Origin of the sequence: Enterococcus sp. 2G9_DIV0600 (assembly GCF_002140615.1) — a bacterium.
Lineage (GTDB): Bacteria > Bacillota > Bacilli > Lactobacillales > Enterococcaceae > Enterococcus_D > Enterococcus_D innesii.
Genome location: NZ_NGLL01000001.1, coordinates 1892834 through 1950504, shown reverse-complemented (window position 1 = coordinate 1950504; position 57671 = coordinate 1892834). Strand labels below are relative to the sequence as shown.

The 57671-nt window shown below is 41.7% G+C and carries 57 protein-coding genes, 1 rRNA gene and 1 pseudogene (1 of these 59 cut by a window edge); 43 read left to right on the top strand and 16 right to left on the bottom strand.

The genetic code is table 11. The features are described 5' to 3' along the window. The 5 genes from A5870_RS09325 to A5870_RS09305 all read left to right on the top strand — a co-directional run. Window positions 1–148, top strand: the end of a protein-coding gene (locus tag A5870_RS09325) for a serine hydrolase domain-containing protein (RefSeq protein ID WP_086292502.1). Its footprint begins 836 nt before the window's first position; only the last 148 of its 984 coding nucleotides appear in the window; the start codon falls outside the window, past its left edge; it ends in the stop codon at window positions 146–148. A 283-nt stretch (window positions 149–431) separates the two neighbouring features. After that, complete coding sequence (locus A5870_RS09320; protein WP_170924087.1) at window positions 432–779, top strand: hypothetical protein; 348 nt, start codon at window positions 432–434, stop codon at window positions 777–779. A gap of 171 nt (window positions 780–950) precedes the next feature. Further along, window positions 951–1253, top strand: a complete 303-nt coding sequence (locus A5870_RS09315; RefSeq protein WP_086292498.1) for an antibiotic biosynthesis monooxygenase family protein — start codon at window positions 951–953, stop codon at window positions 1251–1253. A gap of 59 nt (window positions 1254–1312) precedes the next feature. Beyond that, a complete protein-coding gene (locus tag A5870_RS09310; protein ID WP_086292496.1) occupies window positions 1313–1777 on the top strand; it encodes a hypothetical protein in 465 nt (154 codons plus the stop codon). A 48-nt stretch (window positions 1778–1825) separates the two neighbouring features. After that, window positions 1826–2287, top strand: a complete 462-nt coding sequence (locus A5870_RS09305) for a DUF3788 family protein (protein WP_086292494.1) — start codon at window positions 1826–1828, stop codon at window positions 2285–2287. Window positions 2288–2583: 296 nt separating this feature from the next. Here A5870_RS09305 and A5870_RS09300 read toward each other — a convergent pair whose 3' ends face one another. Beyond that, window positions 2584–3474, bottom strand: coding sequence for a LysR family transcriptional regulator (locus A5870_RS09300; protein ID WP_086292492.1), 891 nt, complete (start codon window positions 3472–3474; stop codon window positions 2584–2586). A gap of 207 nt (window positions 3475–3681) precedes the next feature. Here A5870_RS09300 and A5870_RS09295 point away from each other — a divergent pair, with 207 nt between their 5' ends. The 3 genes from A5870_RS09295 to A5870_RS09285 all read left to right on the top strand — a co-directional run bounded on the left by A5870_RS09295 (window position 3682) and on the right by A5870_RS09285 (window position 6008). Then, window positions 3682–4779, top strand: coding sequence for an alpha/beta hydrolase (locus A5870_RS09295; protein WP_086292490.1), 1098 nt, complete (start codon window positions 3682–3684; stop codon window positions 4777–4779). A gap of 124 nt (window positions 4780–4903) precedes the next feature. Continuing rightward, window positions 4904–5416, top strand: a complete 513-nt coding sequence (locus A5870_RS09290; protein ID WP_086292488.1) for a cyclophilin-like fold protein — start codon at window positions 4904–4906, stop codon at window positions 5414–5416. A 22-nt stretch (window positions 5417–5438) separates the two neighbouring features. Further along, the gene (locus tag A5870_RS09285; RefSeq protein WP_086292486.1) at window positions 5439–6008 is read left to right on the top strand and encodes a sugar O-acetyltransferase; all 570 of its coding nucleotides are present in this window, start codon (window positions 5439–5441) and stop codon (window positions 6006–6008) included. Window positions 6009–6086: 78 nt separating this feature from the next. Here the strand turns inward: A5870_RS09285 and A5870_RS09280 are convergent, their stop codons facing one another. Both A5870_RS09280 and A5870_RS09275 read right to left on the bottom strand, forming a co-directional pair. Continuing rightward, entirely contained in the window at window positions 6087–7541 is a 1455-nt protein-coding gene (locus A5870_RS09280) for a flotillin family protein (protein ID WP_086292484.1), read from the bottom strand. Between the two features lie 25 nt (window positions 7542–7566). Next, window positions 7567–8112 carry an NfeD family protein gene (locus A5870_RS09275; protein WP_086292481.1) on the bottom strand — a complete coding sequence of 182 codons (546 nt, stop codon included), beginning with the start codon at window positions 8110–8112 and terminating at the stop codon, window positions 7567–7569. A 410-nt stretch (window positions 8113–8522) separates the two neighbouring features. On the opposite strand from A5870_RS09275, the gene A5870_RS17645 reads away from it, so the two are divergent. Continuing rightward, the gene (locus A5870_RS17645; protein WP_005236316.1) at window positions 8523–8651 is read left to right on the top strand and encodes a hypothetical protein; all 129 of its coding nucleotides are present in this window, start codon (window positions 8523–8525) and stop codon (window positions 8649–8651) included. 75 nt (window positions 8652–8726) lie between these two features. Here the strand turns inward: A5870_RS17645 and spxB are convergent, their stop codons facing one another. The 3 genes from spxB to A5870_RS09255 form a co-directional block, all read right to left on the bottom strand. After that, window positions 8727–10460, bottom strand: coding sequence for a pyruvate oxidase (gene spxB / locus A5870_RS09270; protein ID WP_086292477.1), 1734 nt, complete (start codon window positions 10458–10460; stop codon window positions 8727–8729). 127 nt (window positions 10461–10587) lie between these two features. Next, window positions 10588–11280: an N-acetylmannosamine-6-phosphate 2-epimerase gene (locus A5870_RS09265; RefSeq protein ID WP_086292476.1), complete on the bottom strand. Its 693-nt coding sequence runs from the start codon at window positions 11278–11280 to the stop codon at window positions 10588–10590. Between the two features lie 175 nt (window positions 11281–11455). Further along, on the bottom strand, window positions 11456–11941 hold the full coding sequence (locus tag A5870_RS09255; RefSeq protein WP_086292474.1) for a MerR family transcriptional regulator: 486 nt from the start codon (window positions 11939–11941) through the stop codon (window positions 11456–11458). Window positions 11942–12078: 137 nt separating this feature from the next. Between A5870_RS09255 and A5870_RS09250 the strand changes: the two genes are divergently transcribed. After that, window positions 12079–13557, top strand: coding sequence for an MDR family MFS transporter (locus A5870_RS09250; RefSeq protein ID WP_086292473.1), 1479 nt, complete (start codon window positions 12079–12081; stop codon window positions 13555–13557). Beyond that, window positions 13554–14261 (top strand): DUF4811 domain-containing protein, encoded by a 708-nt coding sequence (locus A5870_RS09245; protein ID WP_086292472.1) that lies wholly within the window; start codon window positions 13554–13556, stop codon window positions 14259–14261. Before A5870_RS09250 ends, A5870_RS09245 begins: the two co-directional genes overlap by 4 nt. A 135-nt stretch (window positions 14262–14396) precedes the next feature. Here the strand turns inward: A5870_RS09245 and A5870_RS09240 are convergent, their stop codons facing one another. The 3 genes from A5870_RS09240 to A5870_RS09230 are packed head-to-tail and all read right to left on the bottom strand — an operon-like array spanning window position 14397 to window position 17765. Beyond that, window positions 14397–15551, bottom strand: coding sequence for a pyridoxal phosphate-dependent aminotransferase (locus A5870_RS09240; protein WP_086292471.1), 1155 nt, complete (start codon window positions 15549–15551; stop codon window positions 14397–14399). A 17-nt stretch (window positions 15552–15568) separates the two neighbouring features. Next, window positions 15569–16291, bottom strand: coding sequence for an amino acid ABC transporter ATP-binding protein (locus A5870_RS09235; RefSeq protein ID WP_005230134.1), 723 nt, complete (start codon window positions 16289–16291; stop codon window positions 15569–15571). Continuing rightward, on the bottom strand, window positions 16284–17765 hold the full coding sequence (locus tag A5870_RS09230; RefSeq protein WP_086292470.1) for an ABC transporter substrate-binding protein/permease: 1482 nt from the start codon (window positions 17763–17765) through the stop codon (window positions 16284–16286). The genes A5870_RS09235 and A5870_RS09230 overlap by 8 nt, the downstream gene beginning before the upstream one ends. 415 nt (window positions 17766–18180) lie before the next feature. Here A5870_RS09230 and A5870_RS09220 point away from each other — a divergent pair, with 415 nt between their 5' ends. From A5870_RS09220 to A5870_RS09190, 6 genes are all read left to right on the top strand, one after another. Beyond that, window positions 18181–18843 (top strand): 2,3-bisphosphoglycerate-dependent phosphoglycerate mutase, encoded by a 663-nt coding sequence (locus A5870_RS09220; RefSeq protein WP_086292469.1) that lies wholly within the window; start codon window positions 18181–18183, stop codon window positions 18841–18843. Window positions 18844–18946: 103 nt separating this feature from the next. After that, a complete protein-coding gene (locus tag A5870_RS09215; RefSeq protein WP_081118964.1) occupies window positions 18947–19213 on the top strand; it encodes an ACT domain-containing protein in 267 nt (88 codons plus the stop codon). An 8-nt stretch (window positions 19214–19221) separates the two neighbouring features. Further along, complete coding sequence (locus tag A5870_RS09210) at window positions 19222–20571, top strand: PFL family protein (protein ID WP_086292468.1); 1350 nt, start codon at window positions 19222–19224, stop codon at window positions 20569–20571. A gap of 173 nt (window positions 20572–20744) precedes the next feature. Next, window positions 20745–22304 (top strand): TPM domain-containing protein, encoded by a 1560-nt coding sequence (locus tag A5870_RS09205; protein WP_086292467.1) that lies wholly within the window; start codon window positions 20745–20747, stop codon window positions 22302–22304. 217 nt (window positions 22305–22521) lie between these two features. After that, the gene (locus A5870_RS09195) at window positions 22522–23139 is read left to right on the top strand and encodes an HAD-IA family hydrolase (protein ID WP_086292466.1); all 618 of its coding nucleotides are present in this window, start codon (window positions 22522–22524) and stop codon (window positions 23137–23139) included. Between the two features lie 305 nt (window positions 23140–23444). Then, on the top strand, window positions 23445–24485 hold the full coding sequence (locus A5870_RS09190) for a CAP domain-containing protein (RefSeq protein ID WP_086292465.1): 1041 nt from the start codon (window positions 23445–23447) through the stop codon (window positions 24483–24485). A 117-nt stretch (window positions 24486–24602) separates the two neighbouring features. On the opposite strand, the gene A5870_RS17640 is transcribed toward A5870_RS09190, so the two are convergent. Together A5870_RS17640 and A5870_RS09185 are read right to left on the bottom strand one after the other, a co-directional pair. Continuing rightward, window positions 24603–24698: an AraC family transcriptional regulator gene (locus A5870_RS17640; RefSeq protein WP_252086093.1), complete on the bottom strand. Its 96-nt coding sequence runs from the start codon at window positions 24696–24698 to the stop codon at window positions 24603–24605. Continuing rightward, entirely contained in the window at window positions 24699–25628 is a 930-nt protein-coding gene (locus A5870_RS09185; protein WP_242595951.1) for a cupin domain-containing protein, read from the bottom strand. It lies immediately after the preceding gene. Between the two features lie 284 nt (window positions 25629–25912). Between A5870_RS09185 and A5870_RS09180 the strand changes: the two genes are divergently transcribed. The 7 genes and pseudogenes from A5870_RS09180 (at window position 25913) to holA (ending at window position 34284) form a co-directional block, all read left to right on the top strand. Next, a complete protein-coding gene (locus A5870_RS09180) occupies window positions 25913–27085 on the top strand; it encodes a PTS sugar transporter subunit IIC (protein ID WP_242595950.1) in 1173 nt (390 codons plus the stop codon). 19 nt (window positions 27086–27104) lie between these two features. Then, window positions 27105–29366, top strand: a pseudogene (locus tag A5870_RS09175) (family 78 glycoside hydrolase catalytic domain); the annotation flags it as partial. Window positions 29367–29390: 24 nt separating this feature from the next. Continuing rightward, on the top strand, window positions 29391–29702 hold the full coding sequence (locus tag A5870_RS17635) for an alpha-L-rhamnosidase C-terminal domain-containing protein (protein ID WP_369596789.1): 312 nt from the start codon (window positions 29391–29393) through the stop codon (window positions 29700–29702). An 83-nt stretch (window positions 29703–29785) separates the two neighbouring features. Further along, the gene (locus A5870_RS09170; RefSeq protein ID WP_086292464.1) at window positions 29786–30427 is read left to right on the top strand and encodes a ComEA family DNA-binding protein; all 642 of its coding nucleotides are present in this window, start codon (window positions 29786–29788) and stop codon (window positions 30425–30427) included. Window positions 30428–30520: 93 nt separating this feature from the next. After that, window positions 30521–31018 carry a ComE operon protein 2 gene (locus A5870_RS09165; protein ID WP_005230159.1) on the top strand — a complete coding sequence of 166 codons (498 nt, stop codon included), beginning with the start codon at window positions 30521–30523 and terminating at the stop codon, window positions 31016–31018. Next, a complete protein-coding gene (locus tag A5870_RS09160) occupies window positions 30990–33233 on the top strand; it encodes a DNA internalization-related competence protein ComEC/Rec2 (RefSeq protein WP_086292463.1) in 2244 nt (747 codons plus the stop codon). Before A5870_RS09165 ends, A5870_RS09160 begins: the two co-directional genes overlap by 29 nt. Window positions 33234–33264: 31 nt before the next feature. After that, window positions 33265–34284 carry a DNA polymerase III subunit delta gene (gene holA / locus A5870_RS09155; protein ID WP_286088808.1) on the top strand — a complete coding sequence of 340 codons (1020 nt, stop codon included), beginning with the start codon at window positions 33265–33267 and terminating at the stop codon, window positions 34282–34284. 52 nt (window positions 34285–34336) lie between these two features. Here holA and rpsT read toward each other — a convergent pair whose 3' ends face one another. Beyond that, window positions 34337–34591, bottom strand: coding sequence for a 30S ribosomal protein S20 (gene rpsT, locus A5870_RS09150; RefSeq protein WP_005230162.1), 255 nt, complete (start codon window positions 34589–34591; stop codon window positions 34337–34339). Between the two features lie 237 nt (window positions 34592–34828). Between rpsT and A5870_RS09140 the strand changes: the two genes are divergently transcribed. Together A5870_RS09140 and A5870_RS09135 are read left to right on the top strand one after the other, a co-directional pair. Further along, window positions 34829–35884 carry an inorganic phosphate transporter gene (locus tag A5870_RS09140; RefSeq protein ID WP_081118972.1) on the top strand — a complete coding sequence of 352 codons (1056 nt, stop codon included), beginning with the start codon at window positions 34829–34831 and terminating at the stop codon, window positions 35882–35884. Between the two features lie 12 nt (window positions 35885–35896). Next, the gene (locus A5870_RS09135) at window positions 35897–36520 is read left to right on the top strand and encodes a DUF47 domain-containing protein (RefSeq protein ID WP_077453729.1); all 624 of its coding nucleotides are present in this window, start codon (window positions 35897–35899) and stop codon (window positions 36518–36520) included. Window positions 36521–36595: 75 nt separating this feature from the next. On the opposite strand, the gene A5870_RS09130 is transcribed toward A5870_RS09135, so the two are convergent. The 3 genes from A5870_RS09130 to A5870_RS09120 all read right to left on the bottom strand — a co-directional run bounded on the left by A5870_RS09130 (window position 36596) and on the right by A5870_RS09120 (window position 38937). Next, the gene (locus A5870_RS09130) at window positions 36596–37429 is read right to left on the bottom strand and encodes an undecaprenyl-diphosphate phosphatase (RefSeq protein ID WP_086292461.1); all 834 of its coding nucleotides are present in this window, start codon (window positions 37427–37429) and stop codon (window positions 36596–36598) included. 149 nt (window positions 37430–37578) lie between these two features. Further along, window positions 37579–38283, bottom strand: coding sequence for a histidine phosphatase family protein (locus A5870_RS09125; RefSeq protein ID WP_077453728.1), 705 nt, complete (start codon window positions 38281–38283; stop codon window positions 37579–37581). 33 nt (window positions 38284–38316) lie between these two features. After that, entirely contained in the window at window positions 38317–38937 is a 621-nt protein-coding gene (locus A5870_RS09120; RefSeq protein ID WP_086292460.1) for an MBL fold metallo-hydrolase, read from the bottom strand. A gap of 98 nt (window positions 38938–39035) precedes the next feature. Here A5870_RS09120 and A5870_RS09115 point away from each other — a divergent pair, with 98 nt between their 5' ends. From A5870_RS09115 to A5870_RS09105, 3 genes are all read left to right on the top strand, one after another. After that, on the top strand, window positions 39036–39449 hold the full coding sequence (locus tag A5870_RS09115) for a GNAT family N-acetyltransferase (protein WP_086292459.1): 414 nt from the start codon (window positions 39036–39038) through the stop codon (window positions 39447–39449). A gap of 279 nt (window positions 39450–39728) precedes the next feature. Next, a complete protein-coding gene (locus A5870_RS09110) occupies window positions 39729–40265 on the top strand; it encodes a hypothetical protein (RefSeq protein ID WP_077453725.1) in 537 nt (178 codons plus the stop codon). A 255-nt stretch (window positions 40266–40520) separates the two neighbouring features. Continuing rightward, complete coding sequence (locus A5870_RS09105; RefSeq protein WP_086292458.1) at window positions 40521–43007, top strand: ATP-dependent DNA helicase; 2487 nt, start codon at window positions 40521–40523, stop codon at window positions 43005–43007. A gap of 91 nt (window positions 43008–43098) precedes the next feature. Here A5870_RS09105 and A5870_RS09100 read toward each other — a convergent pair whose 3' ends face one another. Continuing rightward, window positions 43099–43590, bottom strand: coding sequence for a YajQ family cyclic di-GMP-binding protein (locus A5870_RS09100; RefSeq protein ID WP_005230187.1), 492 nt, complete (start codon window positions 43588–43590; stop codon window positions 43099–43101). Window positions 43591–43743: 153 nt separating this feature from the next. On the opposite strand from A5870_RS09100, the gene A5870_RS09095 reads away from it, so the two are divergent. The 14 genes from A5870_RS09095 (at window position 43744) to A5870_RS09030 (ending at window position 57615) form a co-directional block, all read left to right on the top strand. Then, a complete protein-coding gene (locus A5870_RS09095; protein WP_005230189.1) occupies window positions 43744–44679 on the top strand; it encodes a YitT family protein in 936 nt (311 codons plus the stop codon). Between the two features lie 74 nt (window positions 44680–44753). Continuing rightward, on the top strand, window positions 44754–45083 hold the full coding sequence (locus A5870_RS09090) for a metal-sulfur cluster assembly factor (RefSeq protein ID WP_005231940.1): 330 nt from the start codon (window positions 44754–44756) through the stop codon (window positions 45081–45083). A gap of 757 nt (window positions 45084–45840) precedes the next feature. After that, window positions 45841–46158, top strand: coding sequence for a DUF2500 domain-containing protein (locus A5870_RS09085; protein WP_086292457.1), 318 nt, complete (start codon window positions 45841–45843; stop codon window positions 46156–46158). Between the two features lie 528 nt (window positions 46159–46686). Next, complete coding sequence (locus A5870_RS09080) at window positions 46687–47760, top strand: alcohol dehydrogenase catalytic domain-containing protein (protein WP_242595960.1); 1074 nt, start codon at window positions 46687–46689, stop codon at window positions 47758–47760. 24 nt (window positions 47761–47784) lie between these two features. Then, a complete protein-coding gene (locus tag A5870_RS09075) occupies window positions 47785–48087 on the top strand; it encodes a PTS sugar transporter subunit IIB (RefSeq protein WP_005236235.1) in 303 nt (100 codons plus the stop codon). A gap of 2 nt (window positions 48088–48089) precedes the next feature. Next, window positions 48090–49346, top strand: coding sequence for a PTS transporter subunit IIC (locus A5870_RS09070; RefSeq protein WP_086292455.1), 1257 nt, complete (start codon window positions 48090–48092; stop codon window positions 49344–49346). A 62-nt stretch (window positions 49347–49408) separates the two neighbouring features. Beyond that, window positions 49409–49849 (top strand): PTS sugar transporter subunit IIA, encoded by a 441-nt coding sequence (locus A5870_RS09065; RefSeq protein ID WP_008381342.1) that lies wholly within the window; start codon window positions 49409–49411, stop codon window positions 49847–49849. A gap of 164 nt (window positions 49850–50013) precedes the next feature. Continuing rightward, window positions 50014–51783, top strand: coding sequence for a PTS sugar transporter subunit IIA (locus A5870_RS09060; protein WP_242595949.1), 1770 nt, complete (start codon window positions 50014–50016; stop codon window positions 51781–51783). Next, window positions 51749–52408: a class II aldolase/adducin family protein gene (locus A5870_RS09055; RefSeq protein ID WP_086292453.1), complete on the top strand. Its 660-nt coding sequence runs from the start codon at window positions 51749–51751 to the stop codon at window positions 52406–52408. Before A5870_RS09060 ends, A5870_RS09055 begins: the two co-directional genes overlap by 35 nt. A 17-nt stretch (window positions 52409–52425) precedes the next feature. Further along, the gene (locus A5870_RS09050; RefSeq protein ID WP_086292452.1) at window positions 52426–53466 is read left to right on the top strand and encodes a galactitol-1-phosphate 5-dehydrogenase; all 1041 of its coding nucleotides are present in this window, start codon (window positions 52426–52428) and stop codon (window positions 53464–53466) included. Between the two features lie 206 nt (window positions 53467–53672). Continuing rightward, window positions 53673–54611: a dihydroorotate oxidase gene (locus A5870_RS09045; protein ID WP_086292451.1), complete on the top strand. Its 939-nt coding sequence runs from the start codon at window positions 53673–53675 to the stop codon at window positions 54609–54611. 56 nt (window positions 54612–54667) lie between these two features. Beyond that, window positions 54668–55189, top strand: coding sequence for a GNAT family N-acetyltransferase (locus tag A5870_RS09040; protein ID WP_077453722.1), 522 nt, complete (start codon window positions 54668–54670; stop codon window positions 55187–55189). A gap of 138 nt (window positions 55190–55327) precedes the next feature. After that, window positions 55328–55513 carry a hypothetical protein gene (locus A5870_RS09035; protein WP_086292450.1) on the top strand — a complete coding sequence of 62 codons (186 nt, stop codon included), beginning with the start codon at window positions 55328–55330 and terminating at the stop codon, window positions 55511–55513. Between the two features lie 542 nt (window positions 55514–56055). Continuing rightward, window positions 56056–57615: ribosomal RNA gene (locus tag A5870_RS09030) — 16S ribosomal RNA — on the top strand. The last annotated feature ends 56 nt before the right edge of the window (window positions 57616–57671 follow it).

The following is a 57671-nucleotide window of genomic DNA, read 5'->3' as shown; positions in this document are numbered from 1 at the left end:
CTATGCCGCCATCGGCAATAGTGGAAATGTCCTTTACATCGATCCCAAATCAGAGATTGTTATCGCCATTACGGCTTATTTTAAGCCAACTGTCTTTGATCGAATCGACTTTATCGAGACAGATCTTAAACCATTTCTATTTCAATAACGAGCAATAAGTAAAAGCAGTCCGCTGTCATAAGCCGACTGCTTTTTTGTAGGTAACAGCTTTAAGAATCCTTTCTTGATCGCGACAAGCAGAGACCTATTGAGAAAACTTGGCTACTCGTTTTATGAATTTATAATCTAGCAATTTGGTACCACATATAGGTGGCTAAATGAATAATAAACGGAAGATAAATAAGAAATGAACAAAATGACCAAACAATCACCGTCGTAAACTTGGTATACTATAATTGAGAAGAAAATCACAAGCGAAAGGAGCGGTAGGAGTGTTTTCAGAAATCAGTATCTATCAAGTGAAACCAAGTGAAGTCGATACCTTTGAAGCAATCATGCAAGAAGCAACAGAGGCAATGAAGGTCATGGAGGGGGCTATGTTCTTTCGATTAATGAAACGAACCCATTACATTAAAGAAATGAGCACCATCAAGGAAGGGCGCTTGCCCGATCCATTGACAAGAGTCATAAAATGTGTGAAATATGCCCACTATTGGGAGTTTGATACCGAAGAAAACTATGGCAAAGCTCAAAAAAGGTTGTATGAAAGTTATTGGAAAGCAATGGAGAAATGTTTGATCGTTCCCCACGACAAGCTATTGGGGGAAGTTGTTGGGTGATCGATTCAGTATCGAAGGCTCTCCAGTTGAACGGACTTTTTGTTGCAACTGTCTAGAGATTACAAGTGGAAATACAACAGGACGTTAAAAAGTCATTTGAAGGTTGAATCGACAACTATTCGTTTTTTAAGCGCTCTATTTCTTGAGGGGATCATAAAGGAGTGGAACACGATGGCACAGGTTGCTTTTCATAACTCATACAAATTAAAAAAGGGTGTTTCAACAGCGGAATTTGTTCGTGTTGTTGAACAATTAAACCGAGAATACATTTCCAAACAAAGAGGATACCTTTCTTTTGAATTATTCGTAGATGGAGAAACTTGGGCGGACATCACCAAGTTCGAAACGAAAGAAGATGCGGAAGCATTTGCCCGATGCGGCACGCCAAATGCCTTTGCACAAAAGTTTTATTCGTTCATCAATTTAAACAGTTGCCGCTCTCATCTATATACGATTGAAAAAACGTTCAAATAACTTAGCCACCATGGAAAGAACAGCGCAAAAAACAATTCATATGAAAAGAGGAACTTCTTATGACAAAGACAGCAGAATGGTATCAAGGAAAAGCCGGTCGGGCAGAACATTTGGTCTATTTAAATAAGGAAGCCAAAGAGCTTGAGAAACTGATTCAAGGTGACAAAACAATGATCATTCGGGGGGCAGCTGGAAGAAAATCACCATTAGGAGGAAGAGCCAAAATCAACGATCTTGTTTATTTTGTGAAGACCGGCGGCGATTTGACCATCACTCATCGGGGCATCATTGCCAACGTGATTGAATCTGAAAAGATGACGAAAGAAGAATCCATAGATTTTGTAAAACGCTATGAAAAAGAGTTGAATTTATCGAAAAAACAAGTCGATCGTTGGGCAGGGAAAAAGTATCTAGCGGTCTATGAAATCGCTGAATTAGAAGAAATAACACCATTTCAGTACAATCGTGAAAAAAATATGGATGATTGGATCATCACTGATGATATCAATAAGATTAAATTGTAACGTAGCGAAAACCTTAAAAAACGAAGCGCAAAGGAGTTGAGTAGAAGGATGGAAGGCAAAAAGCAATTGTTTCGAGACAAAAACGTGAAACCAACAGAGCAGCTGATTGCTGAAGCACTGGGTGAAGGATATACTATTTATGAACGTTTTGTCGAAACTATTAAAAACGAGGGCATCTCTCTTATGGATTGGCGCTATTACCAAGATGGAAAAGCGTGGTTATCCAAAGGCGAATACAAATGGACAACGACTCGTGGGACGAATAAAGTGAAACCGATTTTTTGGCTCTCGTTGTGGGAGGGTTTCTTCAAAGTTTCCTTTCACTTTAGCGAGAAAGTCCGAACACAGTTATTGTCTTTACCAATCAGTGAAGAGACAAAAGAAGCCATTTATAAGGCGCCGACCAATGGCACGAAAATGAAGTTTTTTTCTGTGATTTTTCATGTAGCTAGTGATAGTCCTTTGAATGATATTTACCAAATCGCTGAGTTTCGAAAGCATTCTATTTAGGCAATTTTCATTCGAGAAAATAAAATTCTTATATTTGTCGTTCTTAAAAACTAAGGAATTTTGTATATTTTTTACCCATAGCTATCGGAAAGTGCAATAACTTTTGGGGAATCCGTGATAAGCAACTGTGATTTAAAGGGCGTAGACTATTTTTTATCTATTTCTGCAGATGGAAAAAGACGTCCAAGTTCAAGAGAGAAAATGCCTTAACTGATTTTAACTAATAAATCATCTCATTTAATAAAGAAAAACTAGGTGTTTCATGTCAAAAGATGAAGCACCTAGTTTTTTATTTTTCAATAACTGTCCTCGGAAAACTGTTCCTTCATCCGCTCCAAGAAAAGTCCAGAAGCCTTTGAAAAAACTTGGGTGTTTTTCCAGATGACATCAAGGTTTGATTCCAATGTAGGACTCAATTTTCTAAAACATAAAGGACTGTCAGGGGCGAAGTTGACTAATTTATCCAGGGTCAAGCCGTAGCCGACACCTTCTTCTACCAGCTTTGATGCATTGTAAACAAGGTTATATGTGGCGACGACCGTCAATTTTTTCAGGTCTTTTTTCAACCATTTAGAAAGTTCACTGCTGACCAGACTTTGTCGAGAAGTAATTAGGGGAACGTCCCAGAGATCTTTTGGAGTAATGACTTCTTTGACAGCTAGCGGACTGTCTTTTCGCATCAACACGCCCCAAATATCTTTGGCAGGCAAGCGCAAGGAATCGTATTTTTTGACGTCGACGGGGCTGATTACGACGCCAAAATCCAACAATCCTTTATCCAATCGTTCTTTGACCTCATCGGCGTTGCCGCTATAAAAGTGAAATTTGATGTTAGGGTATTCAACTTGAATCTCCTTGATGATTTTTCCCAATAGCTGGATCACGTAGGTTTCTCCAGCACCGATCGATACATTGCCGGCGATCGTATCTCGAGGCGACAAGAATTCTGAGCGGGTCTTTTCTAATAATTCTACGATTTCTTCCGCCCGTTTACGAAACAACAGTCCGTCTTCTGTTAGTGTGATTTTGCGATTGCCTCGGGTGAACAACGTCACGCCCAATTCTTTTTCTAAGTCCATTAACTGTCGTGACAGGGATGGTTGCGAGAGATGTAGATGTTTTGCGGCAGCTGAAATCGTTTCTTTTTCTGCAACTGCTAGAAAGGTGGTTAAATTTTTTAATTCCATAGGTCTATACTCCTTTTTCTATGCTTTATATGAATAGTTAGGTATTTGATATTATCATTTTACATAGAAAGATGCTGCAAGTACAATAGGTTTATCCAAAAATAGCTCAATCAAGAAAAAGTGATAATCCACACCTTGATCAGTTGAGGAAAATTGGAGGATCGCCCTAAGGTACAGGATAGTTGACCGAGAAAGAAGGCGAATGAAATGAAAAAATGGCAAAAGAAGGCCCTTGTGTCTTTAGTTTTGCTGGTACCGCTGGTTTTAGGTGCTTGCAGCAGCAATAACGAGGAGGCAAACGAAGCAACACAAGGCAGTTCAGGAGGAGAAACGATGACAGAAAATGTATCATTTACAGATGAATGGGATAAAGTCTTCCCGGAAAGTGATACGGTGAATCATCGAAAAGTAACTTTCCAGAATCGCTACGGCATCACTTTAGTTGCTGATCTTTATGAACCAATTGATGCACAAGGACCACTTCCAGCAATTGCCGTTAGCGGACCTTTTGGAGCAGTCAAAGAGCAGGCATCTGGTCTATATGCTCAAATGATGGCAGAGCGTGGTTTTGTTACGATCGCTTTTGATCCGTCCTATACAGGTGAAAGCAGTGGCGAACCACGCTATGTGGCTTCCCAAGACATTAATACAGAAGACTTCCAAGCAGCAGTCGATTTTCTATCGGTCCAAGAGAATGTAGATGAAGAAAGAATTGGTTTGATTGGAATTTGTGGTTGGGGCGGGATGGCATTGAATGCCGCAGCCATCGATACCCGTGTGAAAGCGACGGTTTCGGCCACTATGTATGACATGTCGAGAGTCAATGCTCAAGGGTATTTTGATGAAATGGGAGCTGAAGGACGCCATGAATTGCGCCAGCCGCTGAACGCCCAGCGGACAGTCGATTTTGCCAATGACAGCTACGAACGAGCAGGTGGGGTTCCAGATACACTGCCAGAAGATGCGCCTGTCTTTATGCAGGATTACTTTGATTATTACAAAACAGAACGAGGCTATCATGAACGTTCGTTAAATTCCAATGACGGTTGGAACGTGACATCATCGCTGTCGTTCTTAAATATGCCACTCTTGTCGTATATCGATGAGATCCAAAGCGCCGTTTTATTGCTTCATGGAGAAGAAGCCCACTCACTTTACTTCAGTCAAGACGCCTTTGAGCAATTACAAGGCGATAACAAAGAGCTGACGGTCATTCCTAATGCTTCGCATGTTGATCTATATGACCAAACAGATGTGATTCCTTTTGACCAAATGACCGAATTCTTCCAAGAACATTTGAACTAAATAGTCACAACGGTCTTCACGACTGTTCGCTCGTCTTTCTTCTGCTGAGCAGTCGTGTTTTTTTGAAACTACGCATTCAGTTGCTCGTTTCTACATCGAATCATCAGCAGAAAGGAGCGAAGCCATGCTGATAAAACTCATCCCTGCTGTCTTGCTGCTCCTACTAAGTGCCTGTGGGTCAAGTGGAATAGAGGAAAGGCATGCGCTGTCTGCCAGCGAAACTTCCTCTGAGGCAAGTCAGGATCATGATCAACCGATTATTGAATCAGCAACAGCTGTCGTCATTACGGTTGGACAACAGGATTTTATAGCGAAGTTTTATGAAAATGAGGCGTCTGAACACCTAATGAATCAAATGCCCTTCACGTTGACAATGAGTGACTTGAACAACAACGAGAAATATTATCGTTTTTCTGAGAATTTGCCAGAAATGACTACAGAACGGCCGGAAATCATTCACGAAGGAGAAATCATGAGCTGGAATAGTCATACGTTGGTGCTGTTTTATCAGACCTTCACCAATTCTTATGGTGGCTATAGTCGTATCGGTGTCATTGAAGATCCGGTGGGGCTAAACGAAGCACTGGGAGCGGAAGACGTAGAGGTTATGTTTTCGTTAAGAAATCCTCGTGAATAACGAATGAATAGGAGTAAAACACATGACGATCGATCAATTAAACAAACTCATGGCAAGTGGCGAACCCTTACTTGGCGGTTCGCAAGCTTCCAAACAAATGGTGACTTTGAGTGCTGAGGCGAGAAAACTCACGATGAAAATCAATACAGTCTACCATGAGTCTGATGAGTTACAAGAACTTTTTGCCCAATTGACAGGAAAACCAGTTGAGCCGACATTTTCGCTGTTTCCACCCTTTTATACAGATTATGGCAAGAATATCAGCATTGGCAAAGATGTCTTTATCAATGCGGGTTGTCATTTTCAAGACCAAGGAGGGATCACGATCGGTGATGGTACCCTAATTGGGCATAACGTTGTTCTAGCTACCTTGAATCATGGACTTCACCCTGAAGATCGTAGCACGCTTTATCCAGCACCCATTACGATTGGGAAGAATGTCTGGATTGGTTCAAATACAACGATCGTTGCCGGTGTGACCATCGGTGACCATGCGATCATTGCTGCTGGGGCAGTGGTGACCAAAGATGTCGCTGAGCGCACGATCGTGGCTGGTGTACCTGCAAAATATGTCAAAGAGGTTACTGAGTAAGCATAATAGCAATGAGTAAGAAAAAAACTGCTGTTCGCCTTGTCGCTTTTGAAGCGATGAAGACTAACAGCAGTTTTCTTATTCTTGAGGTGGCTCGCTCGTATTGGAACCGGCGAAGTTTTCGATCAACGATTTCACATCAAGACCGAGGGTTTCTTTCAATGTTTCTTGTGTGGTCGACAAGAGATTGGTGGCGTAATTGGTGACACGATTGGCACCGCCGCCTTCACTTGATCCTGTATCAACGACTGAAATTTTATCGATATTGCCTAATGGTGCGGCAGCTTCTTTGACTAATTGCGGCATGATCTCAACGATCATGCTAAGGATCGCTGCTTCATCATATTTCTTGAAGGCTTCGGCGATTTTTTCTTTCGTTTCGGCTTCTGCCGTTCCTTTCGCCAAAGTGGTCTCGGCTTCTGCCAAACCAATCAAACGAATTTTATCGGCTTCGGCTTTTGCCAGGGACTCTGTTCGGAATTGCTCGGCTTCAGTGGTTGCTAACGCAGACGCTTTTTTCGCTAATGCTTCTTGCTCAAGCGCATAACGATCCGCATCAGCTTTTTTCTTGATCTCAGAATCAAATTGCTTCTCACGACGTAAGATTTCTTTTTCTTCCAATTCGATTTGTTTTTGTCGTTCAACGACTTCGACTTCAATCTCTTGTTCTCGGACTTTTTGTTTCATGATGGCACTTTGTAGATGATAGGCTTGATCGGCATCGGCTTTGGCGATGTCTTGTTCTTTCTTATAAAGCGCCAGTTTCAATTCTTTTTCCTTCAACGCTTCAGCGATTTCCGTCATGCGTTTTGATTCCGCTGTTTGCGATTCTTGTTCCGATTGGGCTTTTTTGATGCGGGTTTCTTTCAGTGCTTCAGCTTCCGCAATTTCAGCATCCCGTTTGACTTGGGCGATTCTAGGTTTTCCAAGAGAATCCAAATAGCCGTTTTTATCGCGGACTTCTTTGATCGTAAAGGAGACAATGATCAAGCCCATTTTTGCTAAATCGACAGAGGCAACTTCTTGCACACTTTGACTGAACTTGTCACGATTTTGATAGATTTCTTCTACAGTCATGGAACCAAGGATCGAACGCAGATGACCTTCTAGGACTTCTCGCGCTTCATTCTCCAATTCTTCCCGGGTTTTTCCGAGAAACTGTTCTGCTGCTGTTGCGATTTCTTCCACGGATGAGCCAATCTTAATAATGGAAGTTCCGTCACACATCACGGGAACCCCTTGTTCTGTGTAGACTTCCGGTGTGGAGACGTCTAACTTACTGGAGAGCAAACTGATTCGATTCGATCGTTGAAACACTGGCAAAACAAAGGCTCCGCCACCACGCACGATTTTGATTTTGTTGTTGCTTTCATCGGCGTGTACATTTTTGCTACCAAGATAGCTTCCGCTGATGATCAACGCTTCATCGGGCTTGGCTGTTTGATATTTCGTGACAAAGACGATCAAAAGCATTAGCAAAATAAATGCCACGATCGCAATCGGAAAGACAATTGGTGATAATATAATATCCATAGATACACCTCTTTTGTGATTTTGTTTAGTGATTCAAAAATTTTTCTGTGTAAGGAACGACGTAGCAAATGCGTTCTTTGACTTCAATAATCAAAACCCTCGATCCTGCTGCTAATGGCTCATCGATTGGTTGAAAAGCCGTAGCTGGTCGATTACTTGAACCAGTGACACTTGTAAGTTGAATTTCGCCCATTCCTTCACAAGGAATTGGCGTCAGCACCGTTGCGATGCGACCTTCAAAGTCTTTCTCAGAACTCGAAAGTGTTGCTTCGGCATTCCGCATGGGAATCAGCACGTAAAAATTTAAGAGAAAAACGAGCCCTGTCGAAAGACAGCCACTAATGACGAAAAGCAGGAGCGAATAGCCAGGCAGAAAAGTTTCTCCTAAGTAACCGAAGAGGCTTGTAAAGGCAAACCAGGGGATGATCAACATTGGATCTACTGGACCATCGAAATCGAAGATATCGCCAAACAGAAGCAGCAAAAAAGCCAAAATGGCACAGCCAATCAAAACATACAAATAAATTTGCTCAGGTGCATAAGTGTGCAGCACATATCCACCTCCTTTCATATAGTGTGATTGTGAGTACGACGAAAGCTAGGAGAAAGTTGGAAGAAGATCGAGGGAAGCAAAAGAATAGAATAGGTATTCCATTATAATTATACCAATAAATAAGAAAAATATTTAATATAATTAGATAATTTGATTAAATAATATAATAATGGTGGGTTTGTTATGATAGGAGAAGCCTCAAATACACATGATTTTTTCAACAACCATTGACAAACAATGAAAATCAAAGTAGATTAAATCAGGGTAGTAAAAAGGTCAAAAGCAACTGCTGATTGTAGACACATCAAGAGGCAGATTTTGTTCTCTAACCCAATCGAAATAAAGTAGTTGTTCGCAAACATAAAAGAAGTCAGGAACACTTCTTTTCAACCGACAGATCGTATTGCTAAGAAATAGAGGTGGAATCGATGGATCAAAAAGAAAAAATGTTAGAACTAATCAAGAAAAAACAAGGCGGCGGCCGTTCAAAAAAGATGGAATCCCCAAAAAACGATCGGAAAAACATGCGTAAAGGCCCGAAAATTTATAATAAGTAGGGCGATAGATTATTAATACGAAATGATCGATAAAAAAAGAGAGAAGGACAGGGTTGCTGTCTTTCTCTCTTTTTTTTACTCTTCAGAATCCACGTACAACTCACTCAAAGCTGGCAAATCATGGACTTGGTATTTTGCTTTAAACGCTGCGATTTCTTCAGCACTGAAGCGCTTAGGATCCAGTTTCAGTTCTTCGACGGGAAGAGGTCGTTCGTTGGCGATCTTGACATCGATCACGACGGGTCCGTGGCTTTCTTTTGCTTGTGTAAAGACGGACGCTAATTCTTCTTCCTTAGTTACCGTAAAGCCTTTCGCACCTAATGCTTCCCCAACTTTACCAAAATCAGCACCGGCTAGTTGCACACCGAACTTGGTTTGCTCGGTATCTTCTTGTTCCGCTTCAATGAAGCCAAATGAGTCATTGGAAAAGACCACATTGATGATCGGCAAATTGTATTTTACTTGAGTAATGATGTCTTGCATTTGCATCGCGAAACCGCCATCCCCACTAAAGGTGAATACTTGACGATCCGGATAGCTCAATTGAGCGGCGATCCCGCCAGGTACGCCATTGCCCATCGTCGCAAACCAGCCAGACGTTGTGAAACGCTGTTCACCTGTCATTTCTAAATGACGGATACTGTGGATGGTCACATTACCGACATCTGTGACAAACAGGGCATCAGGAGCTGCGATACGGTTGATTTCTTGGTAGACAGGTTCGGGACGCAAGGGCTCTTGCGAATCATGGTCAAAACTATGACGCCATGCATGCCAATTCCGAGCGTTTTCTTGATTGGCTTTTATCCAAGCATCTGCAGGACGAGGGGCAGCCATCTCTGTCCATTTTCTAAGAGAGGTCGCACCATCTCCTAAAACAGAGACATCTGTCTGATGTCGACGACCAAATTTCGAGGCGTCGATATCAACTTGGACAAAGTTGGCATCAGGATTGAAAAAGCGGCGTCCGAAAGGGAAGTCACTGCCGACAAACACGATGAGATCAGCTTCTGCTAAAGCTTCATTGGCAGGTTTTGTCGCAACCCGGCCGGCAAATCCAAGAAAGTTTTCATAAAGATCAGGCACGATGCCTTTGGCTAAGACAGATGCTGCGATAGGCATTGAGAAGTGCTTAGAAAAAGCATCGATGGCATCAAAATGACCAAAGAGACCTTGTCCGATATATAGGACAGGTTTTTTTGCTTGTTCAAAATAAGGAAGGGCAGCCTGCAAATCCTCGTCATCAGGCTGGAGAACACCTGTCTTATGATTTTTTGCGGTTGCAATCTCCTGTTCGTCGATTTCTGCAAACCCGTAATCGACCGGGATCGTTACCACAGCGACTCCTTTAAATTTGTAGGCGGCTTTAATGGCTTCGTCCACCACGTGGGGCAAACTTTCAGGGGACATGACCGTGCGATTGTAGATACTGACATCTGCGAACATCGGATTTTCATTCATTTCTTGAAAATCATTGTAGTTCATCGAGCTCGAAGCTACTTGTCCTAACAAGGCAACGACGGGCACGTTATCCATTTGAGCATCATATAAGCCATTGATCAAGTGGGTGGCACCGGGACCAGCAGAACCAAAAACCGCACCGACTTTTCCCGTTAGTTTAGCATCAGCCGCTGCTGCCAGCGCACCCGCTTCTTCATGACGTACTTGAACATATTTGACCGATTGCCGTTCATGGTACAAAGCATCCATCGTTGAGTTGAAAGATCCACCGGGGATTCCATAGATATGGTCGATGCCCCACGCTTCAAAAACCTTGATCATTGCTGTACCAGCATTGATTTTTGTCATTTTCTTCACTCGCTTTCTCTGTTGTCATTCGTTCTCTTTTAAGTATAAACGTTTCTCAGAAAGACAACAAAGAATGCGCCTTCTGTCACAAGGCGCATAGAAAAACTTATTTTAGGAAATGAACGACTCAGTTGCAAAGCTCTTGCACGAATCGGCTGGCGATCTCTTTTGGTCGGGTGATGGCACCACCAACCACGATACCCGTCACACCCATTTCGTGGATTTTCTTTGCTTGTTCCGGGGTGTGGATCTTGCCTTCGGCTATCACAGGAACCTTCGCCGCAACCAATTGCTGGATCAACTGATAATCCGGTTCGTCATTGGTAGGACTATTCGCCGTGTAGCCGGACAAAGTTGTACCAACAAAATCGACACCCGCTTCAAAGGCATTGATGCCCTCCTCATAGGTGGCGATATCTGCCATGAATAGTTGATGGGGGTAAAGAGCTTTGATTTGCTTGATAAAGGCATTGACCGTCAAGCCATCATGACGTTTGCGCAAGGTACAGTCCAAAGCGATCACCGCAATATGTAAAGCGGCTAATTCGTGTACCTCTTTGATGGTTGCTGTGATAAATGGTTCTTCCGGTGGATAGTCTTTTTTGATGATTCCGATGATCGGCAGATCAACAGCGGCTTGGATCTCGCGAATATCGCGAACGGAATTGGCACGAATGCCAACAGCACCGGCTTCTTGAGCCGCTTTTGCCAATAGGGGCATGACACCGCCGTTTTCAGTATATAAGGGTTCTCCAGGTAAGGCTTGACACGAAACAATTACTCCGTCCTTGATTTGTTGGATAAAAGCTTCTTTTTCCATATATATGACACTTCCCATTCTTGTAAAGGTTCGGTTCTCCCTTCGACTATATCATGAGGCTTTTTCCTTGTAAATGAAAGGACACCTTTGTTAAAAGGGAAGTGAACATCAAAAAAGAAGCAAGCAACGTCATCAAGGGTGCTTGCTTCATTAGGAGGTGAGGATAGGGAATCCTTTATTCCGCTTGTTTTGATGTGCATTGCTTGAACTTTTCAAAATCGATCGTTTGATTAGCAGGCAACACATCATATTGCAATCGTTCTGTTTCTTCATCGTGAATGATATGGAGAATTTTTCCGTCTTCGTCTACTGGTCCCAGACTGATGATCGTAAACCGTTCATTGATGACTTCTAAATTCTGTAAAACCCCAGAAAACACTTTGCGAATATGATGGGCGGTCTTGATTTTTTTGTCGGCTTTTTCAACAGCCTTGGCTAACGTAAAGCCTTCATCTAAAAATGTTTTGATCATTTCCACTTTGACGACCGTGGGCAGTCGGTATTTTCGTGGGGCGTTTTCTTCTTGTGGGACCGATTGAATAAATCCTTTTTGTTCCCAATAACGCAATTGGCGAGGGGAGATAGCACACATTTGACTAAGTTCGCTGATGCCGACCAACAAGTTTTCATTATCAACGAGTTTTCGAAAAAGATGAGACATACGGACTCCATTCTTGTAAAGGTATTTGTTAACATTGTAACTTGTTTTACTTTTATGTCAAGTAGGTTGACAAATGTTAGGGAAAGATTTAAAGTAAAGAAGGTTTTATGAAAAATATACTGAAAAGAGTGTGAAATATGTCAACGAGTCGTCCTTTAGATATCTACGGCAAACCTTACAACCGTTCCTTACTGGTTATGGTTTTGCTGATCGGTACGTTTTGTACTGTTTTGAACCAAACATTGTTAACAACGGCTTTTCCAACCTTGATGGATGCCTTTGACATCTCAGCATCTGATGTCCAATGGCTAACCACCGGTTTCTTGCTGGTCAATGGGATCATGATCCCGATCACCGCATGGCTGATCAATAAGTTCAGCTCAAGAAATCTTTACTTAACGGCAATGAGCATCTTCCTGGCTGGAACGATCGCTTGTTTTGCTGCACCAAACTTTTCTACATTATTGATTGGTCGCTTAGTGCAAGCTGCTGGTGTAGGGATCTCTATGCCGCTTTTGCAAAATATCATGTTGTCGATCTTCCCACCAGAAAAACGCGGTTCAGCCATGGGTATGTCCGGAATCGTTATCGGGTTGGCACCAGCCTTAGGCCCAACGTTATCTGGTTGGATCATTGATCATTATGACTGGCGTTATTTGTTCGGAATGGTCATTCCGATCGTCGTTTTAGTCTTAGTCTTAGCGCTCTTTCTAATGAAGAGTGTGATTGAATTGTCGCATCCGAAAATCGATCTGTTCTCAGCAATTTTATCAACGCTTGGTTTTGGTACATTGCTCTATGGCTTTTCAAGTGTCGGTGACAAAGGGTGGGGCAGTATGGAAGTAATCGGTTTTCTAGCAGCCGGTGTCTTTTTCATTGCTTTCTTTGCATGGCGTCAATTGCACATTGAGCATCCGTTCTTAGAGTTGCGCGTGTTCAAATCAACGACCTTTACCTTGGCATCGATCCTTTCAGGGGTCACGAATATGGCGATGATCGGTGCTGAAATGGTTCTCCCATTGTACATCCAAAACATTCGTGGTGAATCAGCGTTCCATTCAGGATTGATGTTATTACCGGGTGCGCTGATCATGGGGATCATGATGCCGATCACTGGTGCGATCTTTGATAAGTATGGTGCAAAACGTTTAGCCATCACCGGGATGTTTATCTTGACCGCTGCAACCTTACCATTTGCTTTCCTAACAAAAGATACACCGATTTTGCATATCATCATTCTTTATGGGATTAGGATGTTCGGGATCTCAATGGTGATGATGCCAGTAACGACTTCAGGAATGAATGCCTTACCTGGTCATTTGATCAGTCACGGTACCGCGGTAAACAATACGTTCCGTCAAGTAGCCAGCTCAATTGGTACGGCTATCTTGATCAGTGTCTTGACAAACGTCACCAAGGGCAACTTGCCAAGTGATTCTTTGCTGGATGCAACGCCTTTGGCATACAAAGAAAAAGCAATTGAAGCGACTTTATCTGGCTACCATGCCGCCTTTTATGTGGCAGCGGTCTTTAGCTTCTTAGGATTCTTGATCGCCTTCTCCTTAAAGAAAAAAGAACCACGATTGACGGTTCTTGAAGGAGGTGCGGACAAATGATCTTGCTTTTGATCGTTCTTAGCGTGTTAGGGTTTGCGGTACTGAATGTCTTTGCCAAAAACAAGCGGCAAACAGGTTTATCATTGGTCTTAGGTCTAGTCTTCGTGGCAAGTGTCGTCGCATTGATGGCCAATTTGACCTATCATTTTGGAATGGAAAAAGAAACGACTGCTAAAACAACCCCACTGGTTTCTAGTGCCGATAACGAGAATTTTGATTTGCTATTGTATCAGCCATTAGGAGATGGTACGGAAAAAATCTACCTATATAAAACGGATGCTGATCAAGAGGAACCAAAACAAACCGGTACTGATAAAGTGGCTAATGTTGTGGAAACAGGGGCTGATTCAGCTCAATTAGAAACAAAAACGACCCGCTGGGTTTATAAAAGTGACCTATCACGCTTCTTGTTCGGGATCGCTGATAACGATGGCCAATATGTCAGCCGTACCAATACGTTCTCATTGCCAGATTCATGGGAAGTCTTGAGTGTGGATCAAGCAAAAAAACTGGCTTCTTTAGCGAAAGAACAAGCGGACACCATGAAAACACAAGGACAAGCGTATGTCCAAGAAAAAATGCAAGCTGCATTAATGGCTGATCCAACTATGGATGAGGCAGCCCAAAAAGCAAAAATCGCTGAATTGACAGAAGCTTATCAAAAAGAAGCGATGGCAAAACTGCTGGAAGAAGCAAAAAAGTAAAAACGAGCAGATAGTCAGGGGAGGGAAGAATCAAATCGGATTCTTCTGTCCCTTTTTTTATATGGAACGTGATACTTTTGAAAAACGGCTGCCACCAAAAAAAATCCCACACACTAGAAGTGAGTGGGATTTTCTTTAATCAAATGAGCACGCGGCAATCCGGTCGAAAGCTTCTTTTAACAAGTCCAACGATTGGGTGGCAGCTAAGCGAACATAGCCATCGCCGGTCGTTTCTCCAAAGGCTTTCCCAGGGATCATCAGCACACTGGTTTCCTTTAATAATTTCTCGACAAAGCTGACAGAGTCCAACCCCGTTTGTTCAATGTTGATGAAGGCATACATGCTTCCTTTGACTGGGGATAAGGAAAGGAACGGGATCTCAGCAACCCGTTGCTCAATGTAAGTCAGTCGTTCCTTAAAGACAGAAACCACTTGCGGCACGAGGGTATCATAGTGATTCAATGCGTAAATACCTGCCCGTTGTGAAGGAGTTGGTGCCGAATAGGCGATCGCCTCATTGATCAGTTTTGCCGTAAGATTGATCGATTCAGGTGCAATCATGTAGCCGATCCGCCAGCCAGTCATGGCAAAGGCTTTTGAGAAACTGCTGAATGTGATGGTGTTCTCAGGTGCGAAGGCTGCCATCGGTACAAAGGTATCATCAAAGCAAAAGGCTTCATAGACTTCATCTGAGAGGATCAGCAAGTCATGTTCAATGGCAACTGCTGCGATTTTTTCAAAAGTTTCTGGAGAAAAAACAGCACCAGTAGGATTGTTGGGTGAATTGATAATGATCGCCCGAGTTTTCTCAGTGATGGCGGATTTTAAGACCTCGACATCGATTTGAAAGCCATCTTTTTCAAAGGTCGGGATAAAGACCGGCACACCACCGACTAGTTCGACTTGTTGTTTGTAAGGTGAAAAGTACGGTTCATGAATAATCACTTCATCACCAGGATCAATGATGGCAGCCAAAGCTAAGTACATACCATGCAATGCACCGACAGTTCCTCGTACTTGGCTAGGAGAAAAAGTAAGCTGGTATTGCTTTTGATAAAAATCAACGACAGTTTGGATAAAATCAGCACTGCCGTCTGAAGCGGTGTATTTTGTATGACCCGCTTTGACGTCAGCAAAAGCTGCTTCAATGATCGTCGCATCTGTAATCAAATCAGGATCACCAATCGACAAATCAATCAAATTTGGGGTTTTCTTCGCAAGAGTGGCGATCTCCATTAAAAGATTTTCTTCTGGTTGTAAAAAACGTTCTGCAATCAACGGACGGTTCATTTTGTCATCTCCAATTTCTATAAAACTTTGCTTAAAAAGTCTTGGGTCCGCGCATTTTGCGGATGCTCAAAGATCTGTTCTGGTGTTCCTTGTTCTTGAATGATACCGTCAGCCATAAAGATGACACGATCGGCAACTTCTTTGGCGAAGCCCATTTCGTGGGTAACGACCACCATCGTCATGCCTTTTTCTGCTAAAGCTTGCATAACCGTCAACACTTCTCCGACCATTTCTGGGTCTAATGCTGAGGTTGGTTCGTCAAAGAGCATTACATCAGGATCCATTGCCAACGCTCTAGCAATAGCGACCCGTTGCTGCTGCCCGCCAGAAAGGCTAGAGGGGTAACTATCCGCTTTTTCAGCTAAGCCAACTTGCTCCAGCAATCCTTTCGCTGTCTCTTCGGCAGCAGCTTGCTCTTGCTGTTTGACTTTGATCGGGCTGATAGTCAGATTTTCTAAGACCGTTTTATGAGGGAATAAATTGAAGCTTTGAAAGACCATTCCCATTTTTTGACGAATCTGATCGATTTTCACCCCTTTTGCCAATAAATCATTGCCTTCGAAGGTAATTTTCCCGCCAGTCGGCTGTTCAAGAAGATTCAAGCAACGTAAGAAAGTACTTTTCCCACTTCCTGAGGGTCCGATGATCACAACGACTTCACCAGGTGTCACTTCAAGATCGATTTCTTTTAAGACGGTATTCTCGCCAAATGTTTTCACTAATTTTTCAACTTTAATCACTAGTTTTCATTCTCCTTTCAGCAACACCCAATAGACGTGAGAGGGCGAAGGTCAATACAAAGTAGATCAATGATACGATAACGTAGGGTAAAAATGGTTTGAAGCTGGCCCCTTGAACGACGCCTGTTTGGAAAATCAGTTCAGACACACCGATCACCGATACGACCGAAGACTCTTTGATGACTGTGACAAATTCATTTCCTAGAGCAGGCAGGATGTTTTTGATGGCTTGCGGGAAAATGATGAAGCGCATCGCTTGGATCTGATTCATTCCTAATGAACGAGCGGCTTCCAGCTGTCCTTTATTGACGGCATTGATCCCGGCACGAATGATTTCTGCCACATAGGCGGCACTGTTTAGTGCTAAGGCAATACAGCCGGCAGCTAATTTCGAAAGCTCTAAGCCTAACACGCCTGTTCCAAAGTATACAATAAATATTTGTACTAACAAAGGTGTTCCCCGAACATATTCAATATAGACAGCGGCAATGACTTTCAATGCTTTTGACTTAGAAAGCTTCATAAAGGCTAACAAGCTGCCACCGATAGAGCCGAATAATACCCCAACCAAGGCTAGGAAGATCGTATAGCCAGTTCCAGTGATGTAAAAAGGCAGATATTTTTCCCAAAAGCTTTGCTCTTCATCGATCGTGCCTTCTTCGGTAAACATCAATCGATAAGCATCTTCTTTGTATTGGCTTAAAAGATCATTACTAATGATAGTTTCAATGGAGGAATTGAGTTTTTCCAGTAAAACCGGCGCTTCTTTCGAGATGGCGATGGCGGTCTCCTTCACACCGTTTTCAAACGTGACATTTTCAGCTAATGCCAAGGTATCACTCGCCGTCACATATGCTTCGGCAACGGGACCTTCCATCACGATCGCATCAATTTTGCGTGATTTTAGATTGGTGATCAAATCAGGCACCCTTTGCAAAGAGGTGACGGTCGAGCCAGTCAATTCTGTATTCGCCAGCTCTTCTTGAGTGGTTTGACGTTGTGCACCGACAGCCACACCATCAAAATCAGCCGTCGATTGGAAACGATCCGCGTCTTCTGCTCGAACTAAAACGGTTTGTTGGACTTCCATATAAGTGTCAGTAAAATTGACTTCTTTGCGGCGCTCATCCGTAGCAGCCATTCCAGAGATGACGACATCGATTTTGCCCGTTTTTAACGCTCCTAACAACGCATCAAACCCAAGTTCCTCAATTTTCAGGTCGACCCCTAAGTCATCTGCAATTTTTTGGGCAATGGAAATATCGATCCCGACGATTTCATTTTTTCCGTCAACATTGGCACGGAATTCATAAGGTGCATAATCGGCAGATAAACCCACGACCAATACACCATTTTCTTTGACTTTTTCATAGATTGGATCGGTTTCTTCTGCATGTGCTTGTCCGACAAAGAAAAACGGAAGCAACGCTGTGATGATCCCTAATAAAACAGTTCCCTTACTAAACCTTTTCATGTAAACGCCCCTTTAACTTTTTCTACGCATCTATTAAAAATGCAAATAATAACTAATAAATGTATAAAAATACATATAAGTGATAGAAACTATCATAGCATAACATCAGTTGAAGTCAATAAGTCAGAGAAAAAAAGTCAAAAATTGTTGTAGAGCGTAAAACCATTTATTCAAATTATTTGCAATCCAAGCAAGAAGAAAGTGGTGAAGGAGCAGCAGCCATTTTTTAAATACGTCTATTTGAAAGGATGCTTAGAAAATAACGGATAATGAAGAAAGGAAACAGCTTCGCTTAAACGTGAACCAGGATCTGCAATGACAAAATAAGAAGTGGGTTGAAACAAAGCGACAAAAACGAAACATAAGACATTTTCTAGATTTCTTGAGATAATAAAAGAGAAGAGGAGGCGATAGAATGAAGGTCGTATTGATTCGACATGGCGAAAGTGAAGCAAATTTCGAAAATTATTGGACAGGGTGGCTGGATGTTTCGCTGACCGAAAAAGGCCGACAACAAGCTTGGGCTGCGGGGGAACAGATCAAAGAATTAGGGATTTCCTTTGATTTTGCCTTTGCATCTGTGCTGCAGCGAACGATCATCACCTGCGATGCCGTTCTGGAAGCCAGCGATCAGCTTTGGGTCCCTGTGAAAAAAACATGGCGCCTAAATGAACGTCATTATGGCCAATTAGTAGGGGTCAATAAAGATGAGATGGTCGCACAATATGGAAAAGAACAGGTGCAAAAATGGCGACGTGGATATGATGAACCGCCTTTATATGTGGAGGAAAATGATTTAGACCGCCGCTATGATTCTTTAGACCCCCGCTTGATACCTAAGGGCGAAAATCTGGGGATGGTGGTGGCGCGAGTAGTCCCATTTTGGCAAGACCAGGTGGTTCCGTTACTTAAAGATCATAAGAATATCCTCATCACTGGTCATGGGAACAGCTTGCGGGCGTTAGTCAAATACTTGGAAGACGTGCCCAAAGATGCCATGGATACGATCGATATTCCTAACGCACAGCCGATCATTTATGAGTTTGATAGCCAAGCAAACTTGATTGAACGGGCGTAATAACGAACATTCAAAGAATAAACCGCATTTTCGTTTGATGTTACATCGAAAATGTGGTTTTGTTGTGCTATAATAAGAAAAATTTAATGAAAGGCGGGAGAATATGAAAGCCGTATTAACCGTTATTGGAAAAGACAAGGTTGGGATCATCGCTGGTGTCAGCCAGAAATTAGCAGAATTAGAGATCAATATTTTAGATGTGTCCCAAACGATCATGGAAGATTACTTCACGATGATGATGCTTTTAAACATGGATGCCAATCAGGATTTTGACGGTATTCGTGAGGAGCTTCACCAAGTAGGTCAGACATTAGGTGTGAAAATCAGCATTCAAAATCAAGAAATTTTTGATACCATGCACAAATTATAGGAGGCACTATGGAGACAAATCAAATACTTGAAACCATTCGCATGGTGGAAGAAGAAAATTTAGATATTCGTACGATCACGATGGGGATCTCATTATTGGATTGTATTGACGCCGATATTGATCGTACCTGTGAGAAAATTTTTCAAAAAATTACAACAAAAGCTAAAGACCTTGTCAAAGTCGGCGAAGAGATCGAAAGTGAATATGGTATTCCAATCATTAACAAGCGGATTTCGGTTACCCCTGTAGCGATCGTAGTGGCCGCTTGCCAGCCGACGCCAGCCGACTGTATCAAAGTTGCGCAGACCTTGGATCGAGCGGCGCAAGAAGTTGGGGTCAATTTCATCGGCGGCTATAGTGCGCTAGTAGAAAAAGGCTATCAAGGCGGCGACCTTGCATTGATCGAATCGATTCCAGAAGCCTTGGCACAAACCAATTTTGTCTGTTCGTCGGTCAATATTGGATCAACGAAAGCCGGAATCAACATGGATGCAGTGCGTTTGATGGGAGAAACAGTCAAGAAGACTGCTGAAGCATCAGATATGGGCTGTGCAAAGCTGGTTGTTTTTGCCAATGCAGTGGAAGACAATCCCTTTATGGCGGGGGCTTTTCATGGGGTCGGTGAAGCTGATGTGGAAATCAACGTCGGTGTCAGCGGACCTGGTGTCGTCAAACGTGCCTTGGAAAAAGTCAAAGGGGAGTCCTTTGATGTCGTGGCGGAAACCGTTAAAAAAACTGCCTTCAAGATCACACGGATGGGGCAGTTAGTCGGGCGCGTGGCTTCAGAGCGCTTGAGCGTTCCATTTGGGATCGTCGATCTTTCGCTGGCACCGACTCCTGCAGTCGGCGATAGCGTGGCATTGATTTTAGAAGAAATGGGCTTAGAATCTGTCGGTACCCACGGAACGACAGCTGCTTTGGCCTTGTTAAATGATGCAGTCAAAAAAGGCGGCGTAATGGCCTGTAACCATGTTGGTGGTCTGTCGGGTGCTTTTATCCCCGTTTCTGAAGACGCAGGGATGATCAAAGCAGTAGAAGCTGGTTTATTGAATTTAGAAAAACTTGAAGCCATGACGGCAATCTGCTCTGTCGGTTTAGATATGATTGCGATTCCGGGAGATACTTCGGCTGAGACGATCGCCGCAATGATCGCGGATGAAGCAGCGATCGGTGTCATCAACCACAAGACGACAGCGGTTCGAATCATTCCAGCGAAAGACAAAGAAATCGGCGATCGCATCGAGTTTGGTGGTTTATTAGGGACGGCGCCAGTGATGAAAACCAATCCTGCGCAGTCTACCGATTTCATTTTGCGTGGCGGTCGTATTCCCGCACCGATTCATTCATTTAAAAACTAGCTCGTGTTCATTTTGTAAGAAAATATGATGAAGTGACCTTTAAAAGACTAATCAGAATGCTGTCTTTTAAAGGTTTTTTGGTCCTGTTACTATTTTTTCATTCCTAAGACGGATGTTTTTTTGTTTGGAATCGAATACAATGAAAAATAACACGATAAAAAGGGGTGGTAAAAATGAAGAAAATCTTCCAACTTGGGATGTTGGTTTTTATTGGTTTGATGGGATTTTTTGTCCTTCAACCATCAATTGCCTTTGGACAGACATTTGTTCGTGATGATGCCGGGGTCCTTTCACAAGAGACGATCGAACAGATCGATGCCTTGAATAAAGAGGGGTTCCAATCATTGACCGGAGCGCCAGAATATGCTGTGATCACGATCCCTTCCTTAGATGGGCAATCGATTGAAGAGCGTAATTTGGAACTGTTCAATGAGTATGGTTTAGGAAATCCAGAGGACAATAATGGACTATTGTTTCTCTTTGCTATTGATGATCGTGAATTTCGTCTGGGTTATGGCGATGGACTATCCTATGTCTTCAGTGAGCTATCGGAAGATGATTTAGTGGATGAAGATGCCAAAGACGCATTACGAGATGAAGATTATGATACAGCGATATTGGCAGCTTCTAATGAAGTCTATCAGCGCATGAAAGAAGCGGATGAAACGATTGGTTTAGGGACGATCTATCAAGATGGCAAGCAAATGTTAGCAGAAAAACAGGCACAAGAAGCAGAAGCCAACAAGCAGATGTGGTTCACTATTGGAAAAATCGTTAGTGGTGTTGTAGCGGCAGCAGCTGCAGGCCTTGTAGGGTTCATTAGTTTTCGTCACCTTAAAACCAAACAGCGTTTTGCAGAGCACCTGCCGTTGCCGAAACATCTCTTAGAAGATAGTCACTTCCAACAGAAAGATTTCTTGAAATGGGCTAGCAATAGAAAGAACTATCAGCGTTACCATCAGTATCAGACAGCCAAAGATTGTCAACAAGCATTTACGCAGTATGTGACGAGTACTTATGTGCCAGCGAAATTGAGTTCGGTCACTGGATTGTCGACAGCGGATAAACGAGTCATCCAACACGGCTTGACGAATCCAGCAATTGGCGCCTATTTTTCAAATCTGCTGATGAAGAAACAAACCACGGTCAAACAATTCGGTCAGCTGATCCTTACACAACATGACACCTTAAAAACCTATGAAGCCCAATTAGGCAGGGAAGTGTCTGAACGGATGGCAGACTATGATTTAACTGATGCAGTGTTACCCGAAAATCTGCCTTTAGCAGATGCGTATCGAGCAGAAATAGCCAAGCAAGCCAAAGAAGAGATCAGAAGACGCAACGAGCGAGGCCGGTACTTAGCGCAACTTGTGACGGAAAAAGCGACCTATCCTGAGATGGTACAAGCCATTCCGAAAGAAGTTTCTAATGTTATCGCGGAAGTGAAAACAGATGCCTTGTTCCAAGTTGACTTGAAACAGGTTTATCAAAATCACCCAGATTTAGCAAACAAATTATCCTCATTTGATGCTTCTGATCGAGCAGCCGTTTTAAATAATGCTCGCCAAGAGTATGATCCCCATGGGATGAATATGGCGTTGTTCTTCGTGATGATGAATAATCATGTGACCCATCAAGAACAAGTCATTGCCGATACGCAGAGTTCTTCGAACGATTTTGGTGGTTTTAGCGGAGGAAGCAGCAGCGGTGGCGGTGTTTCTGGTAGCTGGTAATTTTTTACTAAGGATGAACGTTCATTGCTTTGCAATACATTCGCTTGCATGTAGGTTTGTGCAAGAGGAAGGATTGCATGGTCAATGGCGTTTTTTCTCGTGGAGGAAATCCCTTGATAAAAAAGACAAACCTAACAAAGTGTGGTAAACTTTTTAGAGTTACAGAAAATGAGTGGAAGTTTCATTCATCTGAAAAAGGGAGAAAACGAGGGATATCATGTACCAATCTTACATATGGGATTTTGACGGAACACTTTATGACAGCTACCCAATCATGTTGAAAGCTTTTATGAAGACATTGAAAGAGTATGGCTTCGATCCAGATCCAGCGGAGATTTATTATATATTGAAAGATTCATCTTCCAAAAAAGTTGCTGAAAAATACAACTTAGATTTTCAAGAGTTCACTAAAGCATTCAAAGCAAATGAAGCATTAGATGATCGACTGCCTCTTTCCTTCGATGGGACAAAAGAGACATTAGAGGCTGTGGTTGCTGCTGGTGGCAAGAACTACATTTTGACCCACCGCGATGTTATCTCAACGAAAGAACTGTTAGAAAAAGAACAGATGGCAGACCTGATCGTTGAGATCGTAGGACCGGAAAACAACTTTCCCCGTAAACCTGATCCGACTTCATTAATTTATCTTGTCGAGAAATATCAGCTGGACAAAGATCAAACTGTCATGATCGGCGATCGTACGATGGATGTTTTTGCAGGACAAGGAGCAGGTGTTAAGACAATTTTTTATGATATAGAAGGTATCTTAAAAGATGTATCTGCCGACCATACCGTCCAATCAATGGCTGAAATACAAGAAATCATTAAGTCTTGAGAAATCAAGGCTTTTTTGCATAGAAGACTAATTAGTTCTTCCTGTTGATAAGGAGTATTTATTTTAATGGAGCGTTCGATGGCACTGCAAAATTTTCGTGATTAAAAAAAATTTCTTAACAGGAGCTTAAAAAGACATAGACCATCTAAGAAATTTCATGCTGCAACTGGTCAACTTCCCACAGGAATGATAGTCTTTAGAAAAGACAAGAAGGCTTCTTCAGCGATCTAAACTAAGGATGAGTGAAGTGGATCACCGATCGCCTTACAGCTAGCAGATAAAAAAATCATTGACGGAGGAGTCGTATGAAAAAACTAAAATTCTTATTCAAAAGCATTTTTCTCATCGGGCTTCTTTATTTTGCAAGCCAGATGATCACATGGCATGACGGTCGTTTGGCCTTTCGGGATGCCCGCCTCAACGAGATCACTCAAACTATCTCTTCCCGATTTTCTCTTTCACAAGATGCTTCAGACAGACAAGTGGAAGAAACGCCTGCTCAGACACATTTATACAATGAATCACGACAAGTGATTGAAGAAACCTTTGGAGAAGCAATCAATGAATCAGCGAATCGGTATGGATTAACGTGGACATCCTACCACGATGATTTTCGTAACTTCATGATGGTGATGTATGATGAGAATGATATCGCGCAAGGAATCTATACGAACCAAGATACCCTGCATATCGATGACACGCTAGGAATCGGGTCTTCAAAAGACAGCGTTCGTAATCAGATGGGCACGCGTCAAGAAAGTTTTCAACGAGGATCACGACGGTATCGAATCCAGCCAGATGCGAACTATGATCTCTTCTTACATGATGATCAATTGATTACTTTTTTCTATGATGTTCATGCCGAAGACACAGTGACCGCGATCCAAATCATCAATCAAGAGCTAGAGGTCTTGCATGCAAATGATTTTAGGCAAAATCAGACAGCGGTATTAAGCGGTCTGCGTACGCAGCTGTTTGAACTTACGAATGCGACTCGAGTAAAATTTGGATTGGAGCCATTAGAATTTAGTGCTGCAACAAGTGAGACTGCCCGTAAGCATAGCCAAGATATGGCTGAAAATCGGTATTTTGATCATATTGCTTTGGATGGGTCAAGCCCCTTTGATCGGATGCAAGAAGACGGGATCAGCTTCACCGCCGCAGGAGAAAACTTAGCATTTGGCCAAGCCAGCAGCATTTACGCTCACCAAGGCTTAATGAATTCAGAAGGACATCGGGCAACGATCTTAACTGAAGGGTATGACTACCTGGGGATCGGTATTGCGATCGATACCAGCGAACAGCCTTATTATACAACGTTGTATCATCGAGGCTCGGCGTCGTGAATTCCTGAATTGCGTGAAACTGATTTGTAAAAAACACTGGTCATTTGAGAATGCTTCTTTAGCAGCATCAAATGACCAGTGTTTTTTTGACGATAAAATGGTGTGCAGCAGTATTGTTTAGTTTTGACGGTAGGCATGAGGAGAGCACTGATACTTCTTTTGAAACAGCTTATAGAAGAATGAGACATTTTTATAGCCGACTTGGTGTGCGATTTATTCCACAGGTAGAGAAGAGTTTCTCAACAATAAGCTGGCTTGATTGAGTTTTAATTCTTGAAGGATCGTCACAAAGGATCGGCCAAGTTGCTGACTGATACGGCGACTCAAATAGCTCGGGTTGTATCCAAATGCCTCCGCGACCGAAGCTAGTGTGCAAGTAGAGAAATGTTTCTCCAGATAGTCCAACACTTCTCCAAGGTATAGTTGGTCACTTTTTTGCGACTCGATCCGTTGTTTTTCTTGGAAGCTACGAACGAGTTCGGAAAAAATAATGATCATATAGGAATGGATGACCTCATGAGAACCGAAGGAGGGATTGAAGAACTGGGCAAAGACCCCGAAAATCGCATCAATCAAATAGTCGTTGTTAGTCGTTTCAAACACTAAGTATTGATTGTGCTTTTGGCTTACAGATAACGCATTGATGGCAAAGTCGGCGATCATGCTATTGGATGCCAACCGACTGAGCATCTGCGTGGAAAAGTACTCTTTGCTGATCAAAAAGTTAATAACAATGTCGTCTTGATTTGTTTCGATAATTTGGTGGATCACTCCAGTATCTAATAAGCAAAAGTCACCTGCCTTTAAGATCACCTTTTTTTCATTGATCATGATCGTGACTGTTCCAGAAAAAACATAATTCATTTCGATAAAATCGTGCTGATGTAGTGGCGTAGAAGAAAAGCGTGCATGTTTTAAAATCAAGAGCTGGCTTGTCTTAAGAAATCCGCTATCCTGTGGTCGTTTTCGGATGAGACGAGAACGGTGTTTTTCGAAGGTATATTGATAAATTGGCTCATTTTTATCACTGTAGACTTTCTTAAAATCCTCATAATTGTATGGAAGAGATTGCGTCTTTTTAAGGACTATTTCTTCGGTAGTCGTCAATTGTTGTAACTGCTGCAGAATGTTCTGTTTATCCATCGCTTTCTCCTTAGGTAAAAAATAGTCAATGAAATAGTAGAGTATCGTCATTGAAGACAGGTAGAGGTAGTATATAATACTCATATGATAGCGTTATCAATTATCATAATCCGGATGATAATAATAGTCAATAGTACCAGCAAATTCGAAAGAAATGGGGAATCACCATGAACCACGACAAACCATCATTAGGGGATAAGATCCAAAGTACCCTTGGTCCATTTGCAAGTAAAGTCAATGGGAATATTTATATTACTTCAGTTAGGGATGCAATGTTAGCTTAGATGCCATTCACCTTCATTGCGTCGATCTTTTTAATTATTGCTTTTTTTCCGATCCAACAAGTGACCGATTTTATTACTATGGTGTTGCGAACAGAAGATGCTAGTGTCTGGCAAGAGAAATTGCTCTATGTCAACAATGCTACACTCGCAATCGGTGGTTTGCTAGTTGTCATTTCCCTCGCAAAATCACTGGCAGAAAAACTTGAAACAAATGTTTTGCAATGTGTCTTAACTGCTTTTGTTTCCTTTTTACTATTAACACCGTTGGATGCAATGGAAGCAGGGACTTTTTTAGATATCACCCGCGTTAGCGCGCAATCGATGTTTTTAGCGATTATTGTCGGTATTTTTAGTACTGTTCTGTATAAAAAAATTGAGGGCAAAGGAATCAAAATCAAAATGCCTGCAGCGGTTCCACCAGCTGTTTCTGGACCATTCGAATCAGTGATTCCATCTTTTCTTGTCATCACGACGATTTGGGTCATCCGGCTCATCATCGAAGCCCTATTTAACAGTGATGCTATGACGTTGATCAATGGGACCCTTGGGATTCCATTAACAATGTTAGGTGGCTCCCTCGCAGGAATGGTCGTTGTGAAAATTTTCGAGCAATTTTTGTGGTTTTTTGGCCTTCATGGAACCTCGATCATTCAAGCAGTGATGGACCCAATCCATCAAGTCCTTGAAGACCAAAACCGTGTGGCATCAGTGGCGGGAGAGATTCCAACGAATATTATCAGTATGAGCTTTCGGAATCATTTTGCCTCGATTGGCGTCGTCGGTGCGATCATTGCTATTTTGATCGTAGCAAAAAGTAAACAGTACAAAGAGGTTGGAAAAATTGCTAGTGTTCCTTATATTTTCAATATTGGTGAACCAGCGTTGTTCGGGATTCCGTTGATGTTGAATTTCAGTTTTATCATTCCTTTTGTTTTTACAAATGCCGTCACAACGATCGTCGCTTATTTTGCCTTTTATTTCGGGCTAGTCCCGATACCAACTGGGCTTGCGCAAATTCCTTGGACGACGCCACCGATCATTAGCGGCTATTTTGTCACAGGTAGTATTATGGGCTCTTTGTTACAAATCGTCTTGATCGTGATCGCAACGATGATTTGGTTGTCATTTATCAAAGTTGCTGATAAGCAGATCTGTATTGAAGAAGCACAATAACCTACGAAAGGAGCAGCTTATGAAAGAAACGATAACCATCAACGGGAAGACAAAGCCATTAACAGTGGATTTAAATGAGCCGATCCTTATTGAATGGTCGATGACCAATCACCAAGGCTATCGATTGCAAATCTTCAATGAACAGCAGCAAGCAGTGTATGACTTTTCCAACATAGCCGCTTCTGAGAATAAAATGGAGATCCTCTTACCGCAGCATCCGCAGCGAAAAAAATATCAAGTCAAATTGACTGCAGTAGCAGGAAACGATGTCACGATTTACAGCAGTATGTTTTTCACGATAGAAAAGCGTGAGAAACCTAAAGAAACTATGGGCAAGTGGATCACTCGCTTAGATGATCCTATTAAAAAAGAACGGTTTTACTTTTCAGAAGAGAAAAATAGCTGCTTGTCCCGCTCCTTCACACTGGAAAAGTGTCCTTCCTATGCAGTGATTGATTGCTGCGGGCTTGGTTTTTATCGCTTGTCTGTTAATGGAAAAATGGTATCAGATGTTTACTTAAACAGTGATGTAACGAACTATGATCAAGTCGTCTACTATGATACCTATGATTTAACTGATTTTTTACAGGAGGGAGACAATCGAATCGAAGTTGAACTTGCAAATGGCTGGTACAACCCTGCTCCGATTGAGATTTTAGGTCGGTATAACATCCGCAAACAACTAGCGATCGGCAAACCCTGTTTCTGGGGGGAGCTTCAGTTAAATGACGGAGGAGAGAATCGCTACATTTACTCAGACAATCAGTGGCAAAGTAGTTTTGGGCCTTATTTGCAAAACAATCTTTATATAGGAGAAATCGTTACCGATGTACCTGATCCTCGGCCAGAAGGAAAAACGGTACAAATTGCTGGTCCCGCGGGACGTTTCAAGCCAAGCTTTATTCCTAAAATCAAGCGCACACAATCGATCGTTCCCCAAAAAATGACCGAAACTGCAGCGGGACTGCTCATTGACTTCGGTCAAATCATCAGCGGTCAATTTGCTTGTACACTTGAGAAAGATTTCATTGGTCAGGTCAGAATCAGCTATGCAGAAAGATTAGATGAGCAAGGCAACCCTGATTATACATCTACGATCAGTGGAACTTATGGCGTCTACGATCCCTATGAAGGGAAGCAGCCAGATGATCCCATCGTTCAACGAGACATCATTGAGAAAACGGCAGCAAAGACGTTCGTTTTTGAAAACCGCTACACCTATCATTCCTTTCGTTATACGTTGATCGAGACGAAACCTGCTGACAACCTTCAAGCGATTGTGGGCGCAATTAAAGCCTATCGCCTGCATACGGAGGTGAAATCGTTGGTGACGATTGAAACCTCCGACCCCTTTTTGGATCAGTTATGGGCGGTTGGACAAGCCACGCGGTTGAACAATATCCACTCGTATTTTGAGGACTGCACTCGTGAGCGGTTCGGATATGGCGGAGACATCGTCGCTTTACTGCCAACGCAGATGGCAGATCTAGCGATTGAACCGTTGTTGGAAAAAGTGTTGTGGGATTTTGCCTACGACCAACGACCGGATGGTGCAATGACCGCAACTGCGCCATTTGTAGGAATCATGACAAATGGACCATCAAATGGCGGTGGTGCGTTAGGGTGGCAATTGGTAGTTCCAGAGCTTGCTTTGGCTTTGGTGAAGACCTATGGGAAACAAGCAGCGGTTGCCAAGCTGCGTCCACAGTTGGAACAGCATCTCAACTATTTACTCGCTTTTGATTTTGATTATATCGCCCAGTGCTGTCTCGGCGATTGGGGAGCAATTGATGAAACTCGGCAAAACGAGGTTATTACTTCGCCAGATCAGTCCTTTTGCTCTGCCTGCATGTATCTACTTTTACTACAGCGTTACCAAGTATTGATCGACTTGAGGATCATTGGTAACGAAGATTATTGTCAGCGAGTGCCAGCAGCGATCCAGTACACGACACAACAAATCAAACAGAAGTTTTCTATAGGACATGGGCAATACGGTGCGGGCACCTTGTCTAGCATGATCTTTGCAATGAAAACAGGACTCAGTGAGAAAAAAGAAATTTTGCCAAAATTAGTACAACGGATCAAGCAGCAAGAGGGTATTTTCTCTTTCGGCATCTTCGGGATGGCATGGAGCTATCAGTTGCTGGCTGAAGCTGGCTAAAATGATATTATTTTTGATTGGTTAACGAGGAGAGCTGCGCCTAGTTATGCAGCAATGCTGGCAAGCGGAAACGGCACTTTGATGGAACATTTTCCAACGCCGCAACATTCAGCCACTTACGAGGGTTCGTTGAATCATGCCATGTTTGCTTCTTATGGGTATTGGTTTGTCCGTCATTTATTAGGCATTCAGATGACAAGCGCTGGGATACTGATACAACCAGCTATCGATGTACCTTTAGCCCATGTCAAAGGCTCCTTACAAAGTACGTTTGGATTAGTAGCTTTAAGCTGGGAAAAGACTGATCGTACCGTTCGTTTAACGGTGGAGTTGCCACGAACATGTGGCTATGAAATCAGTCAGATGAAAGGTTTTAGAAAAGTCAGCGAGAAAATAGAGGATGAGGGGAGCCGAAAGAAAGTTACTGTCTCTATACGATTACTTCTTAACTAGTGAAAAAGTCGACACGTGGAAAGTGTTGACTTTTTTTCTGTCCTTGATTACTTTTTGCGTATTTCATCTATGAGGTGGTGAAAATGGATCAATGGAAAATGCTTAAAGATTACTGGCGGATTGCACTTGTAGGTGCGGTGCTGGTGGTTTTGTTGATTATCTGGTTTGTGCCGTTTTCGAAGAACAAAGAAACAAACTGGCATTCAATGGCAGATGCAGCAGGGCAAACGTCTGAAATGGTGGAAGGTGGAACCCTTCAAGAAGAAAGTCCTCACGATGAAGAATCTGATATTGTCATAGATATCAAAGGGGAAGTGCACCAACCGGGAATTTATCGCTTAAAATCAGGTGCGCGGATGTATGAACTGATCGAACAAGCAGGTGGTCTGACAGAAGAGGCGTTAGAAACAGCGATAAACTTAGCACAAGTGCTGCAAGATCAACAGATGGTGATCGTTCTCCATCAAGAGGATGAAGGGTTTATGGAGATAAATGCTTCAGGAGTAAACGACAGCCAGACTGCAGTGACACAAATCAATCTGAATCAAGCCAATGCGCAGCAACTGCAAGAACTGCCGGGTGTGGGTGCCAAAAAAGCAGAAGCAATCATCGCTTACCGCGAAGAATATGGTTTTTTTAAACAGATTGATGAGCTAAAAAAGATCACAGGCATCGGAGAGAAGACCTTTGAGTCCTTGAAAGAGATGATTACAGTGACGGACTGAACCAAATAAAAGTAAGCAATACTAAGAAATGACGGTTGAAAATTCAAGAAATTCGATTAGAATAGAACTAATCAATCGCAAAGGAGCAAACGAATGAGCAATACGAGAATCCCTTGGGACCAGTATTTTATGGCTCAAGCTGTTTTACTGTCTTTACGCAGTACGTGTTCCCGACTTGAGGTCGGAGCTACATTAGTCAAAGATCGCCGAATTATTGCTGGAGGCTACAACGGATCCGTCAGTGGCGATGTACACTGCATCGACGATGGCTGTTATGTTGTGGATGACCATTGTATTCGGACGATTCATGCAGAAATGAATGCCTTATTGCAATGTGCAAAATTAGGGGTGTCTACAGACAATGCGGAAATCTATGTGACGCACTTTCCTTGCCTTCCCTGTACGAAAGCAATTTTGCAAGCAGGGGTCAAAACGATCCATTATTTGAATGACTATCGCAATAATCAGTATGCAATGGAACTGATTCAACAAGTAGGTGCTTCCGTCCACCAAGTTGAACTCGATCCGGTGTATTTTGAAAAACTTTCATTTGGTGTGCTGAATGATGCACAACCAACAAAAGAGAACTGATTCATTTTTATTTCTTAGTATTATTTTTGCTTGTTCGGTGACTGCTTACTATGTGCAGTCCATCTTACTGGGACTCATTGCACTTTATTATTTCGGGATGCTTGTCTTAAAACGACAGGCATTTTTGTGCATGGTTTGTTTTATAGGACTGTTGCTGTTAAGTGTCCGCGTCTCTCTATTTCGGACTGGGGACATACAAGAAGGTGAGTATCGAGGGGTAGTCAATGTGCTGCCAGACACGATCAAAATCAATGGTGATCTGCTTACGTTTGAAGCAAAATCCTCCGCAGGTAAAGTGATTGGTCGTTACACGATTTCTTCAGAGACTGAAAAACAGCAATGGCAGGATCGATCCGATTGGGGAAGAAAGCTGCTGGTGAAAGGATTTTTTTCTCTTCCTGAAAAACCACGAAACCGCCACGGGTTTGACTATTCTGCCTATCTAGCCAGTCGATCAATTATTGGCTCAGTCCATATCGAGCAAATTGTAGGATTGGAAGCAGCAGACTCAGGCTTTTCGCTTGCAAAAGTTCGAGCGGATGTTATTTCTTCTGTTCAACGAATTTTTCCTGAACGATCCGCTACCTATATCAATGCATTGCTCTTTGGGTTTAAAGATCACGAGTTTCAAGAGGTGCGACAAATTTACAGTGCAAGTGGCTTGTTACATTTTTTTACGATTTCAGGAATGCATGTCGTCTTATTTTTCAGATGGTTTCGCGAGATCTTATGCCGATTGGGTTTCACGCAAAAAGAAATGTTGTTACCTTTGGTGGTCTTTTTCTTAGGGGCGATCGGTCTGTGTGGGGGTGGCATTAGTGTATGGCGCGCCGTCTTGGCACTGGCTGTTAATCAAGTGAACGCCCTTTTTCCTCAACGCCTATCGGGGAGTGATCGCTATGGGATTGTCCTGACAGCACTTTTATTCGTTGACCCCAAAGTATTTCTTCAAACATCGGGGCAACTAAGCCTTTTGATGACATTTTTGCTACTGATGCAACGACCAGTTGGATGGTCATGGTTTTGGTGTTGCCAATTCTTACCTGTACTTGCAGCACCCATCATTGTCGCAGTTTTTTATGAATTTCCGCTCTTTGGCGGCTTATTGACGTTTTTCTTTCTGCCGTTTTTTCAAGTAATTTTGCTACCAGCATGTCTTTTATTGTTTATGGTCAGTACTCTTTTCCCACCCATCAGGGGGCTGATTGTCCTTTTCGAAGGACTTTTGCTGCTTTTGGAAATAATTATAGGCGCTGTTGGGGGCATTTCCCTGACAATCGGTGCTATACCTGTGGGATTGGCTGGCATCTGTTGTCTGCTTGGCCTGTTTTTTTATCAAAAGAAACGGTGGTTGCTGGTGATCTGTTTCTCACTCGCTATACCAACGGTCTACCAAAAAAACAGCGTTGTACCGACGATTAGCTATGTCGATGTTGGGCAAGGAGACAGCATCGTTTTACAGGCAGAAAAAAATCGCGAAGTTTATGTGATCGATACTGGAGGTTCTCTGTCTTTTCCGAAAGAAAAATGGCAAGAGCGTAAACGACAAGCTGCCGCGGAATCTACATTGATTCCTTTTTTGAAAGGGGAAGGGGTCAGAAAGATCACCGGTTTGTTTTTAACTCATGGGGACACGGACCATATGGGAGATGCGCTAGCATTGATGAAGGCGATCCCCGTTGAAACGTTATATCTTGTACCAGGAAGTGAACAAGATCACCGCATCGCCAAGCTTTTAAACGAACTGCCTAAGCAGACAAGCGTTGTTTGGACGACGGTTGGCCAAGTAGTGGGTGATTTCCTTCAGTTGCAAATATTGGCACCAGAATCAGGTGCAGGACAAAACGAAGATTCGATGGTGATTAAAACCAAGGTAGGGGATAAAACATTTTTGTTTACTGGCGATCTCGAACAAGCTGGGGAAAAAAAGTTGATTCATGATTATCCGAATTTAAAAGTTGATGTATTGAAACTAGGGCATCATGGCAGTCGAACCTCGACGGCACCTGAGTTTGTTGCGGCAATCGATCCCCAATTCGGGATCGTTTCAAGTGGACGGAACAATCGGTACGGGCATCCTCATGAAGAGGTGCTTGAAAACTTGGTTAATCAGACCGTTTTGCGAACGGATCAACAGGGCATGATCCAATTTATTTGGTCTGAAAAACAACAATCATTTTTGATAAAAACGCTGCTAGACTATCCGATTGACTAATGGTAGGATAAGAATGAAAGCGGGGGAAACGATGGAATTACAAAAAGCGTTGCAAGCAATTCGGACCAAGGAGTTGCAATCGATTTATCTAGTCATCGGCAGTGAAATGTTTTTACAAGAGCAAGTTCGCACGGCCTTTTTGGAGCGTTTTTCCGTTGGGAAAGATGATCTGAATTTTGCTTCCTTTGACATGGAGAAAGATCCCCTTGATATGGTGATCCAAGAAGCCCAATCGTTGCCTTTTTTTGGCGATCAGCGCTTACTTTTCGTCGAGCGGCCATTTTTCTTAACGGCTGAAAAAAAGAGCAATGCACCTGAGCATGACCTAGATGATTTTTTGAATTATATCAAAGACCCATTGGAATCATCGGTAATGGTGATTTTTGCAGATGTCGATAAATTAGATGAACGGAAAAAAATTACTAAGCAGCTGAAGAAAGCCGCAGTTGTGATTGATGTCGCACCTATGAAAGAAGCCGACGTGCGTCAGTATCTCCAACAGTCGTTGGCCAATGACGGCATCGAGATGAGCCGAGAGGCGTTTGATTTGTTTTTACGGTTAACGGATCTGCAACTTTCAAAAGCGATGCAGGAGTTACAGAAACTACGGTTGTATGCTGGAAATGGCAATAAAATCACGAAGGAGATCGTCTTGCAGTTGATCCCTAAGACGTTGGAACACAATGTCTTTGAATTAACCAGCGATGTCTTAAAGGGGAACGTATCGGATGCGTTGCGCTTGTATGACGATCTATTATTGCAAGGGGAAGAGACGATCAAGATCAATGCTATCTTGATCAGCCAAGTCCGTCTGCTGTTACAGGCGGCGATTTTGATGAAAATTGGCTACCAGCAAGCCAATATCGCAGAAACGTTGGGGATTCATCCGTACCGAGTGAAGTTAGCGATGCAGCAAGCTCGTGGGTTTGGAGAAAAGCAATTAGCAGCACTATATAGTGAATTGATCGAAAATGATTACTTAGTAAAAAGTGGTCAGATGGACAAAGAGTATTTGTTCCAGCTATTTGTTTTAAAACATGGCAAACAGTAAGTCAAAAAGAAAGGCGCAGCAATCATCGATTGCTGCGCCTTTCTTAATTTGCTTATTTTGCAATTTTTTTACTTAAACGAGATTTGTCGCGACTAGCTTTGTTCTTGTGGATTAATCCTTTAGTCTCAGCCATATCGATTGCTTTAACAGCATCTTTATATAACGCATCTACGTTATCAGCACCAGCTTCAACAGCTTGATCAAATTTTTTGATTGCTGTACGCATTGTGCTTACTTGAGATGAATTCTTAGCATTAGCCGCTTCGCTTGTGCGAACACGTTTGATTGCAGATTCAATGTTTGGCATGTATTTCACCTCCGAAAAAAAAGTTCAATTACGTTTAGAAAACGTATAAATCAACACTAGTCATTATACCTAATGCCAAGAGTGATTGCAATAAAAGTTGTAAAGAAATTTTACTTAACACAAAAAAATGATTTTTCGGCCACGCTATTTTTTGCTTTATGGAATTTAAAAATACTTCTTTACACATTTTTTACAGAATAGTTATAAAAAATTTACACAGAAAGAGCTTTCTATGCTATGATTACTTCGGAATTTTTAAATGGGGGAATCTATGTGAATATCGCTTTGTTTCTAACGATTGTCTTGTCATTAGGGGTGATTTTCGTCAACGGCTGGACGGATGCGCCTAATGCTATTGCAACCGCGGTCTCAACAAGAGTCTTGCGTCCAAATATCGCCATTGGCATGGCGGTCGTCATGAATTTCTTAGGTGTACTGGTCATGACGTATTTTAATGCGCAAGTAGCAGAAACGATCAGCAACATTGTGACATTTGACTCAGGTGGAAGCTTTCGAGTCTCGCAGATTGCTTTAGCCGCTGCCTTATTCTCGATTGTCGTCTGGACGGTCGCTGCTTGGTACTTTGGGATCCCAACCAGTGAATCTCACGCATTGATTGCGGGATTGACAGGAGCTGCCATGGCCCTGGGTGGTTTGCATGCAGTCAACGGTGAAGAATGGCTGAAAGTCTTGATCGGACTCGTTGTGTCTACGTTAATGGGGTTTATTGGTGGATTTTTGATCACAAAACTGATCGTTTGGCTCTTTCGTGATACGCAACGGCGAAAAGCCAACAAAATTTTTACGGTTGGGCAAGCCATTGCGGCTGGTGCCAATGCCTTCTTGCATGGTGCCCAAGATGGCCAAAAATTCATGGGTGTGTTCATGTTAGGCCTTTTTTACAACAATCTTGCTGAAAAGACTGGTAATGGCTTTGCGATCCCACTGTGGGTGATGGTTCTTTGCTCATTGACCATGGGGATCGGTACATCGGTCGGTGGGATGAAGATCATCAAATCAGTGGGAATGGATATGGTAAAGCTGGAAAAATACCAAGGCTTTTCTGCAGATGTTACTGCAGCAATCTGTTTGTTCTTGTCTTCTGTATTTGGTATCCCAGTTTCAACAACGCACACGAAAACGACCGCTATCATGGGCGTTGGAGCGTCTCGGCGTTTTTCTAGCGTTGATTGGCGCATTGTAAAAGAAATGATCTATGCTTGGATTTTAACCTTTCCTGGCTGTGGATTGATTGCGTTTCTAATGGTCAAATTTTTATTGCTAATTTTGTAAGGAGAGAAAGAAATGGCACGAAAAAAAGGATTCGATTATTTTGCAGCAATGGAGCAGTTGGCCACAAATGGTCATCTAGCTGCGAAACGTTTTTCGCTGTTGATCAATGATTACTCTGAAACAGCGTTAAGTGAAGCAGCAGCCGAGATTCATGGATTAGAAAAAGAAGGGGATAAAGTGATCGCTGAGCTAACGAATGAGTTGTACGACTCATTTATCACACCGATCGATCGCGAAGACATCTTGGTCATCTCTGAGCGCTTAGATGATATTTTGGATGGCATTATGGGACTGACTTATTTATTTGAGAATTTGGTCATTACGAAGATCCGCCCCGAGACGAACTTATTTGCTGAAATGATCGTTCAAGCGACACAAGGCGTTGAAACGGCCTTAAAAGAATTTCCTAAGTTCAAAAATTCAAAAACGTTGCGTCAAATGATCAATGATGTGAATACGATTGAATCAGAAGCAGATCTTTTGTATTCAAAAATGAAGAAAGCGTTGTTTACAGACGAAACGGATGTGCTGGAAATCATTAAATGGAAAGATATTTATGATCGTTTTGAATCCATCATCAACGACACCGAAAGTGCGGTTGATATTATTGACGGTATGGTAATCAAAAACACGTGATGGAATAAGAATTCTACTTAACGAAAAAAGAGCAACTATTGCAGCATTGAAATGCCCAATAGTTGCTCTTTTTGCTTATAATTGGATCAGCCAATAGCCAATCAAAATAATTCCTAAAACGATACGGTACCATCCGAAAACGGTAAAGTCATTCCGTTTGATGTAATTCATCAAGAAGCGGATCGCAATGATCGAAACGATGAATGATACGATGGTTCCTGTCAGTAAGATGACGGTTCCTTGAAAGTCAAAGGCATTGCCATCTTTCAAAAATTTGAAAATTTTTAATGCGCTGGCACCAAACATGGTTGGAATACCTAAGAAAAATGAAAATTCAGCAGCCACATAGCGAGAAGCGCCAATTATGATAGCACCTAAAATGGTGGCACCAGAACGAGATGTTCCTGGGATCAATGCCAATACTTGGAACATGCCGACGATCAAAGCCGCTTTGTAGGTGAATTTGTTCAAATCGGTGCATTTTGGTGCTTTATTTTTGTTTCGTTTTTCAACTACAATAAAGCCGATCCCATAAACGATCAAAACGATCGAAACCGAAAAGAAATTGTAGAAATGCGCATCTAACCAATCATCTAACGGCAATCCGATAATAACTGATGGTAAGACCGCAACAATAACTTTAAACCATAACGTCCACGTATCTTTTTTCTCTATCTCATTTTTTTGCGGCGAAAAAGGGTTTAGTTTATGGAAATATAAGTAGACGACTGCTAAAATCGCGCCCAATTGAATGACAACATTGAACATCGTCATAAATTCGGGGGTAACATTCAAACCGATAAATTCGTCGGCAAGAATCAAGTGACCGGTGCTGCTAATTGGCAGCCATTCCGTGATCCCTTCGATGATCCCAAATAAAATCGCTTTTATAAAATTTGTAAAAAACATTGGTCCAGTCCTTTCTATGACAAAATACAACTCTTAGTATACCGTTTCCTGATTCGAATACCAATCTTTTTCCTAAAAAAAGAGGGCAGTTTTTAAATCAAAAACTGCTCCTTTATTAAAGAAATTGATTTGTTGTTCAACGTTCTTCTTTAGGATAAAAGCTCTTGAGAGAGCGCCAAGCCTTTTTTGATGTATTCTGTGTTACCAACTTCGGCGATCGTAAAGCTGCCATCTTCGTAGATCAGTCGAGTGACCGAACCATTTTCAATATCCATACGAACATTGTTCTCATCATTGATCAAATGCAAAAGAAAAGCGATCGTTAAGCCATGAGATACAACTAACGCATTCCCGCCGCCTTTTTTCTCAACGCGATAGGCGATATCTTCAAAACCGGTTTTCACACGTTCGGTCAAAACGTCGAAGGTTTCTGCCCAGTTGGCTGTATCGGCGTGGTAAATCGCATTGGCGATCGCCTCAAACGAGACATGATTGGCAATCATCTCATCGTAATCAGGAAAATCAAGGATTCTTGGTAGAACGCCCCACATCTCTGCATCGTAGGCCCCTTCAAGGGAGCCAAAGCACCATTCACGAATCCGTTTGTCGATATGGTAAGGGATTTCCGGTCCGCGGACATGTTCACCTAAGATCAAACGCATAGTCTCAATCGCTCGGCCGCTGTCACTGGATACTGCTTCCACAAAATCCACATCGCGTAATCCAAGTCCTAAATAGTGGATGCCTTGTTCACCGGTTCGAGTTAATGGTGTGTCACACCAGCCTTGCACCCGCTGCAATGTGTTGAACATGGTTTTCCCGTGACGCACGACATACAATTCCGTTTTTGCCATAAGTAGTAATTCCTCCTTTGGTTCGTAATTCGTTTAAGCGTTAAAAAACGGATTGGTCCGTTTCTCAATCTCGATCGTTGTTGGTTCCCCGTGGCCAGGATAAACGGCCATTTGATTCGGTAAAACAAAGAGTTGCGTTTGGATGCTGGTCAGCAATTGTTCCAAATTTCCGGTTGGCAGGTCTGTCCGCCCAATGCTGCCTTTGAATAAGGCGTCTCCGGAAACGACAAACTTGTCAAAAATAAAACTGACGCTGCCGATAGAATGACCTGGCGTTGCAACCACCTTAAAGGACATGCCAGCTATCTCATACTCTTTCAGTTCAAGTTCAATTTCTGCTGGACGTGCGGTGATGGGACCTAATTCAGGATGGCGTCCAGAAAGATTTTTCATAGGATCACTCAGCCACTCTTGCTCGAGCGGACTCACGTAAACGGGGATCTGATAATAATCCCGCAAATGGTCAACTGCGCCAATATGGTCATAATGAGTGTGGGTCAATAAAATCGCTGCTGGTTTTGCGCTGGTTTTTTCGATCTCAGCGATCAATCTCGCTGCTTCTGCTCCAGGATCAACAATCAACAAAAAATCTTCTTTCCAAATAAGGTAACAATTTTCTTGAACGGGCCCTGTCACTAAACCAATGATTTTCATGCTAAAACCTCCTAGGATCACAAATGCTTGTGTCTAACTATAAGTATAGCTTAAAGTATTAGAGGAAACAAAGAAAGGTTTTTAGGAGTGAAAAATTAATGATAAAAACGATAAATGTAGAAGACAATCGTCAGGCAGTCTGTCAATGGCTCAATCATTCATCTAAAAAAACGGAGGCAGTGAGTGCCTTTTCCGATCAAGAACAGCTCTCTTTGGCTTTTTTTGACAATCAGGATCAACTCGGTGGATTGATTGGGAAACGTACAGGCAATACGATCCATATTCAATTATTGGCAGTCAATCCAGACCATCAAAATCAAGGAATAGGGAAACAATTGATTCAAGCCCTCTTTGATTATGGGAAAAAAGCAGGATGTCGTTCTGTGACAGTCACCACCCAAGACTACCAAGCGCCGCATTTCTATCAAGCAGCAGGCTTCGAAACATTTGGTGTGCTTTCTGATACACCAGTGCTTGGTACAGATAAACTTTATTTTGTGAAGATGCTGTGACAGATCCTTCTGAGGTAAGTGGTCAGATAAAAAATAGTTTGATGAGAGAAAAGCTTAGAATTATTGTGGGAATTCGAAAATTTTTCTAAGAAACCGCACTAGCAAAAAACTGCTGTTATACTAATTAAAATAAGAAAGCGTGTGATTCGTTTGAAACTGGTTTAGTTTTTGACGGAACTATGAACATTCTTCGTGACCAACTACGAGGAAAATGTGTCATCTCTATCTTGCGTTAGTTTTGATTGGTATACATCAACTTTTTTGTAAGAAGGTGTTTTTATGAAAAAATCGCTGCAATTTTTGTTGACTCTATGCTTCGCCGCATTCGTTTTAGCGAGCTGTGGCCAGGAGGAGTTAGCCATCGACGATTCAAAAGAAGTTTCTGAAACCGTTACTTCCGCCTCGAAAGCGGTTGAAAATGGCGGCCTTGATTTAATGCTGATCCAAGATGAGAGTGTCATCTTTCCGCAAAGCCAAGGGGTTTATGATTTTCATGAAAATGAATTGACAATCGTTAAGCAGTATTTGCCGATGGCGGATTTAGAGGATAGTTCTGCCAGCGCCAGTGATGTTACCCTGTATGAAGGCCAAATCGAAAGTGATTTTCAGCGACATTTTTCCCATTCAGAGGTTCAGCTGTCGAATGATCCCTATCAAATCTATGAGATCACCTACCAAGATGCATCCTACACGGTTGAAGGGAAGCATTTGACGATCAAAGCAGATGGACGGACCTTTGAGTTCACCTTAGATTTAGACAATCAACAAGCTTATGACCAAAATGGTGTCAGTTATGATATTCAGGTGGATCAATAATTTTCCTTAAAAAATATTCCTGCTTTACTTGCTTAGGTGAGTAGAGTAGGTTTTTTTATAAACTTTCGACAAACCCATTTTCTGGAAGTGGAAATGGTGTTGATTATTTGATGAGTAGGCATTTTGCCACAAGTGGTTTTTTTAGGGATAAAACCTGTTTGGAGAAAATACCATTCGCAGAGGACGAAAAGCTGTTTCTGTTCGCTTTTCCAAAAGCAAACTATCCGCTATAATGGCAAACAAGAAGGTGAACACGTGTATAAAGGAAAAGTTGCGGTTAGAAAAATCGTAGAATTTATTTTGCGCCGAGGCGATATTGATAGCCGCAAAGTCAGTAATCATACCGCACAAGAAGGCGCCCGAATCCATCGCCAATTACAAAAAGAGGCCGGGGATGGGTATCAAAAAGAAGTCTTCTTCAAACGAGAAAGCCAAATTGAGAAAGATGCCATCACTGTCGAAGGACGTGCCGATGGTCTCTTTTTTGATGCTTCCGTTGATTCTTGGGTGATTGATGAGATCAAAACTTCAGAACCAGCTTTCGAAGATATTCCTGATGATCAAATCGACTTGTTTTTTGCCCAGGGAATGGTTTATGCTTATTTATTTTTACTACAAGAAAATGAACAAGCAGCGCTTAGTGAGAGTGGAGATCAGGAGATAAAAGAAGCCGCTTCTGCTGATCAAGAAAAAGCGAAGAAGCCCATCGATCGGATCGCCGTACAATTGACTTATTATCAAACGACTGAAAAGCAGATTACTCGTACGAGAAGAACGTTTCAGTTTTCAGAACTGGCAGTTTTTTATAAAGACTTACTTCAGGAGTATCATAAGTGGCTAGTCTTTCAAGAGAATTGGCGTCGTGTCCGAAATACATCTTTGCAGCTGCTGTCTTTTCCTTTTGAAACCTTTCGTAAAGGGCAGCGAGAACTAGCAGCGGCGGCGTATAAAACACTAAAAAATGGCAAGCGACTTTTTGCGGAAGCGCCCACTGGAACTGGAAAAACCATGTCAACATTGTTTCCCGCATTAAAAGTTCTCGGGGAAGAAGGGGCTGATCGGGTCTTCTATCTGACGGCGAAGACGATCACCAGACAAGTGGCTGAAGATGCATTGAGCAAGTTAGCAGACAATGGTAGTGAAACTAAGAGTGTCACGATCACTGCCAAAGACAAAATTTGCTTTTTGGATGAACGAAATTGTACGCCTGAGCATTGTCCTTATGCACAAGGCTATTACAATCGAATCAACGAAGCTTTGTGGGATCTGTTGCATCACGAAAACCAAATAACCCGAGAAGTGATCGAGACTTATGGAATGAAACATACGGTTTGTCCCTTCGAGCTTTCACTGGATGTCAGTGTCTTTTGCGATGTCATTATAGGTGATTATAATTATTTGTTTGATCCAACCGTTTATTTACGGAGATTTTTTGAAGAGCCAGACGAAGAGTATTTCTTTTTAGTGGATGAAGCCCATAACTTAGTTAACCGTTCGAAAGAAATGTATTCCGCAACGATCTTACGACAGCCATTTAAGGAATTAAAGAAGAAGCTGCCGAAGGATCAACAGAAATTAAAACGCGCACTAAACAGAGTTGATAAAGAATTTGCGGCTTTAGCCCAATTAGCAAAAGAGGAAGGATGGTCATACCACCATCAAGCAGCTCCCCATGAAACAATGGTCAATCAGCTATACAAATTAGCTGAATTGATGAAGGAATGGTTGCCGGCAAATCCTGAGCATGAATTGCAAGAAGAAGTGCTGCAAGTGTATTTTGAAGCTAACCATTATTTGAAGATCAGTGAATTTTATGATGATCACTACGAAACGACGGTGGAGATCGACCGCTATGATATCAAACTACGGCAATTTTGCATCGAACCAGCGCCGTTTTTGGAATCCGTGTTAGATAAGGGCAAGGCCAGCCTGTTGTTTTCTGCGAGCTTTACCCCTTTGTCGTATTATCAAGAAGTATTAGGTGGCGGCGATGAAGCTTTGCGCTATCGCTTGCCAAGTCCTTTTGATCCGAAAAATCAGGGGATTTTTATTGCGGACTATATCCAAACGACGTATCGCCAACGTGAAGCCAGCATTCCTGCAATCGTTGATGCGATCCAGCAAATGACCGCGGCGAAAGTGGGAAACTATATGGTCTTTTTTCCCTCTTATCGTTACTTGGATGATGTGGCGGCAGCATTTTCTCAACAGGCGCCAGAGGTGGAGGTCTTGATTCAGGGGACAGCTATGAATGAAGCTGAACGTGAAGCATTTCTTGCAAAGTTTCAATCCGTGAATCAGCAAGAATCATCCGTGCTAGAAACAATTCAAGATAAACAAGAGAGTCAACCAAAAACATTGGTGGCATTTTGTGTCCTTGGAGGAATTTTTTCTGAAGGGATCGACCTAAAAGGCGATCGCTTGATCGGTGCCGCAGTAGTAGGTGTCGGACTGCCGCAAATCAATCACGAACAAGAATTGATTCGGGAATATTACGATGAAAAAAAGGCAGCTGGCTTTGCGTATGCCTATCAGCTGCCCGGGATGAATAAAGTCCTGCAAGCAGCCGGTCGAGTGATCCGGGATGTCAGCGATCGCGGCGTGGTGTTATTGCTGGATCAGCGCTTTCGGACACCGCGTTACCAAGAACTTTTCCCACTGCATTGGCAGCATGCCTTGCAGATTCGTCGGTCGCAAGAGTTATCAAAAGCATTGACTCATTTTTGGCAAGAAAAAAACTAGAAGCAGAGCTTTCAGGAGCGGTTGCGCAAAATCAGTAGATAAAGCTGATTTTGCCTAACCAACACGTTAGACTCTGTTCTAGTTTTTTTGATTAGCGATAATTTGTAAACTGTAAGTCGATCGTCAAAGGCAGTTTACGCAACAATTGGATCACCTCTTGCAGATCGTCACGACTTTTGCCTGTTACCCGAATTTGATTGTCTTGAATTTGGGTTTTAACTTTTAGCTTGGCGTTTTTGATCGCTGTGGTTATTTTTTTGGCGTTTTCTTTATCGATCCCATTGATCAATTCTGCTGTTTGACGAGCTTTTGCCCCCAAGGCATGCTCCGTTTCGCCAAATTGTATATTTTTCGTTGGTACATTCCGTTTGATCAGCTTCGCAAAGAGCACATCTTTGATTTGCTCCAGCTTAAATTCGTCATCCCCAACAATCGTCAATTTGCCCTCAGTCATCTTGATTTCTACCGTGGAGCCTTTAAAATCAAATCGGTTTTTCAATTCTTTTTCCGCCTGTTGAATGGCGTTTTTCACTTCTTCTGTGTTGATCTCAGATACGACATCAAAACTTGCTTCTTTTGCCAAAATCAATCACTCCTCTCATCTCTTACCTATGATTTTAACATGGAGGCGAACGATGCGGGAATGAAAAGTAAATTTTTGCAAATAATTGTTTCATTTTTTCACACAAACTGCTATTCTTTGGAAGGAGATTTTTAGTGAAGGAGCTAGATCATTGTGAGTAAGTTATTAACGAAGCACGAACAATCAGAACGATTGAAAAAAATAGGGGTTATTTTGCTGTCAGGTATCACCGCAGCCATTGCTTTAAATTTCTTTTTGATTCCCGCAAACGTTCTTTCTGCTGGGATGAACGGGGTCGCCCAATTGATCGTGGCACTTGCCTTGGAACATTTTGGCGTTCACCTTAGTACAGGGCTGTTTATTTTCCTCTTAAACTTGCCTATCTTTGTTCTCGGGTTCATCAAACTCGGGAAATCATCGACACTATTGAGCTTTATCAATGTCGTTGTCGTTTCCGTCTTAACGATGATCCTTCCGCAAGGAGCGATCACTGACAATATTTTGGTTAACGCTTTGCTAGGTGGCGTACTGTTGGGCGTCGGCGTTGCGTTTTCACTGAAAATGGGTTTTACCACCGGCGGAATGGATATCCTTTCGTTGATATTATCAAAAACGACTGGAAAAACAGTCGGTAAATATATGTTTATTTTAAACGGCATCATTGTCATGGTCTCAGGTTTCGTCTTTTCTTGGGAAAGTGCCTTGTACACGATCATTTCGATTTTCGCAATGAGCTACGTGGTGGACATGCTGCACACAAGCCATCAAAAGGTAACGGCGATGATTATTACGACCAATGCGGAAGCTGTTGGGAAAAATATTTCTAAGCATGTGTTTCGCGGCATGACTTTGTTCCCCTCAGTCGGAGGCTATTCAGGCGTACCGGGCAATATGATCATGATGGTCGTGACCCGCTACGAGATCTACGATTTAGAACAAGCCGTTTTAGAAGCAGACGGCAATGCGTTTATTAACTTTGTGCCGACCCAATCGATCACAGGCCGCTTTGCGACAGATGATGAACAACGGACCTTTAAAACGACGGGGGTCTTCCCAGAACTGAAAATACACAAGAAAAGCCGTCCATAATCAAGGATCGTCCATTTACAAATCTTGCAAAAGAAGGTATTATTTGAAACAAGAATTAAAGGAGGTCTTCAACCGTGGCATATACTGAAGTAGAAGCAGAAGCAATCAAAGAGCGTGTCTTGGCTGCCTTGGAAACCGTGATTGACCCTGAGTTGGGGATTGATATAGTGAATCTAGGCTTAGTTTATGAAGTCGAATTTGATGCAGAAACAGGCAATACCGTAATCAAAATGACCTTAACAACAATGGGCTGTCCCTTAGCCGACGTATTGACTGAATCGATACACGAAGCATTAAGCGATATTCCAGAAGTCAAAAATCCAGAGGTAAAATTAGTTTGGTATCCCGCTTGGACGACTGATAAAATGAGTCGTTATGCACGGATTGCTTTGGGGATTCGTTAAGGATTTTCAATCATACAATGGTGTTTCATATTTGTTAACTAGTTGGAATAAGCTGTTTTCTTAGGTGGTGGACAGTTGGCAAAATGAGTATATAAACACAGAACTCTTTTATTAACTTTGAAAAAGTTGGTAGAAGAGTTTTTTTATAGAATACTTTCTTAAATAAACAGTTACTTGGTGAAAAAGTTATGCTTTTTTACTAAAAGCATTAAAGAAAATCATATATTTTTAAACCTGAAAGTTCAAAGTATTTTCCATTCATATGACAACTCAAAGTGAGTTAGTATTTAACTTTGCCGAAATAGTAATACTTTCTATAAACCTTCGATCATTTTGACAAAAAGAGAGCACAGATTAAATTCTTATTCATCCACATTGATAACCTTAAGGTGCATCCCAGAAAACATGTCTAAATAAACGTTACTGAATTTAGTCAGAGGCTTTGGGATACGATGAATTTTCCTTAAGGAGTCAATGTAGAATGAAGAAGGATGATTCTAGGAATGCTTTTTCAAAGGTCATGTGATTTTATCCTATCAACTGACTCTTGGTTAACAAATATACAAATGTGTTCTATGCAACCATACATATAGGAAAACGATAGCCAAACTACAGTTTCGGTCAATCATTTAGCAAGTAACATATTTTTATTAGAGGTTCGAGATTAATTAATTGAATTAATGTATAATTATATTTAAGTTGTAAAAATGATTTGCTTGATTCCCTTGATCATAAAAAACAAAAAGGAGTGTGTTTTGTGGATTTTCTGTTTACTTTATTTGCTTTTATTTTCGTCGCAGTTATCTTATATCATATTGTCGAATTCTTAAAGGATCAATCTACGCCAGAAGTGGCAGTACTTGCCACGCTAGTAGACAAACGAATGACTAGTAGCACGAATATTGCTGCAAACGGCTTTACGAATCAATCCATTACCTATTATCTTTTATTTGAAATCGCAAGTGGCGAAAGATTAGAATTTAAAGTAGGGCATGGAAAATACAAATTATACGTCATTGGAGATACTGGGATGTTAAGGTATCAAAGAAAAAGGTTTAATTCACTTGATAGGTAAATAATTTGTATGTGTTTATTCGTTTTCAATTTCAAAAAAGTTTGAACAGTCAATTAAAAAACTCCTATTCATGTGTTTTTATAATTAGAAATGATTTGAATTGTATGCTTTCAATGGAAAACGCAAGTATCATCGAGTAACACTAGAGAATTTCTCCTTACTGAGGTCGCATATTGAAACCAAGACCGAGGAAAGTTTCCTACGAGGAACGGCTCAATTTAGTTCATTCATCCGTTCGAATGGAAGAAGTGATGAGCTACCTATAGTTTTAAATACTCATAAATAGAATAGTTTGCTTCACCAAAACCTCTTGGCTCATTGCTAAGAGGCTTTTTTGTTTTTACGTGGCTTCAAAATAGTTCCAAGAAGGAAAAATCGTTCTTGATTTTTCACAAACATTTTCTCATTCAAGTAACAAATATAGAACTTGAAATGCAAAAAGTGTTACTTGTGAGGTACATCCGACGCACCTTACAATGAACATGTAAAATAAGAAAGAATGAATGGAGTTGAACGTTTGTGAAAAAAATGAAGGCTGCGTTGATGTATGGACCAGGAGATATTCGCTATGAACAAGTAGAGCGACCCTGCTGTCCAGAGGGAGGTTTTCTATTGAAGGTTAAGGCAGTTGGTCTGTGCGGCTCTGATATTCGCAATTTGCTGACCGATTCAAAAGCGGGGCGCTACCCTCATATTTATGGACACGAAATCGTTGGTGAGATCGTCGAAATTGATGAAAATGTGACGAAGTATCAAAGAGGGCAGATAGTTTATGTATACCCTATGGCTCATTGCCTACGTTGCGAAAATTGTCGTAATGGGAAGCACGAATGTTGTACGGAAGCTGAAAGTTATACCGATCTTCAAGGCGGTTTTGCAGAGTATATAGCATATAGTGCAACAAGAGTAGAACGAGGAGCGATTTTTGAAGTGCCAGAAGGACGAGAGCCTATCGCGGCAACATTAGCTGAACCCTTATCCTCCACTTATGCATGCATGGAGAATATTCAGGTTTCGTTAGGCGATTCGGTCGTCATTATTGGTGCAGGTCCAATTGGGGTCTTTTTAGCGATTCTAGCAAGGATTCGCGGAGCAAGCAAGGTAATCGTGATTGATAAAAATGCTGACAGACTAGCTTTTATGGAAGCGTTTAATGTAGATCACAGGATCGATTCTTCCAAAGAAGATCCTGTAGAAAAGGTGAAAGAGTATACGAATGGACATGGCGCACATAAAGTGATTTCAGCTAATCCATCAATAGAAGCACAGCAACAAAGTATTTTTATGGCTAGAAAATGTGGAATTGTCGTCTTTTTTGGTGGTGTAGCAAAGAATCAATTAACGCCTATAGATACGAATGCAGTTCATTATAACAATCTCTGGATTTATGGTCATTATGGTGCAAATAGTATTCAAGTCGAAAAATCTTTCCATTTATCCTTATCTGATCAGTTTCCTGCTGAAAAAATTATTTCTCATGTTTTGCCTTTAGCTGACATCAATCAGGCCATCGAATTGACGAGAGAAGGGAAGGCGTTAAAAGTCGTTTTACTACCAGAAGAAGAGTATAAAATTTATTCTTTATTGAAATCTCAAAAATAGAGTAAGGAAAGGAGGAGAAAGAAAATGAATAAAAAAATTGAGATCTATATTGCTTGTGGTAGTGGGATCGCCACGTCAACGGTTGTTCAAGAGAAAGTCAAACAAATCTTAGCTCAGAGCAACATTCAGGCTTCCATCACCAAAGGGAATATTAATCAAATTCCCTCAAAAGCAGAAACAGTGGATTTAATCTTGGTGACTACTCGATATGTCAAGCCAGTAAAAGTACCGATTCTTCCTGTTTTCAGTTTGATATCGGGAATCAACGAAGAGCAGACCGCGCAGAAAATCGTTGAAGAGTGCCATCGAATTATAAAAGGGGGATAAAAATGGAAGCTGTATTATCAGTTATTCAAAACATCATGGATATGGGGGCATCGGTTATGCTACCCGTTGTCATTTTTATTTTAAGCTGTGTCTTTAGGATGAAAATTGGCAAAGCACTTAAAACTGGGCTTTTAGTCGGCATCGGCTTTCAAGGGTTGGGGCTTGTTGTAGGACTCCTGGGTACTTCCTTGCAACCAGCCATCGATTATTATCAGGAAATGGGATCAGGATATACCACGATGGATGTTGGCTGGGCTGCTGTGGGAGCGGCTTCGTGGTCAGTACCTTTTGCAGCGATTGCTATTTTGATGATCGTGGGATTAAATGTATTGTTTATTCTTTTGAAATGGACAACGGTCATGAATGTCGACATTTGGAACTATATTCATTTTTTGATTCCTGGAGCATTAGCGTATGCCTTGTTTGATAGTTTTTGGCTAGGTTTGACTGTTACGGTTGGCTTATCAATTGTCACTTTATTCGTGGCTCAGTGGTTTGCTCCAAGATGGGAGGCGTATTACGGACTGGAAGGCACGACTTGTACGACATTTTCATTTATTACTTTCGCTTATCCTTTTGGACTATTAGTAAATAAATTGATTGATCTGATTCCTGGTCTTAACAAAATCGATATCAGTTTGGAAAAAGTCGAAAGTAAAATTGGTTTTTTTGGAGATCCAGCAGTTATCGGTTTGTTGGTCGGAACTTTTCTAGGCGTATTGACACGCCAAGAATTTGCGGTAGCGATTTCTATGGGGGTTGGAGTTTCAGCAGTACTAGTACTGATACCCAAAATGGTTTCTGTTATGATGGAAGGCTTGACTGCGATCGGGGAAGCTGCCAAAGAATTTATGAAGAAACATATTGGCGAAGGGAAAAAATTATATATCGGCATGGACATTGCTCTTGGTCTTGGAGATCCGACAGCGATCACAACGACAGTGATTCTGATTCCGATAGCAATATTCTTAGCATTTATTATCCCTGGTATGCATTATTTTCCAGTTGGTGTTTTAACAGTAATCGTATATATGATTCCACTACTAGCATTAGCATCAAATGGCAATCTTTTTCGAACGCTTGTCACTGGCTTTTTCTTCTTAGTTATCGTTCTAATTGGAACAAACACCTTTGCACCTGAAGCAACCGAAATGATGAATGCGACCGGTGTACCTGTGGAAGGGGTTGTGACAGATAGTTTCTGGGGCTACAATTTAGCAAATATTATAATCAGCTTATTTCATCGAATCGTTGGGTAATTGACCAAATGAATAAACGAATTGTTGACAAAATAAATGGCTTAGTGGGAGAGAAATAGTGTATGAAATTTAAAGCAATCGAATTGAATGAGCGCTCCAATATAGAAGTGATTAAACAATGCGGACTTGAACTGCTTAACGAAGGGCTCGTCGGGAATAGTTTTATCGAGTCTTGTATCGAACGCGAACATCATTTTCCTACTGGTCTGCCAGTTGACCCGCCAGTTGCGATTCCGCATACCTTTGATCTCTCTGTGAAAGAATCTTCTGTCTGTTACGCAAGACTAAAAAAGCCTGTGACTTTTAAACAGATGGATACGCAAGTAGATGACTTAGCAGTCGAACATGTATTTTGCATGGCACTAAAAGATGAGCATACCTATATTGAATTTCTTCAAAAATTGATTTTAAGCATCCAATCTCGAAATTTTATTGTTCAATTAAGCAAGTGTGAACCTGAAAAACTTGTTGATTTTCTAAGAGAGAATTTGTCTATTCATTAAGGAGGAGTGCTGTGAGGAAAATTACTGCTGAAATCATCTATCTCCTACTATATAACAAAATAACGAAAATTAGATTGGAGCAACTTTATAAAAACTTGAATCTCTCGCCAAAGAAATTCACGAGTGAAATCAAAGTCTTGAACTCGTTTCTAAATACTCACGATATGCCGCAAGTGAAAATTGAAAGCGGATACTTACAGGTTCCTGATGAACTTGATTTGTCAGAAGCTTATCAGCTTGTTTTAGAATTGTCCCCTTACGACTATTCCTTGAATCCTGATGAAAGACGCACATTACTTCTGATCAATTTATTGATAACAGAAGATGTTCTTACGATGGATCATTTTGCTGATTTGTTTTACGTCAGTCGATTAACAATCATCCGCGATATCAATACGTTGAAAAAACAAGAAGTGATCATGAGTAAATATATCGAAACGCTTAGGGGAGAAGGGGTTATCCTTAAGATGAATCAATCGGAGAAAAGAGAGTATTTGTTTACATTGTTTTTAGAAAATATAGACGCAAAAGGATACATTAATTATGTCGGGATGCAAATCCTTCGGTCATTTGACGGGTCAATGGAGTATTTAGACTTTCTGGGATTCATTTTTAACGAGTTAAAGTATGCAGAAAAGTATCAGCAGTTTGATCTTTTCGTCTATATTTTTATCGTTATCAATATGCCCCGCAAAGAACAAGGTGAATCTCCCAAATTTGTCGTTATGTCGGAAAACCTGAGCATACTCATCGATCAAATTGAAAAAAGATTTGATCGAACGATCTCTTTCGAAGACAAACAGGCAATAGCAGAATTTTGTCATTTGAAAAAGCGAAAAAATGTGAAGGATGCTGAATTGTATAATTTGGTCATCTATTTTCTGAATAAAATTGATGAAGATTTAGGGACGACTCTAAAGTACGAATTTGACTTAATTTCTGATCTATACAATCACTTACAAATTATTGAAGAAGAGAACATTATTTTGGATATTGAAAATATCGGTCTTTTGCGGCATCAGTTTATGGATATTATCGTAGCTGTAAGGGCTAATAGTGGTGTCATTGAAAACTACCTGTCCCGATCCTTCAATGAATCATTTATTACTACGATCGCTATTCATATCGCAACTGCCTTAACCCGACAAGAATATAAGATGAGCAAAATCGATATCTGGATCGTGTGTGAAAATTTATCGATAGCGAAAATGATTGCTATGAAAATTAGTCGATACAAGCAGTTCAAAATTATGAATGTGCTAACACTTGCTACTTATCGTAAGATGTGCTTCCGTCAAAAAGCCAATCGTTTAATCTTAACTGCTGATCCTTTGCCTTTTTTGGAAGAGGATGTTTTAAGGATAACACCTTTTGTGACTCAAGAAGATATCCAAAAAATAGTAAAGACGGTTGACCGTTTGTTTACGATTAATGAAGAAGAGACTGAAGAAAAATTTGATCAATTTGTCCAACAACCACAAAGAAAATTGCATGATTACTTGTTAAATTCGCATGTTATCAGAATCGACCAAAAATGTTCTTGGGAGCATTCTTTACGCTTAGCAGGGAAAGTGTTGACACATAACGAGTGTATTGAGCAGAGCTATGTAGAAGAAGTCGTTGAAAATGTGAAACAAAATGGACCTTATATCGTAATAAGTGAAGGTGTTGCTTTAGCTCATGCGAACAATCGGGGAAATGTCCACCGTAGCACGATTAGCCTCTTGACGAATAAACAAAAGATCTCTTACGGATCTGAGGATTATTTTCAAGTGACTTATGTTTTCTTCGTCGCTCTTGTAAGAAGTGAAGAATATTTAGAAATTGTTGAAGATATTATGTTTCTTGGGAAATATGGATTGATTGAAAAATATTTACGTTTTAGACAGGAGGAACCCGATGGATTATTTAGAAGAAAGGAAATTCATATGTAAGATTGCCAAATCTTTATTTGACAGGAAGCTAACGGATGCTGCTGGTGGCAATATCTCTATAAAAGTTTCAGAAGATCATTTCTTGATGACACCTACTTTGGCATCTGTTCAGTATCTGTGGGAATTAGAGGCAGCGCAAATTCTTTTGGTAGATAAGAAACTATCCCTCATCGAAGGTACTGGTCACTTGACCAGGGAAATCAATATGCATATGAGTTTTTATCACTCAGATCCACGGATCAAAGCAGTGATTCATGCTCATCCATTAAATTTGATGGTTTACAGTTGTATAGGGACTGACATGCCCATCGTCTGTGAAAACCTTCGTTTCGGACCGGCTACGATCCGTTGTTTGGATTATGCACCTGCAACAACTGAAAAGTTAGCACACTTGGTTGGTGACTACTCTCAAAACATGGTGACAAATGAAGCAAAACTACCTTATGGAATGTTATTGCGAGAACATGGGGTAATTGTTGGAGCCACTAATTTGGCTTTTGCAAATGATTATCTGGAAAGACTAGAAACAAATGCTTATGTGCATTTACATTCGCAAGCGCTTCTCCAGCAGGGCTATGAATATTATACTGACAAAACAAACGTTACCTATGAATCCCATGAATGAAGATTGGAGGAGAGTAGATGAGGGCTGGTTTCTTAATTGGACTGAATGAATTTGAGATTCGAGAAATGGATGTCCCACAATGCCATCAGAATGAAGTGATTGTAAAAGTTGAAGCTTCAGGAATCTGTGGATCAGATATCCACAAAATGAGTAAAGGCTGGAAATATCAGTTACCCATGATCATGGGGCACGAGATGGCTGGGACTATTGTAAAAGTTGGTCGTTCTGTTCATCATTTAAAAAAAGACGATCGGGTCGCTGTTGTCCCGTTTATTCCTTGTCGTAACTGTGCATACTGTGCTATCGGGAAGTATCAATTATGTACGGACTATATCATGATGGGATCACAACGGTTTGGGGGATTTGCAGAGTACGTATCCGTGCCAGCGAGCAATATCGTGAAAATAGGGACTAAGTTGTCGTTTGAAGAAGCGGCCATGATTGAGCCTCTTGCTGTCTCAGCGCATGGTGTTTATGGAATCGAACCTAAAGTGGGCGATGTCGTTGCAGTTTTTGGGTTAGGAACGATTGGATTGCTGACGATCCAATGGTTAAAAATTGCGGGTGTGAAAACGATCATTGGCATTGATATTCAATCAGAGAAACTGGAACAAGCAATAGATTTAGGTGTCACCGATACGATTAATCCTAGTCTTCAAGATCTTGAAACTGAGATCTCCCGAATGACGGATGGTTTAGGCGTGGATATTGCAATGGAATGTGCAGGTACTAAAATAACCGAAGAACAATGTCTCTTAGTGACAAAAAAAGGCGGGAAAATTGGATTTCAAGGGATCGCTTATTCTGATGTTTTGATTAGACAACGAGCATTTGAAAAAATCTTTCGCAGTGAATTAACCATTAAGGGTTTTTGGAATAGTTATTCTGCACCTTTCCCAGGTAAAGAATGGTTTGATTCAATCACCTTTTTAGAAAGCGGACGCTTGAGTGTCAGTCATATGATTTCCCATCGCTTTCCATTAGAGGATCTTCAAAGAGCATTTGATTTAGCGGTAAATAGAAGTGAAAGCTTTAATAAAATCATGATCATGCTCTAAAAAAACATTTGAGTACAATATAAACAGATTGTTTTCAAAACCATATTTATTCAGTAAGTTTTAACAAGCTGTATGGATATGGTTTTTTTGATTTGCTACTCTGATTACAGAGGTTGCTCCTTCTAAAACCTGTCCCACTCAAAGACATCGTTGCATTTTCAGAAATGAAACGGTAAACTAGTTGAAAAGATTGGAGGAATGAATCAATGTTAGCTACGAATTTTGGGAAATTTACATATAAAAATCCGTTTATGAATGCCTCAGGAGTCCATTGTATGACGATCGAGGAATTAGATGAATTAGCAGCGTCAGCAGCTGGGGCATTTGTCACGAAGAGTGCAACACTAGAAGCGCGTGCCGGAAATCCAGAACCACGTTATACCGATTTACCGTTAGGAAGCATCAATTCGATGGGATTACCAAATCTAGGGGTGGACTACTACTTAGACTATGCCATCAAAAAACAGCAGGAAATGACCCAGCAAGCGCCCTTCTTTTTCTCTGTCGCTGGTATGAGCGTGGCTGAAAACATTGAGTTGTTGAAGAAAATCCAAGAAAGTGATTTTGACGGAATCACAGAGTTAAATCTTTCTTGTCCAAACGTGCCAGGAAAACCCCAAGTTGCCTATGATTTTCCTTTGACCGATCAAATTCTGGAAACAGTCTTTGGTTTTTTCACAAAACCTTTAGGTGTCAAATTGCCGCCATACTTTGATTTGGCTCACTTTGATGAGATGGCTAAGATATTGAACAAGTATCCGTTAACCTACATCAATTCAATCAACAGTATTGGGAATGCTTTATTCATCGATCCTGCTACTGACTCGGTAGTCATCAAACCAAAAGATGGGTTTGGTGGTCTAGGAGGCGAATATGTGAAACCGACGGCATTAGCCAATGTGCGGGCTTTCTATACACGCCTCAAGCCAGAAATCAAAATTATTGGTACTGGTGGGATTCGTAATGGTCAAGATGCGTATGAGCATTTATTGTGTGGCGCCTCTATGTTGCAGATCGGCACAGAGTTGCAAAAAGAAGGGCCGGCGATTTTTGAACGATTGACGAAAGAATTAGCAGCGATCATGAAAGAAAAAGGCTATCAATCAATCAGTGAGTTTCATGGGAAATTAAAAACGATTGATTAAGAACGATTTTGAATGCTTTACTGTTCGCTTCTTTTTATAGAAGAAAGGAGTTTTTAATGGAGAAGTTTCGTAAAACAACGGAGGAAGATCTGGTTGAGTTGATGGTGCTTTTTGAAGAAGGCATTGCTTTCTTAAAAGCACAAGGATCTCCGCAATGGCAAGATGGGTACGGTCCTAAAGAAAATCAAATCAAAGCAGATATTGCCAACGGTGAAAGCTATGTGTTGGTGAAAGATGGAAAAATCGCAGCGTCTGCCGCGTTGGTTTCTGGTGATGATCCTGTCTACAATGCAATTACCGGCGCAGGGTGGGAAGGAAACGGTCCATATCTATCCATCCATCGCGTCGTTGTCAGTTCTCATTTTAAAGGGCAAAAGTTAAGCGCCAAATTGCTGCAAGCTCTTGAAGTGGTTGCATTAGAGCAAGGAATCGTTGATTTACGTATCGATACGTATAAAGCCAATATTGGTATGCAAAAGAATATCCAAGCAGCTGGCTATCAATACAAAGGAGAGGTAACATTCCCTTTTCCGAACGGAGAGCGATTGGCTTTTCAAAAACGTTTGACCGCAAGCTAAACATTCTATTCCGTGAGTGTCACTTGGCAGAATTAATGGAATAGTTGTGTCAAAGTGAATTTTTGGTATGAAAATGCGGATAATGGTTGTCAGAATCCTTTCGGCTTGCTAAGATAAGCACGTAAAGGACGGTGCCAAATGAAGAAAAGAATCAAAAAGAAAAAAGCTTATAAAAAATATATCCATGATATTTTTGCGGGTTATGAAGAAATGCTTGAGAATCCAGCGATCAATGAGAAGAAGTTTTCTTATCTGAAAGAAGAAACGATCTTAAAAAGAGATGATCAAAATCAGATTCGTTTTCGTACGATCGATATTGATTAAACTACCTATATTGGGTAGTTTTTTTGTTTAGAGTCATTTGGTTGAAAATATTTCAGAAAAAAGCTTGCTCTTTCAATCTTAGAGTGATAAAGTATTCAACGTTGGCAATTGAGCCAGCGGGTCAAAAAAGCTTTTGAAAAACTTCAAAAAAAGACTTGACCAAAAATGAAACAGATGATATTATAACGAAGTCGCAATTTTAAAATAGTTAATCAATGTTGATACATCAACAAAATTAATTAAAAAAAGTTGTTGACAAATAACAAATCATTTGTTATTCTAATTAAGTCGCTGAGACAGCCGCTACGAAGTTGGAAAACAACGAGCGAAAAAAACTTTTAAAAAAGAGTTGACAATCAAACGTCGCTCTGATATGATATAAAAGTTGCTAACACAGCACGGTAGACCTTTGAAAACTGAACAAAGCAAGCAAACGAACCAATGTGTAGGACGTTTCAATTTATTGAAACAAATACATGCAAGCAATAGCTAGCAAAGTTAATTTTTATGAGCTTAATGACCGTATGGTCATTCAAACAAATCATTATGAGAGTTTGATCCTGGCTCAGGACGAACGCTGGCGGCGTGCCTAATACATGCAAGTCGAACGCTTTTTCTTTCACCGGAGCTTGCTCCACCGAAAGAAAAAGAGTGGCGAACGGGTGAGTAACACGTGGGTAACCTGCCCATCAGAAGGGGATAACACTTGGAAACAGGTGCTAATACCGTATAACACTATTTTCCGCATGGAAGAAAGTTGAAAGGCGCTTTTGCGTCACTGATGGATGGACCCGCGGTGCATTAGCTAGTTGGTGAGGTAACGGCTCACCAAGGCAACGATGCATAGCCGACCTGAGAGGGTGATCGGCCACACTGGGACTGAGACACGGCCCAGACTCCTACGGGAGGCAGCAGTAGGGAATCTTCGGCAATGGACGAAAGTCTGACCGAGCAACGCCGCGTGAGTGAAGAAGGTTTTCGGATCGTAAAACTCTGTTGTTAGAGAAGAACAAGGATGAGAGTAAAATGTTCATCCCTTGACGGTATCTAACCAGAAAGCCACGGCTAACTACGTGCCAGCAGCCGCGGTAATACGTAGGTGGCAAGCGTTGTCCGGATTTATTGGGCGTAAAGCGAGCGCAGGCGGTTTCTTAAGTCTGATGTGAAAGCCCCCGGCTCAACCGGGGAGGGTCATTGGAAACTGGGAGACTTGAGTGCAGAAGAGGAGAGTGGAATTCCATGTGTAGCGGTGAAATGCGTAGATATATGGAGGAACACCAGTGGCGAAGGCGGCTCTCTGGTCTGTAACTGACGCTGAGGCTCGAAAGCGTGGGGAGCGAACAGGATTAGATACCCTGGTAGTCCACGCCGTAAACGATGAGTGCTAAGTGTTGGAGGGTTTCCGCCCTTCAGTGCTGCAGCAAACGCATTAAGCACTCCGCCTGGGGAGTACGACCGCAAGGTTGAAACTCAAAGGAATTGACGGGGGCCCGCACAAGCGGTGGAGCATGTGGTTTAATTCGAAGCAACGCGAAGAACCTTACCAGGTCTTGACATCCTTTGACCACTCTAGAGATAGAGCTTCCCCTTCGGGGGCAAAGTGACAGGTGGTGCATGGTTGTCGTCAGCTCGTGTCGTGAGATGTTGGGTTAAGTCCCGCAACGAGCGCAACCCTTATTGTTAGTTGCCATCATTTAGTTGGGCACTCTAGCGAGACTGCCGGTGACAAACCGGAGGAAGGTGGGGATGACGTCAAATCATCATGCCCCTTATGACCTGGGCTACACACGTGCTACAATGGGAAGTACAACGAGTTGCGAAGTCGCGAGGCTAAGCTAATCTCTTAAAGCTTCTCTCAGTTCGGATTGTAGGCTGCAACTCGCCTACATGAAGCCGGAATCGCTAGTAATCGCGGATCAGCACGCCGCGGTGAATACGTTCCCGGGCCTTGTACACACCGCCCGTCACACCACGAGAGTTTGTAACACCCGAAGTCGGTGAGGTAACCTTTTTGGAGCCAGCCGCCTAAGGTGGGATAGATGATTGGGGTGAAGTCGTAACAAGGTAGCCGTATCGGAAGGTGCGGCTGGATCACCTCCTTTCTAAGGAATATTTCGGAAGACTACACATCGTTTGCCTTTGTTCAGTTTTGAGAGGT

Coding starts and splice junctions, on each gene's coding strand:
- A5870_RS09275 (WP_086292481.1), bottom strand. CDS start 8,112: ATGAAAGGAGGTGGATATGTGCTGCACACTTATGCACCTGAGCAAATT.
- A5870_RS09245 (WP_086292472.1), top strand. CDS start 13,554: ATGATCTTGCTTTTGATCGTTCTTAGCGTGTTAGGGTTTGCGGTACTG.
- A5870_RS09190 (WP_086292465.1), top strand. CDS start 23,445: ATGAAAAAACTAAAATTCTTATTCAAAAGCATTTTTCTCATCGGGCTT.
- A5870_RS09310 (WP_086292496.1), top strand. CDS start 1,313: ATGACAAAGACAGCAGAATGGTATCAAGGAAAAGCCGGTCGGGCAGAA.
- A5870_RS09170 (WP_086292464.1), top strand. CDS start 29,786: ATGGATCAATGGAAAATGCTTAAAGATTACTGGCGGATTGCACTTGTA.
- A5870_RS09185 (WP_242595951.1), bottom strand. CDS start 25,628: ATGGATAAACAGAACATTCTGCAGCAGTTACAACAATTGACGACTACC.
- A5870_RS09230 (WP_086292470.1), bottom strand. CDS start 17,765: ATGAAAAGGTTTAGTAAGGGAACTGTTTTATTAGGGATCATCACAGCG.
- A5870_RS09205 (WP_086292467.1), top strand. CDS start 20,745: ATGAAGAAAATCTTCCAACTTGGGATGTTGGTTTTTATTGGTTTGATG.
- A5870_RS09280 (WP_086292484.1), bottom strand. CDS start 7,541: ATGGATATTATATTATCACCAATTGTCTTTCCGATTGCGATCGTGGCA.
- A5870_RS17645 (WP_005236316.1), top strand. CDS start 8,523: ATGGATCAAAAAGAAAAAATGTTAGAACTAATCAAGAAAAAACAAGGC.
- A5870_RS09220 (WP_086292469.1), top strand. CDS start 18,181: ATGAAGGTCGTATTGATTCGACATGGCGAAAGTGAAGCAAATTTCGAA.
- A5870_RS09115 (WP_086292459.1), top strand. CDS start 39,036: ATGATAAAAACGATAAATGTAGAAGACAATCGTCAGGCAGTCTGTCAA.
- A5870_RS09055 (WP_086292453.1), top strand. CDS start 51,749: ATGGATTATTTAGAAGAAAGGAAATTCATATGTAAGATTGCCAAATCT.
- A5870_RS09315 (WP_086292498.1), top strand. CDS start 951: ATGGCACAGGTTGCTTTTCATAACTCATACAAATTAAAAAAGGGTGTT.
- A5870_RS09255 (WP_086292474.1), bottom strand. CDS start 11,941: ATGTCTCATCTTTTTCGAAAACTCGTTGATAATGAAAACTTGTTGGTC.
- A5870_RS09035 (WP_086292450.1), top strand. CDS start 55,328: ATGAAGAAAAGAATCAAAAAGAAAAAAGCTTATAAAAAATATATCCAT.
- A5870_RS09285 (WP_086292486.1), top strand. CDS start 5,439: ATGACGATCGATCAATTAAACAAACTCATGGCAAGTGGCGAACCCTTA.
- A5870_RS09305 (WP_086292494.1), top strand. CDS start 1,826: ATGGAAGGCAAAAAGCAATTGTTTCGAGACAAAAACGTGAAACCAACA.
- A5870_RS09250 (WP_086292473.1), top strand. CDS start 12,079: ATGTCAACGAGTCGTCCTTTAGATATCTACGGCAAACCTTACAACCGT.
- A5870_RS09195 (WP_086292466.1), top strand. CDS start 22,522: ATGTACCAATCTTACATATGGGATTTTGACGGAACACTTTATGACAGC.
- A5870_RS09130 (WP_086292461.1), bottom strand. CDS start 37,429: ATGTTTTTTACAAATTTTATAAAAGCGATTTTATTTGGGATCATCGAA.
- A5870_RS09160 (WP_086292463.1), top strand. CDS start 30,990: ATGATGCACAACCAACAAAAGAGAACTGATTCATTTTTATTTCTTAGT.
- A5870_RS09265 (WP_086292476.1), bottom strand. CDS start 11,280: ATGGAAAAAGAAGCTTTTATCCAACAAATCAAGGACGGAGTAATTGTT.
- holA (WP_286088808.1), top strand. CDS start 33,265: ATGGAATTACAAAAAGCGTTGCAAGCAATTCGGACCAAGGAGTTGCAA.
- A5870_RS09210 (WP_086292468.1), top strand. CDS start 19,222: ATGGAGACAAATCAAATACTTGAAACCATTCGCATGGTGGAAGAAGAA.
- A5870_RS09120 (WP_086292460.1), bottom strand. CDS start 38,937: ATGAAAATCATTGGTTTAGTGACAGGGCCCGTTCAAGAAAATTGTTAC.
- A5870_RS09060 (WP_242595949.1), top strand. CDS start 50,014: ATGCCGCAAGTGAAAATTGAAAGCGGATACTTACAGGTTCCTGATGAA.
- A5870_RS09240 (WP_086292471.1), bottom strand. CDS start 15,551: ATGAACCGTCCGTTGATTGCAGAACGTTTTTTACAACCAGAAGAAAAT.
- A5870_RS09125 (WP_077453728.1), bottom strand. CDS start 38,283: ATGGCAAAAACGGAATTGTATGTCGTGCGTCACGGGAAAACCATGTTC.
- A5870_RS09290 (WP_086292488.1), top strand. CDS start 4,904: ATGCTGATAAAACTCATCCCTGCTGTCTTGCTGCTCCTACTAAGTGCC.
- A5870_RS09080 (WP_242595960.1), top strand. CDS start 46,687: ATGAAGGCTGCGTTGATGTATGGACCAGGAGATATTCGCTATGAACAA.
- A5870_RS09165 (WP_005230159.1), top strand. CDS start 30,521: ATGAGCAATACGAGAATCCCTTGGGACCAGTATTTTATGGCTCAAGCT.
- A5870_RS09180 (WP_242595950.1), top strand. CDS start 25,913: ATGCCATTCACCTTCATTGCGTCGATCTTTTTAATTATTGCTTTTTTT.
- A5870_RS09215 (WP_081118964.1), top strand. CDS start 18,947: ATGAAAGCCGTATTAACCGTTATTGGAAAAGACAAGGTTGGGATCATC.
- A5870_RS17635 (WP_369596789.1), top strand. CDS start 29,391: ATGTTTGCTTCTTATGGGTATTGGTTTGTCCGTCATTTATTAGGCATT.
- A5870_RS09050 (WP_086292452.1), top strand. CDS start 52,426: ATGAGGGCTGGTTTCTTAATTGGACTGAATGAATTTGAGATTCGAGAA.
- A5870_RS09110 (WP_077453725.1), top strand. CDS start 39,729: ATGAAAAAATCGCTGCAATTTTTGTTGACTCTATGCTTCGCCGCATTC.
- A5870_RS09300 (WP_086292492.1), bottom strand. CDS start 3,474: ATGGAATTAAAAAATTTAACCACCTTTCTAGCAGTTGCAGAAAAAGAA.
- A5870_RS09070 (WP_086292455.1), top strand. CDS start 48,090: ATGGAAGCTGTATTATCAGTTATTCAAAACATCATGGATATGGGGGCA.
- A5870_RS09295 (WP_086292490.1), top strand. CDS start 3,682: ATGAAAAAATGGCAAAAGAAGGCCCTTGTGTCTTTAGTTTTGCTGGTA.
- A5870_RS09040 (WP_077453722.1), top strand. CDS start 54,668: ATGGAGAAGTTTCGTAAAACAACGGAGGAAGATCTGGTTGAGTTGATG.
- A5870_RS09140 (WP_081118972.1), top strand. CDS start 34,829: ATGATTACTTCGGAATTTTTAAATGGGGGAATCTATGTGAATATCGCT.
- A5870_RS09075 (WP_005236235.1), top strand. CDS start 47,785: ATGAATAAAAAAATTGAGATCTATATTGCTTGTGGTAGTGGGATCGCC.
- spxB (WP_086292477.1), bottom strand. CDS start 10,460: ATGACAAAAATCAATGCTGGTACAGCAATGATCAAGGTTTTTGAAGCG.
- A5870_RS09065 (WP_008381342.1), top strand. CDS start 49,409: ATGAAATTTAAAGCAATCGAATTGAATGAGCGCTCCAATATAGAAGTG.
- A5870_RS09135 (WP_077453729.1), top strand. CDS start 35,897: ATGGCACGAAAAAAAGGATTCGATTATTTTGCAGCAATGGAGCAGTTG.
- rpsT (WP_005230162.1), bottom strand. CDS start 34,591: ATGCCAAACATTGAATCTGCAATCAAACGTGTTCGCACAAGCGAAGCG.
- A5870_RS09045 (WP_086292451.1), top strand. CDS start 53,673: ATGTTAGCTACGAATTTTGGGAAATTTACATATAAAAATCCGTTTATG.